Genomic DNA, 56,061 nt, shown 5'->3' with positions numbered 1-56,061 from the left:
CCCGAGCGCAGCAGGACGGCGTCGCCCTGACCGACATCGCACGCGAGCACCGACCAGTCGGCGGGCAGGGTCCAGCGACCCGCGATCGAGGTCAGAGCGGCCGCGCCGAGCCCGGCGCCGGCGAGGACGGCGACGACCGCGACGGAACCCCCGCGGACGATCCGGCGCGCCCGCTGGCCGCCACGATCGAGCGCGATGGCGAGGCCGACGGCGAGCCCCACGGCCGCGAGGGCGACGGCGCCCGGCCAGCCTTGGATCCACGGCAGCGCATCGGCCGGCAGTGCCGCGATGGTCGTGGCGGTCGCGGCGATCCACGATGCGGGCACCCAGGCGATGACTGCGAGCCCGGACTGCAGCCATGGAAGGGGTGCGCTCAGGCACGCGGCGAGTCCCAGCACCGTCGCGGCGGGCGCAGCGGGACCGGCGAGGAGGTTCGCCAGCACGCCGTAGACCGGAACCGTGGGCTCGATGAGGATGAGGAGGGGCCCGCACGCGAGCTGTGCGGCGAGCGGGACCGCGAGGGCGAGCGCCAGCGGGCGTGGGACGGCGCGAGCGAGCCCTGCGGCGAGCGGACGTGCCCAGAGCAGGAGGGAGCCCGTCGCGACGACCGACAGCGCGAAGCCCAGGGACGCCGCGAGCCAGGGATCGAGCACGAGGAGCAGTGCGACCGCGACCGACAGCACGGCCATGCCGGCACCGGCCCGGCCGAGCAGGACGGCGAGCATCGCGATGGCGGCCATGGCGGCGGCGCGCACGACGCTCGGCTCGGGCGTGACCAGCAGCACGAACCCGACGAGCGCGGTCAGCCCGCACGCGGCGCGGAGTCCGCGCGATGCGCCCGCGGCCGCGGCCAGTGCGAACGCGATGCCGACGACCAGTGCGCAGTTGGCGCCGGAGACCGCGGTGAGGTGCGAGAGCGACGCCGCCTTCATCGCCGCATCGAGTGTCGGCGACACGATCGAGGTGTCGCCGACAGCGAGCCCTGGCACGAGCCCCGCGCCCTCTCCCGCCAGGCCGTCCACGGCGTCGACGAGTCCGCGGCGCAGGCCGGCAGTGGCGGCTGCGGGGCCCTGCGGCGCTCGGAGCACCTCGACCCCGCGCGAGGCCCACACGACGAGGACCGCGCGCTGCCCCGGCCGGCCGGGCGTCGCGGTGCCCTGGGCGTCGACGATCGCGCCGACGTCGAGCCGCCGTGGGTGGCCGACGTCGGCGGGATCGACCCGCACCGTGATCTCGACGTCGGCCCCGCGGCTGTCGTCTCCGGTCGACACACGCGTGGCGCGCGCGTCGAACTCGAGCGAGCCGTCGCCGCGCCGCTCCACCTTGCCGACGACGTGGGCCCGGATGCCGACCGCGCGGCCGCCGTCCAGCGCGAGATCGGCGACCGCGGTGCGTGCCGGCTGCGCCATCGCGACATGGGATGCGGCGGCGGCCGAGGCGGCGCACGCGAGCCCGACGATCACGAGCGCGCGGCGCACGCAGTGCCGCGGCATCCGGAGTCTTCCGCGTGGTCGCGCCGTCGGAGAGGCGTCCCGGCGGAGCGCCAGGAGCAGGACGATCGCAGCGGGGACCATCACCCAGAGTGTGAGGGCGATCCACGGCGACGCCGAGGGAGCCAGGACGCATGCCGTCGCGACCGCCCAGCACGCGCCCGCGACCGGCACCAGCCGCAGCCCGAGCCGACGCCTCACCTCACACCGTCACGAGGTCGCGGAGTGACGCGAGCATCTTGTCGCCGATGCCGGGGACGGCGAGGAGGTCCTCGATGCTCGTGAACCCGCCGTTGTCGTCGCGCCAGGCGATGATGCGCTCGGCGAGGGCGGGGCCGATGCGCGGGAGCGTCTCGAGGAGCGTCGCGTCCGCCGTGTTGAGGTCGACGAGCCCGCTCGAGGTGCCCGCTGCCGCGGCGCCGGGATCAGCGGGAGGCGGTGCCTCCCCTTCGCGCGGGATCGGCAGCTGCTCGCCGTCGCCGAGGGTGCGTGCGAGGTTCACCGCATCGCGATCGGCGTCGTCGGCGAAGCCACCGGCTGCCGCGACCGCGTCCACGACGCGCGAGCCCGTGGGGAGCACGTAGAGGCCGGGGGTGCGTACGGCGCCCGACACGTGCACGTACAGCTCAGCGGCGTTCGTCGCCTCCGCGACGGGCGTCTCGTCGACGACGACATGCTCGACCGGCGCCGTCGCGCCGCGGACGATGCCGATGCCGACGGTGATCGCCAGTGCCGCGAGGACGAGGACCACGACGGCGCCGAGTCCGAGGCGACGGCGCGCGGAGGCGGCACCCGCCGACGCGCTCTCGGAGCTGTCGCCGGCTGTCACGGACTCACGCTAGGTCGCCCGCGACCGCGCGAGAGCAGCGGATCCCGGGGATGTGCAGACCCCGGGACCCGGCCTTCCTGGGGAGGAAGGTCAGTGCGTGCTGAAGCTCACGACCTTCGGCGGGCGGACGACGACGCGCGTGATCTCGCGTCCGGCGAGCGAGCGGACCACCTTCTCGTCCGCCCGGGCGAGGCGCTCGAGCTCGGCGGCGTCGATGCGCGCGGGCACCTGCAGGGTGCCGCGCACCTTGCCGTCGATCTGGACGACCGCGGTGACGCTCTCCTCGACGAGCAGGGTCGGGTCGGCGTTGCGCCAGGGCACCAGGCCGACGAACCCGTCGTACCCGAGGATCTCCCACATCTCCTCCGCCAGGTGCGGAGCGAACAGGTCGAGGATCATCGCGGTGGCCTCGGCGGCCTCGCGCACGGCGGGGTCGGCGGGGCCGGCGCCCGTGTCGATGACCTTGCGCGTCGCGTTGACCAGCTCCATGAGGCGGGCCACGACGACGTTGAACTTCGTCTGCTCGACCAGCCCCGGCGCGTCCGCGAGGAGGCGGTGGGTCACACGGCGCAGCGACGCGTCGCCCTCGGCCCACACCACGTCGGGGTCGCTCGTGACATCCGTCGCGACGCGCCAGGCGCGCGCGAGGAACTTCTGGGCGCCCGTGGTCGACACGTCCTCCCAGTTGATGTCGTCCTCGACCGGGCCGGCGAACGCGATCGCGGTGCGCACCGCGTCGGCTCCGGGATCGATCATGCTCGACGCGAATTCGACGAGGTTGCCCTTCGACTTCGACATCTTCGAGCCGTCCAGGAGCACCATGCCCTGGTTGATGAGGCTCGAGAACGGCTCGGTGAAGTCGATGAGCCCCATGTCGAAGAGGACCTTGGTGATGAAGCGCGCGTACAGCAGGTGCAGGATCGCGTGCTCGACGCCGCCGATGTAGGAGTCCACCGGAGCCCAGCGGTCGGCCTCACGGGACGGGAACGCCTCGTTCGGGTCGTTCGGCGCCAGGAACCGCAGGAAGTACCACGAGCTGTCGACGAACGTGTCCATCGTGTCGGGGTCGCGAAGCGCCGGCTCGCCCGTCTCGGGGTCGGTCGTCCGCATCCAGTCGGTCGCGCCGCCCAGCGGCGACGTGCCCTTGGGTGCGAGGTCCAGTCCGTGCGCGTCAGGGAGACGCAGCGGCAGCTGGTCCGCGGGAACCGGCACGATGCGCCCGTCTTCGGTGTGGATCATCGGGATCGGCGTGCCCCAGAACCGCTGACGCGAGATGAGCCAGTCGCGCAGGCGGTACGACTTCGCGGCGCGCCCGGTGCCGGCGGCCTCGAGCTGCTCGATGATGCGCGCGATGGCGTTGCGCTTGGACAGGCCGTCGAGCGCGCCCGAGTTGATCACCCGGCCGTCGCCGGTCAGCGCGACGCCGGTGGTCGCGGGGTCGAGGTCCGCCAGGGTCTCGAGCGGGCCCGGATCGATCGGCACGCCCTCCTCGTCGAGCTCGATGACGGGGATCGCCCCGGTGATCGGGGCCGTCGTGTCGACGACGACCTTGACCGGCAGATCGAACGCGCGCGCGAAGTCGAGGTCGCGCTGGTCGTGCGCGGGCACGGCCATGACCGCGCCGTGGCCGTAGTCGGCCAGCACGTAGTCGGCCGCCCAGACCGGCAGGCGGTCGCCGTTGACGGGGTTCACCGCGAAGCGGTCCAGGAACACGCCGGTCTTGGGGCGGTCGGTGCTCTGGCGCTCGATCTCGGTCTCGCGCTGCACGCTCTCGAGATAGTCCTGGAAGCGCATGCGCACCTCGGCCGACGACCCGGCGGCGAGCTCGGCGGCCAGGTCGCTGTCGGGTGCGACGACCATGAAGGTCGCGCCGTGCAGCGTGTCGGGGCGGGTCGAGAAGACGGTCACCTTGTCGGCGCGGCCCTCGATCTCGAAGTCGATGTCGGCGCCCACCGAGCGGCCGATCCAGTTCCGCTGCATGCGGATGACCTTCTGCGGCCAGAAGCCCTCGAGCTGGTTGAGGTCGTCGAGCAGACGGTCGGCGTAATCCGTGATCTTGAAGTACCACTGCGTGAGCTTCTTCTTGATCACCTCGGCGCCGCAGCGTTCGCAGTGCCCGTCCACGACCTGCTCGTTGGCGAGCACCGTCTGGTCGTTGGGGCACCAGTTGACCGGGCTCTCCTTGCGGTACGCCAGGTCGCGCTCGTAGAGGCGCTGGAACAGCCACTGGTTCCAGTGGTAGTACTCGGGGTCGCTCGTGTGGAGGATGCGGCTCCAGTCGTACGACGAGCCGTACTCGTGGAAGCTCTTCTTGTGCTGCTCGATGTTCGCGTAGGTCCACTCGCGCGGATCGGCACCGCGCTGGATCGCCGCGTTCTCAGCCGGAAGGCCGAACGAGTCCCATCCGATGGGGTTCAGCACGTTGTAGCCGCGGTGACGCCAGAATCGGGCGACGATGTCGACGTAGGCGTAGCTCTCGGCGTGGCCCATGTGGAGGTCGCCGGAGGGGTACGGGAACATGCCCAGCACGTACTTGCGCGGGCGCGTGTCGTCGGAGCCGCCGGCGCGGAAGGGATCGGCCTCGGCCCAGCGCGCCTGCCACTTCTGCTGGATCGAATACGCGTCGTAGCCCTCGGAGGGCGCAGAGATGTCGGGGGTTTCGGTCTGACTCACGTGGAAAGTGCCAATCATGGAAGCCGGAAAGCGCGCGCAGCGCGCGAAGCGCGCCTTCCAGGTTAGCGGAACGGCGCCTTCACCAGCCCGGCGGCAGTGCCGCCCCCAGCGCGGCGAGGGGCCCGCGGGCCTTGATACCTACCTCTGCGACCTCGGCGGCAGCATCCGATCGCCACGTGATTCCGCCGCCCGCGCCCACGTAGGCGCTGTCCCGCCGGACGACGATCGAGCGGATCACCATCGCGAGGTCGAGCGTGCCGTCGTCGCCGACCCAGCCGAAGCACCCTGAGAACACCCCGCGGGGCGCGGCCTCGAGCGTGTGCAGGATGGTCATCGCCGACAGCTTCGGCGCCCCTGTCATCGACCCCGCGGGAAACGTCGCGTCGACCAGTGCGCCGACCGTCGTCGCCGGCTCGAGCCGACCCGACACGGTGCTCACGAGCTGATGCACCGCGGGGTAGGACTCGACTTCGAGCAGTGCGTCGACCCCCACGGTGCCGGGCACGCACACCCGCGAGAGGTCGTTGCGCATGAGATCGACGATCATGACGTTCTCGGCGCGCTCCTTCTCGCTCGCCCGCAGCTCGTCGGCCAGCGCCGCATCGGCCACCGCGTCCGCGCCCCGGGGGCGGGTGCCCTTGATCGGCCGCGTGCGCACCGTCGCCGCACCATCGGCGGAGCGCTCGACGCGGAGGAACTGCTCCGGGCTCGCGCTCAGGAGCGCATGCTCGCCCGACCGCACGAATCCGCCGTGGTGCGCGGGCGTCGCCCGGCGCAGGCGCGCATAGACCTCGACAGGATCGACGGATGCCTCGACCTCGAAGCGCGTCGTGAGGCACAGCTGATACGCGTCGCCTTCCCGGATGGCGTCGCGGCAGCGTTCGATGAGCGCGGCGTACTCGTCGGGGGCGTGCCGCGCCCGCGCGGCGCCACGTGCGTCGACGGGCGCGCTCCTGACCGGCGAGGACGTCGCCGCGGCGGCCGCCGCGGCCAGCGCGGCGGCTGCCTCCGGTGTCGAGGCGTATGCGCGGACGCGCCGGCGCGCATGGTCGAAGGCGATCAGGCGGGCGACACGGAGCCACACTTCCGGCGGGACGCCGTCGTCGGCGTGCGACGCGGGGGCGCCGGCGCGCGCCGCTGCGTCGTCGTAGCCCGCCCAGCCGACCCAGCCGCCGCGGAACGGGCCGCCTTCCGAACCGGAGGCACCCGGCGCGCAGGCCGTCGCCCTCACCCTTGCGGCGTAGTCCGGTACCCCAACCCCCATCCAGCTCCAGCCGTCGCCCGCGTCGGGCCCGGCATCCAGCCAGAACACGTGGGGCTCGTCGGCGAAGAGCGCCGCGAAGACCGATGACGGGTCCACCCAGTGCGCGACAGCCGCGGCGGCGAGGGGCTCCGTCATGTTCCCAGGTTAGAGGGGCGCGGACCTCTAGGCTCGGGGCGTGAACGAGTTCCTGACGTGGCTGCTCGATGCCGTGCAGAGCGTCGACCCGATCGTCAGGACGCTTCTCGCCGGCTTCGCGATCATGCTCGAGACCAGCGTCCTGATCGGGCTCGTCGTTCCTGGCGACACAGTGGTGATCGTCGCCGGCACCGCGGTCTCGTCCGTCCTGGAGGGCGTGATCCTCGGAATCGCCGTGGTGATCGGCGCTCTCGTCGGCGAGAGCATCGGCTTCTGGCTCGGTCGATTCCTCGGCCCCCGCATCCAGCACTCGAAGCTCGGCCGGCGCATCGGCGAGGAGAACTGGGAGCGCTCGGAGCGGTATCTGCGGCGGCGCGGCGGACCCGCGATCTTCATCTCCCGGTTCCTGCCGGTGCTTCACTCGCTCGTGCCTCTCACGGTCGGGATGAGCGGCTACCCGTATCGCCGGTTCCTCGCGTGGACGATCCCGGCGTGCGTGATCTGGTCCACGCTCTACATCTCTGTCGCGGCCCTCGCGGCCGGCACGTACCGCGAGCTCGCGGACCAGCTGCACTACGCGGGCTACATCTTCGTAAGTGTCATCGTGCTGTTCCTGGTGCTCGTGTTCGTGAGCAAGAAGGTGATCGAGCGGGCCGAGCGGAAGCACCTCGAGCACGATGGCCCGGACGAGTCGCCCGTGGCGGACATGAAAGACTGAAGGGGTGCCCCACACCGATCCCCAGAACGTGCGCGCCAAAGTCCTGTGGCTCGCGCGCCTGGAGTACCGGTTCCACGCCTGGCGGGAACGGCGTGCCCGGCGCCGCGGCCAGACTCCCACGGTCACCCCTTTCCCGGGCTACGGCGGACCCGACTGGGTGCGTGTCCTCGGCCGCGTGATGATCGTTCCGCCGGTGAAGCCGACCACGTCCGGCGAGTACGCCGGGGTCCGTGGGTGGCGCAGCTTCGCGGCGGTCCCGATCGGGTACGCACAGGTCACCGTGACGATCGCCGGCGTCGACCACGAGGTCGTCGCCGACCGCGGCGGCGTGATCGACACCCGGCTCCCCGCGGACCTCGAGCCCGGCTGGCAGACCTTCACGATGTCGGTGGAGGGCGGCACGCCGGTCGAGACGCGAGCCTTCATCGTCGCCCCCGAGGTGGGCTTCGGCATCGTCTCTGACATCGACGACACGGTCATGGTGACGGCGATCCCCCGTCCGCTGCTCGCGGCGTGGAACTCGTTCGTGGTCAACGAGCACGCGCGTCAGCCCGTCCCGGGCATGGCGGTGCTCATGGAGCGCGTCGTGCGCGAGAACCCCGGCGCCCCGCTCATCTTCCTCTCGACCGGGGCGTGGAACATCGCGCCGACGCTGATCCGGTTCCTCAGCCGCCACGTGTTCCCTCCCGGAGCGCTGCTGCTCACCGACTGGGGCCCGACCCACGATCGGTGGTTCCGCAGCGGCAGGGCGCACAAGCTCTCCAACCTGCGGCGTCTCGCCGAGGAGTTCCCCCACGTGCGCTGGCTCCTGATCGGCGACGACGGCCAGCACGACGACGCGATCTACACGACCTTCACCGACGAGCACCCGTCGCAGGTGGTGGCGGTCGCCATCCGGCGCCTCTCCCCCGCCGAGGCGGTGCTCGCGGGTGGGCGCACCGCCGTGAACGACCATGCGGCGGCCGAGGTGCCGTGGGTGAGCGACAGCGACGGTGCGGGCCTGCTCGAGCGGCTCGAGGACGTCGGTGTGCTCGGGGCCGCCGGAGCACTCGAAGCCTGACCGATCCCAGGGCCACCGACGTCGGTGGCCGCGCGTAGGCTGGCGGCATGTGCGGACGCTTCGTGGTTGCCAGTGCCGGCTCCGACCTCGTCGGGGTGCTGCGTGTCGACGTCGAGGGCGACGATCTTCCCGAGCCGTCCTACAACGTCGCGCCCACCAGCAGCGCCGCGATCGTCCTCGATTCGGCCAAGACGGAGCCGCCCACGCGCCGACTCGAGGCGGCGCGGTGGGGCCTCATCCCGTCATGGGCCAAAGACACGAAGATCGGCGCCCGCGCGTTCAACGCCCGCGCCGAGGAGCTCGAAGACAAGCCGATGTTCCGCAGCGCGCTCGAGAAGCGTCGCGCCGTGGTGCCGGTCTCGGGCTACTACGAGTGGAAGAACGTCGACGGCGCCAAGATCCCGCACTACATCCACCCGGCCGACGGCGAGCCGCTGTTCCTCGCCGGGCTCTACGAGTGGTGGCGCGACAAGACCAAGGGCGACGACGACCCCGAACGCTGGCTGCTGAGCTTCACCATCCTCACGCGCGACTCGATCGGGCACCTCGGCTCGATCCACGACCGCATGCCGCTCTTCCTCGACCCCGACCACGCCGACGCCTGGCTCGATCCGACGACCGACAACGTGCGCGACGTGCTCGACGCCGCGATCGATGCGGCTCCGGCACTCGCCGACACTCTCGACGACCATGAGGTCTCCAAGGCAGTGGGCAACGTCCGCAACAACTCGCCCGAGCTCATCGAGCCCGTCGAGTCCTGATCCGCGCCCCGCGGGCGCGATCCCGGCCCCGCGTATCCTCGAACGGTGACCATCGCGCCCCCTGAATCCCCGGTGCTGCCCGCCGGCGTCTGGCGCGAGCGCGAGGCCGCGCACGAGGCGCGCGCCCGTGCCCTGACGGAGGCGCACCGTGACCGCGCCGCACGCCGGGAGACGCACCCGGTCGAGGATTTCCTCTTCACCTACTACTCGTACAAGCCGGCGGTGCTGCACCGATGGCATCCCGGCGAGGGTGTGGAACTGGCGGATGCTGCGGCCGACGCGCGCGCCGCATGGCGCTGGTACCGCACGGGCACGTCGCCACGGGCTCTCGCCGTCGACGGTGAGGGCTTCCGCGCCGACCGCGGCGCGCTGGTCGCGAACGTGGGGCGGATCCTCCGGGCGACCGCAGACCGCGCCCCCGGGTTCGGCTGCTTCGGTCTCCACGAGTGGGCGATGGTGTACCGGCAGCGCGAGCACCGGCATCCCGTCCCGCTGCGGCTGGGTCAGGAGGCGACGGATGCCGTGGTCGAGTCCCACGACCTTCGCTGCACGCACTTCGACGCGTTCCGCTTCTTCACTCCCGACGCCGTCCCGCGCAATCGGGTGATGCCCACGCGAGAGAGCCAGTCCGAGCTGGAGCAGGCCGGGTGCCTGCACGCCGGTATGGATCTCTACAAGTGGGCGGTCAAGCTCGGCCCGCTGGTGCCCGGCGAACTGATGCTCGACGCGTTCGAGCTTGCCCGCGACATCCGCGTGCTGGACATGCGCGCATCGCCGTACGACCTCGCGGACTGGGGATACGACGCCGTGCCGATCGAGACCGCGGAGGGCAAGGCGGAGTACGTCCGGTCGCAGCGCGGTTTCGCCGAACGCGGGCACGTCATCCGCGCCGCGCTCGTCGAGATCGCCGGCTGCTGACTCAGTCGGTCGCGCCGTCGCAGGTGGTGCAGGGCAGCTCCCCGTCGCCGGCCTCGGCGACGGCGAGCCGCAGCTCCATCACGCGTGCCGCCGCTTCGTCGAGGCGCTCGCCCGGCACCGCGCCCGACTCCACCGCAGCCACGATGCCGTCGACGATCTGCGTCGCGGTGTCGCCTGTCGAGAAGACGACCGTCAGCACCATGTCGTTTCCGGCAGCGAGGGCGTTCACGGCGTTGGCGACCGGGTCGGCGTATTCGGGCAGGCCTGAACCCTCGAGCATGCCCAGATCGTCGGTGATCGTCACACCGTCGAAGCCCAGGTCGTCCCGCGCGATGCGGTGCCACTCCGATGAGAGGCTCGCGGGCGCAGGGTCGACGGCGGTGTAGGCCAGGTGTCCGAACATGAGGAGCTCGGCGCCCGCGTCGACTCCCGCCTGGAACGGGAGGGCGTCGGTGGTGCGCCACTGATCGAGCGGCATCGGCGTCGACGGGATCGATGAATGGGAGTCCCCCGGCGCCGCACCGTGACCCGGGAAGTGCTTGAGCGTCGAGAAGACGCTCCCCTTCTCGCCGCCGACGGCCGCGGCCACGTGGGCCGCCGCCGTGTCGGGCGTCGTACCGAGGATCCGGCGATGGATGAAGGAGTCCGGGTCGGCGGTGACGTCCGCGACGATCCCGAAGTTCACGGGGATCCCGGCCTGTCGGACGAGGGCCGAGCGGCCTGCGAAGGCCGCCTCCACCGTGGCGGGATCGGCCTGCTGCAGCTCCAGGGGGGACGGCAGGTCGTCCCACGGCAGCCGCGACACATCTCCGCCCTCCTGATCGATGGCGATCAGAGGGGGGTGCGCGGGGTCTACCGTGAGTGCCGCGGTGAGCTCCTCGAGCGACGCCTGGTCGTCGGGGATGTTCGCGCCCATGAGGAGGAATCCCCCGGCATCGGTGGATTCCATGTACGAGCGCAGGGCCGCGGCATCCGTGGTCGGAATATGGCCCATCACGATGCTGGCCGCGCGCTCCCGCACCGACATCGCGGAGACGGCCTGCTCAGCCGGCGTGGCTGCGCCGGCGTCGGGTGTCGGGGTTACCGTCGCGGACCGCGACGGGGACGGGGTGGACGTTGGCGTCGCGGCGGGGCTCGCCGTGCACGACGTGCACACGATCACGGCTGCACCGACGATCGCTGCGAGCAGGGCGGGACGTCGTGCGGCAGTCACCACGACAGCCTAAGCTCGTCGGGCGGTTCAGTGGCGGGCGACGATGGCGGCGGCATCCGTTCCCGGCGACAGCACGCCGTACTGCGCGCCACGGTCCTCACCCAGTCGTGCGGCGATGAACGTGTCGGCGTCGAGGCCAGGTGCGTGGCGGAGCATCAGCGACGCCTGGAACGCGAGCGCGAGATCCTCGCTGAGCCGGCGGGCCTGCGACGGCGCGTCCTCCGGATCGGCCGTGAGGCGCTGCAGCAGGGCGAGTGTGCGCTCGACGTGCCGGTCGAGCACCGCGGAGGCTCCGGCGGTGCTCGCGAGCTCGTCCGCGAACGCCTCCCCCGACTCGCGGTCGCGGGTGAGCGCCCGGAGCACGTCGAGGGCGATGACATTGCCCGATCCCTCCCAGATGGCCATGACGGGCTGCTCCCGGTAGCGCTGCGCGAGCGGGAACGCTTCGGTGTACCCGTTGCCGCCCAGGCACTCGAGCGCTTCGTAGGCGTGGTGGGGTCCGCGTTTGCAGACCCAGTACTTCGACACCGGAGTCGCGAGGCGGCGCAGGGCGATGTCGCGATCGGATGCCTCGGCCTCGAAGAGCTGCGCCAGGCGAAGGCCCGTGAGCATCGCGGCCTCGTACTCGAGGGCCAGATCCGCGAGCACGCCGGTCATGGCGGGCTGGTCGACGAGGAGTGCGCCGAACGCCTCTCGCCCGCGCGCGTGCCAGACCGCCTCGGCGACCGCCTGGCGCATGCCCGCGGCCGTGCCGAGGACGCAGTCGAGCCGCGTGCGCTGCACCATCTCGATGATCGTCCGCACACCCCGGCCGGGCTCGCCGACGAGCAGTCCGATCGTGCCGTCGAACTCGACCTCCGCCGACGCGTTGGAGCGGTTGCCGAGCTTGTCTTTGAGTCGCTGGATGCGGAAGGCGTTGCGCATGCCGTGCGGCGAGAGGATGCGCGGCACGAACAGGCACGTGAGGCCCTCGTCGACGCCGCGGTTGCGGGTGCGGGCCAGGACGAGGAAGCCGTCCGACATGGGTGCCGAGCAGAACCATTTGTGACCGGTGAGCTGGTACGAGCGCCCGCCCATGGACTCGCCGACCGTGGTGCCGGCGCGCACATCGGACCCGCCCTGCTTCTCGGTCATCGCCATGCCGATGAGCGCGCTGCCCTTGCCGCCGTCCACGATGAGGTGCGGGTCGTAGTCGCGCGAGTACATGCGCGGGAGCCACTCGTCGGCGATCCACGGGGAGCCCTCCATCGAGGCGACCGCGGCGTGGGTCATCGACACCGGGCACGCGTGCCCGGGCTCCACCTGCGCGAACAGCATGAACATCGCCGCGCGCGCGACGTGGGCACCCGGCCGCGGGTCGGACCACGCCGAGGTGTGCGCACCGCGGGCGACGGCCTCGGCGATGACGCGGTGGTACGAAGGGTCGTACTCGACCTCGTCGAGCCGGTAGCCCCAGCGGTCATGGGGGTGGGCGACCGGGGTGTGGACGTTGGCGAGGTGCGCGTCCCGCTGGAACGAACCGGAGCCGACCAGCGCACCGGCCTCGCGGAGGCCGGCCTCCGCCCACCCCGCCCCGAACGCCTGCACGGCGGCGCCGAGCGGCGCGTTGAGGGCGTACTCGTCGATCTCGACGCGCCACGAGGGCTGGTTCTCGACGTAGTGCGTCGCCGCACCGATCACCCGCTGCCCGCGCGCGAACGAGGTCATGACGGCTCCGACTCCCCCGCCCCGGCCCCCGCCATGGCGAGCGTGTACTGCTCGCCCGGGCTGAGCGGCGCCCGCGTCACGATGTCGTGCACGAACGCGAGCTTGTGCCGCACGGGCGTCACGATCGTGAACGGGTACAGATCGCCGAAGCCCATAGAGCGGTTGATGCGGTTGAACGCCTGCGACAGCCACTCCCAGTCCGTGAGGAGACGCTGGATCGGCTCGTTCTCGTACGACTCGAGGGGCACGACATCCGTGTCGCGGAGATTCGTCACGGACGCGTCGAGATGGATGCCGATGACCGCGGCGGTCTGGAGGGTGCCGGTGATGTGGAGGTAGTGGGCGAACGTCTCGGCGAAGTCCTCCCACGGGTGCATCGTCGCGTACTCCGAGATGTACGCCACGTGCCAGTCGGACGGGGCGCCGAACGTGTAGTGGCGCTTCAGCGCGTCGCGATAGCTCGTCCGCTCGTCGCCGAAGAGCTCGCGGCACCGCGCCCAGAGCTCATCGTCGGTGAGCAGGACGTTCTGGTAGTAGTGGCCGACCTCGTGGCGCAGATGGCCGAGGATCGTGCGGTACGGCTCGCCGAGCCGCACGCGCAGCGCCTCCCGCCGGTCGTCGAGGCTCTCGGCGAGATCGATCGTGATGATGCCGTTCGCGTGGCCGATGGTGACCGGCTTGCCGTCCGAGAGGCTCGAGATCAAGTCGAATCCCAGGCCGCCCTTCTCGACGTCCCAGCCGACGATCGGCAGGCCGAGGTCGGCGAGCTGCAGGAGCAGCCGGCGCTTCGCCTCCTCCGTCTTCGCCAGCTTCTCGAGGGCGACGGTGTCGTTCGCCGCGGGCCGGCGGCGCGTGAGGCGGCACGAGAAGCAGCGGCCCGCCGGCGCGTTCTCCCACACCAGCCAGTTGCACGCCCACTCGCGGTTGGAGCACGTGTACCAGGTCTCGCCGTCGATGACCGCCTGTCCGTGACGGAGCCCGAAGAACTCCCGAGTGGGGATGTGGTATCCGATCTCGGCTTCGCAGTTCGGACACTGCAGGGTGTCCAGGTAGACGAAGTGGCGACAATGCGGACAGCGGGGCTGCGAGGTCACGGTCTCACCGTAGCGTGCCGCGACGCGCGCCCACGCACGTGTCACGGCTCCTCGACGAGCACAGCCCGCAGCAGCAGATCGTCACCCGGCCGAGGCGCACCCCGCCCGTCGGTGTTGCTGGTCAGCAGCCACAGTGAGCCGTCAGGCAGCGCGACGACGTCTCGCAGCCGCCCGTACTCTCCCGTGAAAGCGGCGACCGGTTCGCCGCGCACCTTGCCGTCGTCCGTGTCGATCTGCCAGAGCCGCTCACCGCGGAGCCCCGCCATGAACACCGTGCCGCCGTAGGCGGCGAGTCCGCTCGGGCTCGCGTCGCTCGTCGCCCACTGCGCCACGGGGTCTGTGAATTCGTCCCGCCCGGCGATCCCCTCGACGTCCGGCCAGCCGTAGTTCGCACCTGGCTCGATGCGATTGAGCTCGTCCCAGGTGTTCTGTCCGAACTCGCTCGCCCACATCGTGCCGTCCGTCGTCCATGCGATGCCCTGCACGTTCCGGTGCCCCATCGACCACACGGGCGTGTCCCACGGGTTGCCGGGCGCGGGGTCGCCGTCGGCGGTCACGCGAAGGATCTTGCCGCCGAGGTCGTCGCGGTCCTGCGCGGCGTCGCGCTGCTGCGCGTCCCCCGTCGTGACGTACAGGTAGCCGTCGGGCCCGAACGCGAGGCGCCCGCCGTCGTGGGTGCTGGCGCGCGCGATGCCGTCGAGGATCACCTCCGGCTCGCCGAGCGCGAAGGAGCCCGCTGCGCCGAGGAGCGGCATCCGTGCCACGCGGTTGTCGTCCGCCGCACCGAAGTACGCGTAGAGCATGGGGCCGTCCTCGACGTGGTGCAGGGCGAGGCCGTGGAGGCCCGACTCACCGCCCGACACCACGCCCGGGATCGTGCCGACGGTGCGGACGTCCCCCGCCGTGGTGAGCTCGAGCACGGTGCCGTCGCCGCGCTGGGAGATGAGGGCTCCCCCGCCGTCGAGCGGCACGACCGACCACGGTGCGACGAGCTCCGAGGCGAGCGTGCCGGTGACCGCGCCGGCTCGCCACCAGGTCTCGTCCGCCGCGGCGGCGCTCGCACCGACCGTGGGCGCCTGCACAGAGGGCACCGGCTGCGGCGCGGGGGCGCTGCACCCGGATGCTGCGGCCAGCACCAGCACGAGGCATCCGGCTGCCGCCCACCGGGCGTCGCGTCTCATCCGTCGGCCACGGCCGCCTCGAGGACCGCGAGGTCGATGCGCCGCATCCGGAGCATCGCCTGCACGGCGCGGTGTGCGACGTCGGGGTCGGGGTGCCGGATCAGCTCCACGAGCCGGTCCGGGATGATCTGCCACGACAGGCCCCAGCGATCCTTGAGCCAGCCGCAGGGCTGCGCTTGGCCGCCGTCCGCCGTCAGGGCGTCCCAGTAGCGATCGACCTCGGCCTGGTCGCGGCAGGCGACATACAGCGACACGGCCTCGGTGAAGGGGAACTGCGGGCCGGCGTCCATCCCGAAGTAGTCGCGGCCGCCGAGCCGGAAGTGCACGTGCATGACCTTCCCGCCCATGCCCGGCACCTCGTCGGGGTAGCGGTCGATCGCAACGACCTCGGAGTCTGGGATCAGCCCGGTGTAGAACGTGACGGCCTCCTCGGCGGCATCGTCGAACCAGAGGAACGGGGTCACTGCGCTCATGCGTTCCACCCTTGTCGACACGTCGCAGCCGCGCAATGGTCGGGATCACGGATGCTGCGCCACGAGCCGCACCGTGACCCGCAGGCCACCGTGCGGCTGGGCGACGAGGGCCAGCGTCCCGCCGTGAGCCTCCGTGATGCTCCGGACGATCGCGAGACCCAGCCCCACGCCGGCGTGGTCGCCGGTGCGGACACGCTCGCTGCCGCGCTGGAACGGCTCGGTCAACGTCGCCGCGCGCTCCGGGGTGAGCTGCACGCCGGTGTTCTCGACGACGAGCTCCACCGCGTCGCCGCCGGCGGACGTGGTCACGTCGACGGTGCCGTTCGCGGGGAGGTTGTGGACGACGGCGTTGTGCAGCAGGTTCGACACCAGCTGGAGCAGCAGCGCGTACGAGCCGGTGGTGCGAGCCACGACGCCGCTCGTGCGGACGGTCACGCCGCGAGCCTCGGCGAGAGGCAGCAGCGTCTCGGCTGCCTCTTCGGCGACGAGGGACAGGTCGACGGGTTCACGGACGAACGACCCCTGCTCCGCGCGGCTGAGCACCAGCAGCGCGTCGGTGAGCTCGATCGCGCGGGTGTTGACCGTACGGAGGCGCTCGATGAGCTCGTCGATGTCGCGGTCAGGGGTGTTGCGGGCGACGTCGAGCAGCGTCTGCGTGATCGCCAGCGGCGTCCGCAGCTCGTGCGAGGCGTTCGCGGCGAACCGCCGCTGCTCGGCGACGTGCGCCTCGAGGCGCGCGAGCATCGCGTCGAAGCTGTCGGCGAGCTCGCGGAACTCGTCCTGGCGGCCTGGAAGCGCGATCCGGTGCGACAGCGATCCGCTCGCGGCCAGGCGGGTGGCCTCCGTGATCCGTGCCAGGGGAGCCAGCATCCTCCCGGCGAGGATCCACCCGCCGAGCAGTCCGAACACGAAGAGGAAGAGCAGCGCCCAGGTCGCCGCGGGTGTGAACGCACGGACGAGGTCGCCACGGTTCGGGACGAAGGGTCCAGGCCCGGTCATCTGCCCGTCGGGCACGTACCGGAGGAGGAACAACCACACCACGGCCAGCAGAAGTGCGCCGGCCACCAGGAGGAACCCGGCGTAGCTGAGGGTGAGCTTGAGCCGGACGCTCATGCCAGGCGCCCTAGTCATGATCGAGCCTGTCGTCGGTGTCGATCCGGTAGCCGACGCCCGCGACGGTGGCGATCACCCACGGCTCGCCCAGCCGCTTTCGCAGCGCCGAGACCGTGATGCGCACCGCGTTGGTGAAGGGATCGGCGTTCTCGTCCCACGCCCGCTCCAGCAGCTCCTCCGCGCTCACGACCCCGCCCTCGGCGCCCATCAGCACCTCGAGGACGGCGAACTGCTTGCGCGTGAGCGCGACGTAGCGGTCGTCGCGGTACACCTCACGGCGGAAGGGATCGAGTCGCAGCCCCGCCAACTGCCGCACGGGCGGCCGGCTGTGGGCACGGCGACGATCCAGCGCCCGCAGCCGCAGCACGAGCTCCTGCAGATCGAACGGCTTCGTCAGGTAGTCGTCGGCGCCCAGCTCGAATCCGGTCGCCTTGTCGTCGATGCGGTCCGCCGCGGTCAGCATCAGGATCGGGATGCCGCTGCCCGAGCGCACGATATGCGCGGCGACCTCATCGCCTGAGGGCCCGGGGATGTCGCGATCCAGCACGGCGATGTCGTAGGCGTTGATGCCCAGCAGCTCCAGGGCGGCGTCGCCGTCGCCCGCGATGTCGGCGGCGATCGCCTCGAGTCGCAGTCCGTCACGGATCGCCTCCGCCATGAGGGGCTCGTCTTCGACCACCAGCACGCGCATGACCTCGATGCTACGAGCCGGCCCGTATCGTCCGCGTATCCGAAAGCCGATACGTCCTCGCAACACGCGCGCGCGTTGGCTGGGAGCATGATCCCCACAGCAACCACCGAGGTGACGAGAGCCCGGCGCGTGCTCCGTCACGCCCTCGTGACCCTGATCATCATCGGGCTCGCGACGGTCGGCGTCGCGGTATACCGATCGGCTTCCGCGACGACGCCGCTCACGGGCACGATCGGCGAGTCGCACGTCGATGCGCAGACTCCGCCCGACGGAGTCGTGACCGCGGAGGACGGGCTGCTTCCCGATGGCGCGACCCCGTTCGACGAGGGGTACGCCGGGGTGGCGCGCCTGTCCCCTGCGCTGCTCGACGCGTTGCAGCGGGCGGCGCACGACGCCGCGGCAGGCGACGTCGTGATCCGGGTGAACAGCGGCTGGCGCTCCACGGAGTATCAGGATCGCCTGCTCCAGGAGGCGGTCGAGCGATACGGTTCGGTGGAGGAGGCCGCGCGCTGGGTCGCCTCCTCCGCGACGTCGACGCACGTGGCCGGCGACGCGGTCGACGTCGGCTCCTACGACGCGGTCGATTGGCTGGCCGACCGTGGCGCCGCCTACGGGCTCTGCCAGACCTACGGGAACGAGTCCTGGCATTTCGAACTTCGCCCGGAAGCGATCGACGGAGGCTGCCCGCCCCCGTACGCCGATCCCACCCAGGACCCCCGTCTGCAGGGCTGACGGTGCGTGCGGCGACTCCGGCTGTTACTGCACGACGCTCGCCCGCGCGAGCCAGGTACTGTGACGGATGTGGTGCGCACCCTCACCGGCCGCGAGCCGGAGTCCATCGACGAAGCGATGACGGTCCCGCTCATGAGGACGGACTCGTGAGGTGATGGACGCCGGACTCGAGGCTGCGTTTTCCGCAGCTGTCCGCGGAGCCTCGGAGGGCGGCATCCCGATCGGCTCGGCGCTGGTCATCGACGGCAAGGTCGTCGCGACAGGCTACAACCGGCGCGTACAGCGCGGCAGCGTCGTTCTGCATGCCGAGATGGACTGTCTCGAGGCGGCCGGCCGCCTGCCCGCGTCGGAGTATGCGCGGGCCACGCTGTACACGACGCTGTCGCCCTGCGACATGTGCACCGGCGCGGTGCTGCTCTACGGCATCCCGCGCGTCGTCGTCGGTGAGGAACGCACCTTCGTCGGCGGCACGGCGCTGCTGCGCGATCGTGGCGTCCACGTCGAGGTGGTCGATGATCCCGCGTGCGAGCGGCTTCTCGCGGGATTCGTGCGAGCGCACCCGCAGCTCTGGAACGAGGACATCGGGGTGATCGACCCCGATGCGGGCGGGGGTGCGCTCTGAGGCCTGCCGTCGCCGCCTTTCGGCTTCCATCATCGCGTCCCGCACGACCGCTTCCGAGATCGGAAGTGAGGACATCTGGCTGTACCAGGAAATATGGTGGACCTGAGGGGACTCGAACCCCTGACCCCCTGCATGCCATGCAGGTGCGCTACCAGCTGCGCCACAGGCCCAGACGCTGTTCCCGCTCTCGCGGGGCAACTCGTCTAGCTTACAACACCACAGCGGGTGCTCCGTACCACCGTCACTCCTCCGCTGTCGCCCGGGCGGGAAGGCTGATCGGCACCACAGGGCAGTCCTTCCACAGACGCTCCAGTCCGTAGTACACGCGCTCCTGCTCGTGGAAGACGTGCACGACCAGGTCGCCGAAGTCGATCAGGATCCATCGCGACTCCTCGCGGCCCTCGCGACGCAGACGCTTGTGGCCCGCCTCGAGAAGCTTGTCCTCGATCTCGTCGGCGATCGCCGCGACGTTGCGCTCGCTGCGGCCCGTGACCAGCAGGAAGATGTCGACGAGCGGGAGCGGCTCCGACACGTCGAGGGCGACGAGATCCTCGCCGGCCTTGGAATCCGCCGCGGCCGCGGCGATCTGGAGCATGTCGTGCGACTGCGCACTCGCCACCATCAGAACACTCCCGTCACGAAGGCGAGGATCAGAACGCCGACGAGGGCCAGCGCCAGCACGCCCGCGGTGATCGCGAGCGACATCATGAGCTTGCCGCCCTTCTCGGGCACCGGCGGCTTGATCACGTCGCCAGGCGCCTTCGCGGTGCTCACGGCGGAGCTCGCGGCGATCGGCGTCGGCGACGAGTGCGACGGCAGCTCCCCGTCGACCAGCGTCGCGTCGATCTCCTTGCCGTCGGCGGTGCCCTTGGCGTGTCCTGTGGAGCCGAGCCCCTCAGGCAGGTTGAACGTTCCGGTGACGATGACCTCGCCGGTCGCCGTGACCGGCGCCACCAGGGGCGCGATCTCGGGAGCCTGCGAGACGATCAGTGCGTTCGGGATGGCGATGGCGCCGGTGGTGCGAGTGAGCAGCTGGTCGAACGAGGGCGGGAAGTCGACGGCTGCGGGCTGGCCGGCGGGCGGTGCCTCGTCGAGGAGGCTGGCCCCGAGCAGCGGGTTGACCGCCTTCGGCGCAGCGGCGGGCGCTTCGGGCCCGTCATCCGCGGCGGTGCCGAACATGCCGTCGATCGAGCGGTCGTCGACCTCGTGCGCCTGCGGCTCCGCCGTGAAGGCGGGGACCGAGATCGCAGCGGCCGGCGCGGCGTGCTGCCAGCTCGGCGTTGGGGCCGGCGCGGGGGCGGGCGTCTGCTCGGGCTCGCGCGGGATGCCGAAGAGCGCGTGCATGCCGCTGTCGGTCGACACCTGCGAGTCGTCCTGCGCGGGCGTGAACAGCGACGGCGCGGGCTCGTCGAAGGGTGCCACGGGCGGTGGCGCGGCCGGGAACGCGAACGTCGGGGCGTTGCCGCCGGTGGCCGCGGCGTGCGCCGCGACGACCTCGGGCGTGATGACGGGCACCGAGGCGGTGCGGATGCGCTCCTGCTGGCGCGCCTGGCGGCGCGTGAGCGGCGAGACGCCGAGATCGACGGCGGAGTCGGGAACGGGTGCCGGCGCGACGGCGGCGGGCTCCGCCGGCCGTGGGAACGGCGCGGGTGCGGGCTGCGCGGCAGCGACCGGCGCAGGCGGCGCGGGAGCGGCATCGACCGGGGAGGCCGCGACAGGGGCTGCGGGAGTCTCTGCGGCGTCGTGGGCCGCAGGGGTCTCGGTGATGACGGGGGTCGACCCCGTGTTCCGCAGCTCGCGGATCTGCTTACGTGTGAGGGCTGGCGTCGCCGGGTGCTCGGGTGTACTCATTCCTTGCTCCGGTAGAGATGGTGCTTCGCAATGTATTGGACGACCCCGTCGGGCACGAGGTACCACACGGGGTGTCCTCGCTGAACTCGGTCGCGGCAATCCGTCGATGAGATCGCGAGGGCGGGGATCTCGAGCTGACTGACGTCGTCGCTGGGCAGACCGTCCGTGTTCAGCACGTGACCCGGTCTGGATACCGCGACGAAGTGGGCGAGGTCCCACAACTCATCATGGTCCCTCCAACTGAGAATTTGCGCTATGGCGTCGGCACCGGTGATGAAGAACAGCTCCGCGTCCGGGCGCTGGGCCTTCAGATCGCGGAGCGTGTCGATGGTGTAGGTGGGGCCGTCGCGGTCGATGTCGACGCGGCTCACCGTGAATCGGGGATTGGATGCCGTGGCGATGACGGTCATCAGATAGCGGTGTTCGCTCGGCGACACGTCGGCCTTGTGCCATGGCTCTCCGGTCGGCACGAAGACGACCTCGTCGAGGTCGAACCACTGCGCCACCTCGCTGGCGGCGACCAGGTGCCCATGATGGACCGGATCGAACGTTCCGCCCATGACCCCGATCCTCGGGGCTGCCGCCAAGGACATGCAGCAGCCTTAGTGGCCGTGCCCCGCTCGCTGTACGTCGTTCGCGTGGGCCTTGGCGTAGGCCTCGGCCTTGTGTGCGTGGCGGTTGGCCACGTTGCGGTACGAGAGCGTCACGATCGCCAGCGCGGCGAAGACCACCATCGCGACGATGCCGTACCCGACGGTCTCGAGGGCGACGTTGCCGTGGTGCTCCGCCTCTTCGGCGGCGAGGGCGATGATCGTGGCGGTGGTCATTCGGGCTCCGTTCGGGTTCGCCTCTGGGGCGCAGGACTGGACAAGTCTATTCCGTTACGCGCGTACCTGCCCGGCACCCCGCGCGAGCCACTTCGAGCTGGTCAGCTCCGCGAGCCCCATCGGCCCTCGCGCGTGCAGCTTCTGCGTCGAGATGCCGACCTCGGCGCCGAAGCCGAACTCGCCGCCGTCGGTGAAACGGGTCGACGTGTTGGCCATCACCACGGCGGAGTCGACCTCGGCCAGGAAGCGGGCCTCGTTCGCGGCATCCTGCGTCACGATCGACTCGGTGTGGTGCGTCGAGTACCGGCGGATGTGCTCGAGCGCGTCGTCCAGGTCGTCGACGACGCGCATCGCGAGGTCGAGGCTGAGATACTCGGTGGCCCAGTCCTCGTCGGTCGCCGCGGTGACGCCCGGGGCCAGGCTCTCGACGGTCTCGTCGCCGTGGACCGTCACACCGTTCTGCTGGAGCGCTGCCACGACGGGTCCGACGAGGCGGTCGGCGGCGGCGCGGTGCACGAGCACCGTCTCGACGGCGTTGCAGACGCTGGGCCGCTGCGTCTTGGCGTTCACGACGATGTCGCGCGCCCAGTCGAGGGGCGCGGACTCGTCGAGGACGATGTGCACGACGCCCGCGCCGGTCTCGATGACGGGGACGGAGGACTCCGTCACGACCGTCTCGATGAGCTGGGCGCTGCCGCGGGGCACCAGCACGTCGACGATCCCCCGCGCGTGCATCAGTTCGCGGGCTCCCTCGCGGCCGAACTCGTCCACCGTCTGGATGGCCTCGGGGTCGATCCCCCGCTCGGCCAGCGCTCCGCGCATCGCACGCACGAGAGCCGCGTTGGTGTGCTCGGCGGCGGTGCCGCCTCGCAGCACGACCGCGTTGCCGGAGCGCAGGGCGAGGGCGGCGATGTCGACGGTGACATTGGGCCGGGCTTCGTAGATCGAGCCCACGACGCCGAACGGCACGGCGACCTTGGTGAGCGTCACGCCGTTCGACAGCGTCCGCTCATCGAGCACGCGGCCGACCGGATCGGGCAGCGCGGCGATCTCCCGCACAGCCGCAGCGAGCGACGCGACGCGGGGCTCGTCGAGGCGCAGACGGTCCTGCAGCGCCGTCGAAAGGCCGGTCTCGGTGCCTCGACGCAGGTCGTCGGCGTTCGCCGCCACGATCGCCGGCGCGGAGGCCTCGATCGCATCGGCGATCGCGAGGAGCGCGTCGCGCTTGACCTCGTCCCCGAGGAGGCCGATGCTGCGCGCCGCGTCCTTGGCGAGCAGCATCCGTTCACGTGCCGTCGTGGCGGTGGTGATCATCAGCCCAGTGTATCGACGGCCGTGCGCACGGGACCGGTCGCGGCGGGCGCCGCGGGCTCGGGGTTCGGCTGGAACCACGTGCCGATCTCGTCGCCCGAGAGCGCTTCGCCGACCAGGTCCGCGCTCGTGACGAGGACGCCGATCCCGGATGCTGCGGCCAGCCGTGCCGCGGACACCTTGGTGGCCGCTCCGCCGGTGCCGACGCTGTTGACGACGACCGAGCCGAACTCGAAGCCGTGCAGGTCGTCGCCGTACGCGACGTGCGGGATCGGCCGGGCACCGGGCTCGTCCGGCGGCCGCGTGTACAGGCACTCGATGTCGCTGAGGAGGACGAGGGCGTCCGCCCCGATCAGCTGGGCGACGAGAGCGGCGAGCCGGTCGTTGTCGCCGAAGCGGATCTCGTGGGTCGCGACGGTGTCGTTCTCGTTGACGATCGGGAGGATGCGCAGGCCCAGGAGCCGTTCCATGGCACGGCGGGCGTTGGAGCGGTGCGTCGCGTTCTCGAGGTCGCCCGCGGTCAGCAGCACCTGGCCGGCGACGATGCGGAACGGGCGCAGGGCCTCTTGGTAGCGGTAGATGAGCACGTTCTGGCCCACCGCGGCGGCGGCCTGCTGCGTCGCGAGGTCGCTCGGCCGCTCACCCAGCAGCAGATACGGCATCCCGGTCGCGATGGCGCCGGAGGAGACGAGCACGACCTCGGTGCCGCGCCCGTGAGCAGCGGCGAGCCCGTCGACGATCGGCTTGATCTTGTGGGCGTTGTCGCCGCTGATCGACGACGAGCCGACCTTGACGACGACGCGGCGCGCGGTCGGGAGGTCGCTGCGCTCCCGCGCGCTCACTCCTCGTCCTCCTGGTCGCGGTAGCGCTCGGCGATCCGCTCTGCCTCCAGCTCGGCGCGTGCCTCCGCCTTGGCGTCCATCATGTCGTGGTAGCGCTCGCGGCGCTCCGACGTGGTGCGCCGGTTGTCGCGCAGCAGGCGCGGGTCGGTGCCGCGCGGCGCCGTCATCAGCTCCGCGTTCGACGAGATCGAGGGCTCCCAGTCGAAGACGATGCCGTCCCCCTCGCCGATCACGACGGTGGCGCCGGGCGTGGCGCCCGCGCGGAACAGCTCGTCTTCGACGCCGAGCTTCTCGAGGCGGTCGCCGAGGTATCCGACGGCCTCCTCGTTCTGGAAGTCGGTCTGCTGCACCCACTTGAGCGGCTTGTCGCCGAGGATGCGGTAGATGTTGCCGTAGGTGCCGCCCTCGACGCGGACCGAGAATTCCTTCTCGGCGCCCTTCGGCCGGATGACGACACGCTCTGGGGCGGGCGCGGCGGCGAGTTCGGCACGGTGCTTCGCGACGATGTCGCCGAGCGCGAACGTGAGCTGGCGGAGCCCTTCGTGACTCACCGTCGAGATCTCGAACACGCGGAACCCGCGCGCCTCGAGATCGGGACGGACCAGGTCGGCGAGATCCTTCGCCTCCGGGACGTCGACCTTGTTGAGCGCCACGAGCTGGGGGCGCTCGAGCAGCGGGAGCTGCCCGTCGGGGACCGGGTAGGCCGCGAGTTCGTCGAGGATCACGTCGAGATCGGTGAGGGGGTCGCGGCCCGGCTCGAGCGTGGCGCAGTCCAGCACGTGGACGAGAGCGGTGCAGCGCTCCACGTGACGGAGGAACTCGAGGCCGAGGCCCTTGCCCTCGCTCGCGCCCTCGATCAGACCTGGCACGTCGGCGACGGTGAAGCGCTCCTCCCCCGCCTGCACGACGCCGAGGTTGGGATGCAGCGTGGTGAACGGATAGTCCGCGATCTTGGGTCGCGCCGCCGAGATGGCCGCGATGAGGCTTGACTTGCCCGCCGAGGGGAAGCCGACCAGCGCCACGTCGGCGACCGTCTTGAGCTCGAGGAGGACGTCGCCCTCCCAGCCGGGCGTGCCGAGCAGCGCGAAACCCGGCGCCTTGCGCTTCGGGTTGGCGAGGGCGGCGTTGCCGAGCCCGCCCAGACCGCCGGGGGCGGCCACGAAGCGCATGCCCGGCTCGATCATGTCGACGAGGGTCTCGCCCGAGACGTCCTTGACGACGGTGCCGACGGGCACGGGCAGCTCGAGCGACTCGCCTGCAGCGCCCGAGCGGTGGTCGCCCATGCCGAAGCCGCCGTTGCCGCTGGAGCGGTGCGGCGAGTGGTGGTAGGACAGCAGCGTCGTGACCTGCGGGTCGGCGACGAGCACGACGTCGCCGCCGTGACCGCCGTTGCCGCCGTCGGGCCCGGCGAGCGGCTTGAACTTCTCGCGCTTGACCGACACGCAGCCGTTGCCGCCCTTGCCGGCGCGCAGGTGAAGCGTCACCCGATCGACGAACGTGACCATGCGGTCCCCCTCAGGTGTTCATGCTTCCCGGCGTGCCGGGAAAGGGATAAAGGGAAAGGGCGAGCCGAAGCCCGCCCCTTCCGGAAAGTCTGTGAGACTCGCTGGATTACTCCGCGACCGCCACGACGTTGACGACCTTGCGGCCGCCCTTGTGACCGAACTCGACCGCGCCCGCGGCCAGCGCGAACAGCGTGTCATCGCCGCCGCGGCCGACGTTGGCGCCGGGGTGGAAGTGCGTGCCACGCTGGCGGACGAGGATCTCGCCGGCGTTGACGGCCTGGCCGCCGAAACGCTTCACGCCGAGGCGCTGAGCGTTGGAGTCACGACCGTTGCGGGTGGAGCTTGCGCCCTTTTTGTGTGCCATCTCTGCGTCTCCTGTGGCTTACTTGATGCCGGTGACCTTGACGCGCGTGAGGTCCTGACGGTGCCCCTGGCGCTTCTTGTAGCCGGTCTTGTTCTTGAACTTCTGGATCACGATCTTCGGGCCGCGCTCCTCGCCGAGCACCTCGGCGGTCACGGTGACCTTCGCGAGCTTGTCGGCGTCGGTCGTGACGGTGTCACCATCGACGAAGAGCACCGCGGGGAGCTCGATCTTGTCGCCGATCTTCGCGGCCTGACGGTCGAGAACGACGATCGTGCCGACCTCGACCTTCTCCTGCCGGCCGCCGGCGCGCACAACTGCGTAAACCACTTCACACCTGTTTCTTCTGGGAGCACGCGCACGCACTCGGGGACGTCAACGAAGACTTGGTGCGGATATCTCGACGCACCAAGGGTCTACTTTACCAGATGCCGGAACACTCCGCGAAAGCGGGCGGGACCGTGTCGCGGCATGCGGTGCGTAGGATCTGCACGTGGCGATCCTCATCGACGATCCTCTCTGGCCGGCTCACGGCCGTCTGTGGGCGCACCTGGTGACGGACACGGACCTCGCGGAGCTCCACGCGTTCGCCGCCGCGAACGGCATCCCGGCGCGCGGATTCGACCTCGACCACTACGACGTCCCGGAGGAGGCGCATGCGCGCCTGGTCGCCGCCGGCGCGCTCCATGTGAGCGGCCACGAGCTGGTGCGGCGCCTCATCGCCTCCGGACTGCGCGTGCGCGGTCGGGACCGCCACTGACTCACCGCCCCGCCGCGGCGGACAGTTCGAGCACGTCCGCCGCGCGGCCGGGTCCGTCGAACGCGCGGATGGCCTCGCCGAGGCGCTGCGCCCGGGCCAGGGTGGCGTCGTCGCCGAGCGTGCGCAGGATCGCCGCGCGGATCGTCGCGGCGTCCGTCCTGCGCGACATCGTGGCCCCCACTCCCGCTCGTGCGATCGCCCGCGCGATGCGCGGCTGGTCCGACGTCGGCTCGAGCGGGAGCGCGACCACGGGGACTCCGTGGGCGAGGGCCGTGAGCGTCGTGCCGTGTCCGCCGTGGCCCACGACCACGGTGGCGTGCGGGAACAGCTCCTCGTGCGGCATCCACTCGTGAACCTCGATGCCGGCGGGCAGCCGCACTTCCCCGGCCGCCAGAGCCGGACCGAGTGTGGCGACCACCCGTACGTCGAGGCCTTCGACGGCGTCGAGCACGCGTTGCCAGGTCGTGACGAGATCCGCGAACCGGTAGGTGCTGAGGCTCACGACGACGGTCGGCGTGAGCGGCTTCGCTGCGACGGCCCTGGTCATCGCGCCCGCGTACACGACCGCTCCCGGCGCGGCCGACAGCGCGCGCTGCGACGGGAACGGCACGTCGAAGCCCGGTACGGATGCCACCAGGATCGGCGCGGCATGCCGGCGGGGCGTGCGCACCCGCATCCCTCGCGGCCAGACCAGGGCGCCCAGCACGCGGGATCCCGAGGCGATGAAGTCGTGCATGGTGTGCTCGAGCACGGCGAAGCGCTGGTCCATCCGGTCGAGGACGTCGAGGACGGCGATCAGCATGCAGTCCACCACGACGACGTCGGCCGGAAAGGCGGCGAGCTGAGCCACGGTGTCGTCGGCGAGGCCGTGGTCGGTCACCAGCCGCATCAGGCCGGCGGGCCGAGGATCGAGCACGAATCCGGGTGCGCTCGCGAACGCCGTGAACGGCAGGCCCGCGCCGCGGTACGCGGTCGCCTGGGAATCGTGCCCGAGGACGCGCACATCGTGTCCGCGGTCGCGCAGCACGCGCGCGATCACGATCGTGGGCATGCGGTTGCCGCCGCCATCCCACGTCACGAACACGTAGCGCGCCATGGCGCCCCCGTTTCCCCAGCTCCCGGGGTCACCCTAGCGAGCGCGCGGTCGCGCCGACAGAGGGGCGCGCGCCCACCCCGGCGGCAGCCGGGACGGGCGCGCGTGATTCTCAGTCCTCCGAGGGCGTGTGCGGCACGGGCGTCCCCGTGAGCGCCGCGGTCGTCACACGACGACGGGAGCGACCCTGACCAGGGGCCTTCGGCTCCGGGAGGGCGTTCAGCACGGAGTCCAGGAGGAGGTCCTTCTCCGTGCGGTTCTCCTTCTTCGCGCCGGATTCCGAACGCTTCTTGCGCGGCTTCTTCGGGCGCTCGACCGGAGCCGGCTCGACCGCGGGCTCCGCCTCGGCGGGTGCGACCTCGTCGTTGTGGTGGATCGTGGAAGCGGCGATCTGCGCGAGGGCCGACTTCACTCCTTCGGTGATGACGTGCGTGCCGTTCGAGGCGCCGCCGGACGTCGCCGGTGCCCCGCCGCGCGGCCGGCGGCCGGACGAGGGCGCGCCGCTCGCGGCCGGGGCGCGGTGCTTGACGACGGGGTCGTGGTGCACGATCAGGCCGCGCCCGGCGCAGACCTCGCACGCCTCGCTGAAGGTCTCGAGGAGGCCCAGCCCGAGCTTCTTGCGCGTCATCTGGACGAGGCCGAGCGAGGTGACCTCGGCGACCTGGTGCTTCGTCCGGTCGCGGCTCAGGCACTCGACGAGGCGGCGCAGGACGAGGTCGCGGTTCGACTCGAGCACCATGTCGATGAAGTCGACGACGATGATGCCGCCGATGTCGCGCAGGCGCAGCTGGCGGACGATCTCCTCCGCGGCCTCGAGGTTGTTCTTCGTGACCGTCTCTTCGAGGTTGCCGCCGGAGCCGACGAACTTGCCCGTGTTGACGTCGACGACCGTCATCGCCTCCGTGCGGTCGATGACCAGCGAGCCTCCGGAGGGCAGCCACACCTTGCGGTCGAGGGCCTTCTCGATCTGCTCCGTCACCCGGAACACGTCGAACGGGTCGTGCTCGCCCTCGTAGCGCTCGACGCGCTCGAGGAGGTCGGGCGCGACGGACTCGAGGTACTTCGAGATCGTGTGATGCGCGTCGTCGCCCTGGATGAGCATCTTCGAGAAGTCCTCGTTGAAGACGTCGCGGACGATCTTGACGAGGAGGTCCGGCTCGGAGTGCAGGAGCGCCGGCGCCTGGATCGTCTCGATCTGCTTCGAGATGTGCTCCCACTGGTTCGTGAGACGCTGCACATCGCGCGTCAGCTGGTCCTCGGTGGCGCCTTCGGCGGCGGTGCGGACGATGACGCCCGAGGACTCGGGCAGCACCTCCTTGAGGATCTTCTTGAGGCGGGCGCGCTCGGTGTCGGGAAGCTTGCGCGAGATGCCGTTCATGTTGCCGCCCGGAACGTACACGAGGTACCGACCGGGGAGCGAGATCTGGCTCGTGAGCCGGGCACCCTTGTGTCCGACCGGATCCTTCGTGACCTGAACGAGGACGCGGTCACCGGTCTTGAGCGCGAGCTCGATCCGGCGCGGCTGGTTGCCGGTCTCGACGGCGTCCCAGTCGACCTCGCCCGAGTACAGCACGGCGTTGCGGCCCCGGCCGATGTCGACGAAGGCGGCCTCCATGCTCGGCAGGACGTTCTGGACGCGGCCGAGGTAGACGTTGCCGATGAGGGACGCGTCCTGGTTGCGGGCGACGTAGTGCTCGACGAGCACGTTGTCCTCGAGCACGGCGATCTGGATGCGGCCGTTGCGCGAGCGCACGATCATGTCGCGGTCGACGGCCTCACGACGCGCGAGGAACTCCGCCTCGGTCACCACCGCACGGCGGCGGCCGGCCTCGCGGCCGTCGCGGCGGCGCTGCTTCTTCGCCTCCAGACGCGTCGAGCCCTTGATGCGCTGGGGCTCCGTGATGAGCTCGACGGCACGCTGACGGGGCTGCGACGGCTCGGATGTAGCGGATGCCTCGTCCTTGCCCTCGCCGCGGCGACGGCTGCGGCGGCGCGAGGTGCTGGACGATGCCGCCGCGTCGGGCTCGGCTTCGGGCTGCGCGCGGCCCGGCCGCGCAGGAAGCGGCGTGATCTCGGGCGCGTAGAACATGAGCTGCGTCGACACCGCCGACACGAAGACCTCGGGAAGGAGCCCGAGGGTCACGGCGGTCACCGCCTCGGGCTCGGCGGGGACCTCGGGCTCGGCGGGGACCTCGGGCTCGGCGGGGACCTCAGGCTCGGCGGGGACCTCGGGCTCGGTGGGTGCTTCGTCCTCGGACGGTGCCTGGGCCTCGGGCTCGGATGCCGCATCCGCGGCGTCGGTCTCGGGCTCGGGCTCAGCCGCGACCACGGGCTCCTCCCCCGCGAAGGTTTCCGCCTCGGCAGCGGGCTCGGGCGTCACGGCGTCGGAAGCCTCGGCCTGCGCCAGGCTCTCCTCGGTCGGCGCGGAGACCTCCACGGTCTCCTGCGTCTCCTCGGCCGGCGATTCCGCTTCGGCAGCGGACGCCGCCTCGTCGCCCGCTGTCAGCGGTGCGTCGGGTTCTGCCTGAGGGGTGAATTCTGCATCGGTTCCATCAGCCATCACTGGCGTACTCCTAGCGGGGCGACACCGCGCGTCGCCCGGCGAAATCTCGTGCAGCGCCGCCCATGCCCCTCTGGACGGGGCGGTGCCGCGAACTCACTCGGTCTGCAGCGGTCGTCCGGCGCTAGGCGGATGCTCGCGCTGCCAAGGGCACTCGTCGCCCTGAAGTCTTCTGGTGATGATCGTCACGGCGCGGCCGTGAGTCATCGCCCCCCATTATCGCACTTCCCCCGCCAGAATGCCCATTCGCGCCGAGACCACGCCTCCCCCACGCCGCGGATCGGCGATTTGCCACGGCGCCGGGGTGCGGCATCCGTGCAGATCTCGATGTCATAATCCGAGGCATGCCCGCGCAGCAGACCCGCACCCGCCCGACCGGACTCGCCGTATGGCTCGTGATCGCGGGCGTCATCGGGTGGTGGGCGGCCTTCTCGCTCACGATCGAGAAGTTCGAGAAGCTCGCGGACCCCGACGCGATCGCATCGTGCGACTTCAGCGTGCTGGTGCAGTGCACGGCGAACCTCGACTCGTGGCAGGGCAGCGCATTCGGCTTCCCCAACCCGATCCTCGGACTCACCGGATGGGTCGCCCCGATCGTGGTCGGCATGGCCATCCTCGCGCGCGCCCGGTTCGCACGCTGGTTCTGGTGGTGCTTCTGGGCCGGCATCGCCTTCGCGTTCGGCTTCGTGATCTGGCTCATCAGCCAGAGCATCTACGCGCCCAACCTGCACACGCTCTGCCCGTGGTGCATGGTGACGTGGGCGGTCACCATCCCGACCTTCTACGCCGTCACCCTGCACATGCTGCGCGCCGGCCTGGTCCCGGCCTCCGAGCGGGCCCGCGACATCTCCGACCGCCTCATGGTGTGGGTGCCACTGGCTGCGATCGTGAGCTACGCGATCATCCTGCTGCTGGCGCAGCTCGAGATGAACGCCGTCGTCAACATCTGGCAGACGCTGTTCGGCTGACCTCCGCGGCCTCGGAAGGCCTCCGGAGGTCAGCCGCAGGACGGATCAGGCGAACCAGATCTCGAGCTCGCGGGCGGCGGACTCGGGGCTGTCGGATCCGTGGACGAGGTTCTGCTGCACCTTCAGTCCCCAGTCGCGGCCGTAGTCGCCGCGGATCGTGCCCGGAGCCGCCGTCGTGGGGTCGGTGGTCCCCGCGAGCGAGCGGAAGCCCTCGATCACGCGGTTGCCCGCCAGGCGGATCGCGACCGACGGCCCCGACATCATGAACTCGAGCAGGGGCTCGTAGAACGGCTTGCCCTCGTGCTCGGCGTAGTGGCGTTCGAGGGTCTCACGGTCGGGCTCGACGAGGCGGATGTCGACGAGGGCGTACCCCTTCGCCTCGATGCGAGCGAGGATCGCGCCGGTGAGGCCGCGCGCGACTCCGTCGGGCTTGACGAGGACGAGGGTCTCTTCGATGGGCATGCGGGGCCTTTCGTTGCAGATCAGGCGTGGGGAGGGGGATCCGCTGCGAGGCGCGCGTTGCGCCGGTCCAGAGCGGCCCCCTTGATCGTCGCATACCCGTACATGCCGCCGAAAATGACCGCGACGACGGCCAGCGCGGGCACGAGGAACGCGCCGAGCAGGACGATCGCCTGCAGCACCCAGCCGAGCACGATCCCCCAGCGGTACCGCACGAGGCGCGTCGTCACGATCATCAGCGCCGCGACAGCGGCGCCGGCCACGATGCCCCACCACGGCTCGATCGAGGCGGGCAGCGCCTTGAGGCCGTAGACGACGAGGCCGCCGAGGAAGACGACGATCGATTCGAAGCCGAGCACGATGGTGGCCAGCGACTCCGCCGCCCCGCGCGGGCGACGGGGCTTCGGCTGCTTCGCGTCGGTCACTCGTTCCACCCGGCCTTCCAGTCCTCGTCCGCCGCGAGCGCGAGGGCCTCGCCCGCGAGCACGACCGATCCCGCGATCACGACCGCGCGCCGATCGGATGCTGCGGCCCACGCGCGGGCCGCCTCCGCGGCGTCGGCGAGGTCGCGGTGCACGGAGACCCGCAGATCGTGCGCCTCCGCGAGATCGGCGATGGCGTCCGCGTCCTCCGCGCGCTCGGAGTCGGGAGCGGTCGCGAACACGTGCGCGGCGACGGGTGCGAGCTCGGAGACGATGCCGGCGGCATCCTTGTCGGAGAGCACGCCGAGCACGACGCCCCACTCGTCGAAGTCGAACGACTCGCGCAGCGCGGTCACCAGCGCGCGGGCGCCGTGCGGATTGTGGGCCGCGTCGACGAGCACGGTCGGGGCGGCGCCGACGAGCTGGAGGCGTCCGGGCGAGGTGACTCCTCCGAGGCCCTCCGCGAGCACGTCTCCGGCGATCGGCTGCGACGCGCCGCCGACGAGCGACTCGACCGCCGCGATCGCGAGCGCGGCGTTGAAGCCCTGGTGCGCGCCGTACAGCGGCAAGTACTCGTCCTCGTAGGTGCCGGCGAGGCCGCGCACGCTGATCTGCTGTCCGCCGACGGCGAGTCGCTGCTGCGCAAGCGCGAACTCGGCGCCCTCGAAGGCGATCGAGGCGCCGTGCGCGGTGGCGGCTTCGCGGAGCACCGCCTCGGCGGCGGCATCCTGTCGAGCCGACACGACCGCCGCGCCGTCCTTGATGATGCCCGCCTTCACACTCGCGATCTCGGCGATCGTGTCGCCGAGACGATCCGCGTGGTCGAGGTCGATGGGCGCGAACACCGCCACGTCGCCGTCGGCGGTGTTCGTGGAGTCCCACGAACCGCCCATCCCGACCTCCAGCACCAGCACATCGATCGGCGCGTCCGCGAAGGCGACGAACGCCAGCACCGTCAGCAGTTCGAAGAACGTGAGCGGCGCATCGCCGTTCGCGGCGAGCTCCGCGTCGACGAGGTCGACGAACGGTGCGATCTCATCCCACGCGTCCGCGACCGCGGCATCGTCGATCGGCTCGCCGTCGACCATGATGCGCTCGGTGAACCGCTCGAGATGGGGGCTGGTGAACAGACCGGTGCGCAGGCCGTGCGCCCGCACCAGGCTCTCGATCATGCGGCTGGTCGACGTCTTGCCGTTCGTGCCGGTGACATGCACGACGCGGTAGGTCTTCTGCGGGTCGTCGAGCAGTTCGAGCACGCGACGGGTGCGCTCGACCCGCGGCTGCACCCACCGCTCCCCCTGGCGCTGCAGGAGGGCCTCGTAGACGGCGTCTGCGCGCCGTCGGTCGCGATCGCTCATGCCGCAGCCTCCGTCCGGCCCACCGAGACCGTGAAGGCGCCGCGGTTGGCATAGGTCCCCGCGTCGACGACAGCCTCGTACTCGACTTCCGTCGCGGAATCACCGGATGCTGCGAGCTCGGCCGTGCGCGTGCGCACCGTGTGCGCGAGGGCGAGCGTCTCACCCGCCACGTCGGCGACGTCGAAGGCGGCCGCGACGGCCTCGCCGTCGGCCTCGTCGTCGAACACGAGGCCGAGCCGGATGCGGTCGCTGACGTCGAAGCCGGCGGCCTTGCGGGTGTCCTGGACGGCGCGGATGACGTCGCGGGCCAATCCCTCGGCCTCGAGCTCGGGCGTGGTCGTGGTGTCGAGCAGCACGAAGCCGTCGCCGGCGAGCAGCGCGATCGCCGTGCCGTCGGCGACCCCGCCGGCCTCGAGCGTGAGGTCGTACTCCCCGGGCTCCAGGGCGATGCCGTCGACGACCACGACGCCGTCGCGCTCCTCCCACACGCCGGCCTTCGCTCCCGAGATGACGTGCTGCACCTGCTTGCCCAGTCGCGGACCAGCGGCTCGCGCGTTCACCGTGAGCCGCTTGCTGATGCCGTAGCGCTCCGACACGTCGTCGCCCAGCTCGATGAGCTCGACCGACTTCACGTTGAGCTCATCGCGCAGGATGCCGTCGAACTGCGCGAGGGACGCAGCATCCGGGACCGCCACCGTGAGGGTGGGGAGCGGAAGCCGCACGCGACGGCCCTCCTTCTTGCGCAGTGCGTTGGCGACGCTGGATGTCTCCCGGACCGCGTCCATCGCGGCGCGGATGTCGTCGGCGGCGGGGAACGCGTCGGCGTCGGGCCAATCCTGCAGGTGCACGCTGCGCCCTCCGGTCAGGCCCTGCCAGATCTTCTCCGAGACCAGGGGAATGAGCGGCGCGGCGACGCGCGTGAGAGTCTCGAGCACCGTGTACAGCGTGTCGAACGCTTCGCGGCTCTTCGGATCGTCGGAGACGCCCACCCAGAACCGGTCGCGCGAGCGGCGGATGTACCAGTTGGTGAGCGCCTCGGCGAAGTCGCGGAGCTTCGCTGCGGCGAGCGTCGAGTCGAGCACCTCGAGATCGTCGGCCACGTCGCGCACCAGGTCGCCGGTGAGCGCCAGGATGTAACGGTCCAGCACGTCCGTCGAGTCGGTGCGCCACGACGCCTGGTAGCCCTCGCCGCCGGCGCCGCCTGCGGCGTTGGCGTACGTCGCGAAGAAGTACCACGCGTTCCACAGGGGCAGCAGGAACTCGCGGACGCCCGCGCGGATGCCCTCCTCGGTGACGATGAGGTTGCCGCCGCGCAGCACGGAGCTCGACATGAGGAACCAGCGCATCGCGTCGGAGCCGTCGCGGTCGAACACCTCGCTGACGTCGGGGTAGTTGCGCAGCGACTTCGACATCTTGAGCCCGTCGCTGCCGAGCACGATGCCGTGGCACGACACGCCGGTGAAGGCGGGCCGGTCGAACAGCGCCGTCGAGAGCACGTGCATGACGTAGAACCAGCCGCGCGTCTGGCCGATGTATTCCACGATGAAGTCCGCGGGCGAGTGCTCGTCGAACCACTGCTGGTTCTCGAACGGATAGTGGACCTGCGCGTACGGCATCGAGCCCGAGTCGAACCACACGTCGAAGACGTCCTCGATCCGGCGCATGGTGCTCCTGCCGGTCGGGTCGTCCGGGTTCGGGCGCGTCAGGTCGTCGATGTACGGGCGGTGCAGGTCGACGTCGCCATCGGCGTTGCGGGGCAGGCGTCCGAAATCGCGCTCGAGCTCTTCGAGCGAGCCGTAGACGTCGACGCGCGGGTGCTCCGGGTCGTCGCTCTTCCACACCGGGATCGGCGAGCCCCAGTAGCGGTTGCGGCTGATCGACCAGTCGCGCGCCCCCTCGAGCCACTTGCCGAACTGGCCGTGCTTGACGTTCTCGGGCACCCACGTGATCTGCTCGTTGCCCGCGAGCATGCGGTCCTTGATGTCGGTGACGCGCACGAACCAGCTCGACACCGCGCGGTAGATGAGGGGGTTGCGGCAGCGCCAGCAGTGCGGGTACGAGTGCTCGTAGCTCGCCTCGCGCAGGAGGCGTCCCTCCTGGCGCAGCAGGCGGATGAGGGGACGATTGGCGTCCATCCACAGCTCGCCCGCGACGTCCGTCACCTGCGGGAGGAAGCGTCCGCCGTCGTCGAGGCTCATGATGAGCGGGATGCCGGCGGCCTCCGTCACGCGCTGGTCGTCCTCACCGAACGCCGGGGCCTGGTGGACGATGCCGGTGCCGTCGCCCGTGGTGACGTAGTCGTCCACGAGGATCCGCCAGGCGCCCTGCGTGCCCCAGATCGCCGCATCCGCGTAGTAGTCGAAGAGGCGATCGTAGGTGACGTTCTCGAGATCGGCGCCGAGCACGGACTGCTCGACGGCCTCGCGCGCGGCGTCGGCGGAGTCGTAGCCGAGGTCCTTCGCGTAGCCGGAGAGCAGCTCCTCGGCGAGGAGGTAGCGGTGCGCCGTGGCGCCCTCGGGATCATCGCCGGCCGGGACGTCGGCCGCACCGTTCGGGCCACCGGGCACGACGACGTAGCGGATGCCCGGGCCCACCGCCAGGGCGAAGTTCGTGGGCAGCGTCCACGGGGTCGTCGTCCATGCGAGCGCGCGCACGCCGGTGAGCCCGAGCGCCTCGGCCTTCACGCCCGTGAGTGGGAAGGTGATCGTGACCGAGGGGTCCTGACGCATCTTGTAGACGTCGTCGTCCATGCGCAGCTCGTGCGCCGACAGCGGCGTCTCGTCGCGCCAGCAGTACGGCAGCACGCGATGGCCCTCGTACGCGAGACCCTTGTCGTAGATCGTCTTGAACGCCCACAGCACGGACTCCATGTAGGTGAGGTCCAGCGTCTTGTAGCCGCGCTCGAAGTCGACCCAGCGCGCCTGCCGGGTGACGTAGTCCTCCCACTCGCGGGTGTACGCCAGCACCGAATCGCGGGACTTCGCGTTGAACGTCGCGATGCCCATCGCCTCGATCTCGCTCTTCTCGGTGATCCCGAGCTGCTTCATCGCCTCGAGCTCGGCAGGAAGGCCGTGCGTGTCCCAGCCGAAGACGCGGTCGACCTTCTTGCCGCGCATCGTCTGGAAGCGCGGGAAGACGTCCTTCGCGTAGCCCGTGAGGAGGTGGCCGTAGTGGGGAAGGCCGTTGGCGAACGGCGGGCCGTCGTAGAAGACCCACTCCTCCGCACCGTCGCGCTGGTCGATCGACGCGCGGAACGTGCGGTCGGCCCCCCAGAACGCGAGCGTCTGCTGCTCGATCTCGGGGAAGCGCGGGCTCGGAACGACGGGGGCCGGCGCGGTGTCGGCCGCGGGCCCGAAGGCGGAGGGGCGGGGGTAGGTCATCTTCTCTCGCAGGTGCTCGTTCGTGTGCTTCCTGCGGGGACGACACTGCCGGGCTCCCTGACCTGGCGTACCGCGGTACCACCCTGCATTGACGCTCGGGCCCTTCGACAGGCTCAGGGACCGAGGCGCCCTCTCTCACTGCGGCTGTGACGGGCCTGACCCGCTCGGTTCTAATGGGGAGGCCGCGTGCGTGGCTTCCTGTTCTTCCGAGAGCTCCCCGGTGATGGCCGGATCCGCGCTGGTCCGACGATTCTACCGTGGCTGTGCAAGAGGGAATGCGACGGGCGTCCCAGGGGTTTCTGGACTCGTGCCAAGATCAACTCCCGTGACCGCAGCAGCACCCCGTCCCGCTCTCGCCCGCCAGACCGCCCCGACCCGTCGCGTCGCGTGGGCGTCGATGGTGGGCACCTCGCTCGAGTCCTTCGACTTCTACCTCTTCGCGTACTTCTCGGCGTTCTTCGTCGGCCCGCTGTTCTTCGATCCCCTGGGGCAGTTCGGCGCGACCAGCGCCGCGTTCCTCACGATCGCGCTCGCCTTCGTCGTCCGCCCGATCGGTGCCGTGATCTTCGGCTACATGGGCGACCGGCTCGGCCGCCGGGCGACCCTGCTGTGGACGGTGGCACTCATGGGCGTCGCGACCGGGCTCATCGGCCTGCTGCCGACCTATGCGCAGGCGGGGTGGCTCGGCGCGGTCCTGCTGATCGTGCTCCGCATCGTCCAGGGCCTGTCGCTCGGCGGCGAGTGGGGCGGCTCGATCCTCATCGCGACCGAGAACTCCGGCCCCGCCAAGCGCGCGTTCTACGCCGCAGTCCCCCAGCTCGGCTCCCCGGTCGGCTCGATCCTCTCCGCGACCGTGTTCATCGTGCTGACCGCGGTACTGCCTGCCGAGCAGATCGCCGCGTGGGGGTGGCGCATCCCGTTCCTCCTCGCGATCCCGCTCCTGCTCGTCTCGCTGTATCTGCGGTGGTCCATCACCGAGACGCCGGTGTTCGAGAGCGTCGTCGCCGAGGGGCGTCGCGACCGGGTGCCGTTCCTCACGATGTTCGCGAAGCGCCCGGGCGCGATGGCGATCGCGATCGGAGCCGCCCTCCTGGGCATCGGGTCGTACTCGCTCATGAACACCTACACCGTCAACTACGGCGTCGAGCAGCTCGGGTTCAGCGTCCAGGATCTCCTCGTCGCGACGACCGTCGGCGGGCTCCTGCAGCTCGTCACCATCCCGCTGTTCGGTGCGTGGGCGAGCCGGGTCGGCTCCGCGAACGTCGTCGTGTGGGGAGCGCTCGGCACCCTCCTCATCACGTTCCCGATGTACTTCCTGCTCCAGTTCGCGACCTTCCCGATCCTCGTCGCGACGATGCTCGTCGGCGGAATACTTCCGACGATGGCGTGGGCGGCGCTGGGCGGTCTCATGAATGACCTCTTCCCCGACGCCTTCCGGTATTCGGCCCTGTCCTTCGCCTACGCACTCGCTGCGACCATCAGCGGCTTCGTGCCGTACCTCACCCTCACGCTCGGCGAGGCGACCGGCTACGCCTGGTGGCACCCCGGCGTGATCCTGGCGCTCATGTCCGTCATCACGCTGTTCTCGGCGTGGGTCGCGTCACGGCGGCATGCGGAGCCGGAGCTGGCCACCGACCCGGGGGCCGGCGCCGAGCCCGAGTTCGCCATCCAGTCCGCGAACGTCTGAGTCCACAGAGAGTGCAGAGCGAGCGGATGCCGGGGGCCCCGGCATCCGCTCGCTTTCCGAGGTGCGTGCGCACCCGGGTAGAATCGAGCGACATCCCACACTCAGGCACGCTCACACAGTGCCGCACATATCGCTCGAGGAGACGCCATGACCGACGCCCGCCCCGCAGAGGGTCAGATTCCGGACAAGCCCGCGCTGGAGGGCCTCGAGGAGAAGTGGGATGCGGCGTGGTCCGGGCAGGGAACGTACCTGTTCGACCGCGCCCGTGCCGTCGAGGTCGGCCGCGAGGGCGTCTACTCGGTGGACACTCCCCCGCCGACCGCCTCCGGGAGTCTGCACATCGGGCACGTCTTCTCGTTCACGCACACCGACCTCAAGGTGCGCTACGAGCGCATGCGCGGCAAGACGGTGTTCTACCCCATGGGCTGGGACGACAACGGCCTTCCGACCGAGCGCCGCGTGCAGAACTACTACGGCGTGCGCTGCGACCCGTCGCTGCCGTACGACGCCGACTTCACGCCGCCGTTCGAGGGCGGCGACAACAAGTCGAGCCGTGCCGCCGACCAGGTGCCCGTCAGCCGCCGCAACTTCATCGAGCTGTGCGAGAAGCTCACGGTCGAGGATGAGAAGCACTTCGAGTCCCTCTTCCGCCAGCTGGGTCTGAGCGTCGACTGGACGCAGACCTACCGCACCATCTCGGACGACACGATCCGCACCAGTCAGCGCGCCTTCCTGCGGAACCTGGAGCGCGGCGAGGCGTACCAGGACCTCGCCCCCACCATGTGGGACATCGACTTCCGCACCGCGATCGCGCAGGCTGAGCTCGAGGAGCGCGACCAGCCCGCGGCGTACCATCGCGTGGCGTTCCACCGCACCGACGGCGCCGGCGACGTCCACATCGAGACGACGCGCCCCGAGCTGCTGCCGGCCTGCGTCGCCCTCGTGGCGCACCCCGACGACGATCGCTACCAGCCGCTCTTCGGCACCACGGTGCGCACGCCCCTGTTCGAGGTCGAGGTCCCGATCCTCGCGCATCCCCTCGCGCAGCCCGACAAGGGCTCGGGCATCGCGATGATCTGCACCTTCGGCGACGTCACCGACATCATCTGGTGGCGCGAGCTCGACCTCCCCAACCGCACCGTCCTGGGCCTCGACGGACGCGTCATCCCCGAGGCGCCCGAGGCGATCGCGAGCGATGCCGGCAAGGCGGCCTACGCCGAGCTGGCGGGCAAGACGGTGTTCAGCGCCAAGAAGCGCGTCGTCGAGCTGCTGCAGGACTCCGGCGAGCTGATCGGCGACCCGAAGCCGTTCACGCACGTCGTGAAGTTCTACGAGAAGGGCGATCGCCCGATGGAGATCGTCTCGACGCGCCAGTGGTACATCCGCAACGGCGCCCGCGACGAGGCGCTCCGCGACAAGCTCATCTCGCTCGGCAAGGAGATGTCGTGGCACCCCGATTTCATGCGCGTGCGGTTCGAGAACTGGACCAACGGCCTGACCGGTGACTGGCTGATCTCGCGCCAGCGCTTCTTCGGCGTGCCCATCCCGGTCTGGTACGCGCTCGACGAGAACGGCGAGCGGGATTACGACCGCGTGCTCACGCCCGACCACGCCTCGCTGCCGATCGACCCGTCGACCGACGTGCCGCCCGGCTACACCGCCGACCAGCGCGGCGTGCCCGGCGGATTCGACGGTGAGAACGACATCTTCGACACGTGGGCGACCTCGTCTCTCACGCCGCAGCTGGCCGGCGGGTGGGAGCGCGACCCGGAGCTGTGGAGCCTCGTCGCTCCGTTCGATCTCCGCCCGCAGGGTCAGGACATCATCCGCACGTGGCTCTTCTCGACGCTGCTGCGCAGCGCCCTCGAGGACGACCGCGCACCGTGGACGGATGCTGCGATCTCGGGCTTCATCGTCGACCCCGACCGCAAGAAGATGTCGAAGTCGAAGGGCAACGTCGTCACGCCCGCCGACATCCTCTCGCAGCACGGCTCCGACGCGGTGCGGTACTGGGCGGCGTCGAGCCGCCTCGGCACCGACGCCGCGTTCGACCCGCAGAATCCGACGCAGGTGAAGATCGGCCGCCGCCTCGCCATCAAGGTGCTCAACGCGGCGAAGTTCGTGCTGTCGTTCCCCGTGCCCGAGGGCGCCGAGGTGACCCACGCGCTCGACGCGTCGATGCTCGCCACCCTCCACGGCGTGGTGCGCGACGCCACGAAGGCCCTCGACAACTATGACCACGCCCGGGCGCTGGAGGTCACGGAGTCGTTCTTCTGGACGTTCTGCGACGACTACCTCGAGCTCGTCAAGGAGCGCGCCTACAACCAGACCGACGCGGGTCAGGCCTCCGCCGCACTCGCGCTGCGCCTGGCGATGTCGGCGCTGCTGCGGCTTCTGGCTCCCGTGCTCGCGTTCGCGACCGAGGAGGCGTGGTCGTGGTTCAACGACGGCTCGGTGCACACGGCCGGCTGGCCGGTGGCGCCCGACGAGGAGTGGGGCGACCCCGCCGTGCTCGTCGCCGTGAGTGAGGCGCTGATCGGCATCCGCCGTGCCAAGACCGAGGCCAAGGCCTCCCAGAAGACGCCGGTCGCCTCGCTCACCGTCCGCGCCGACGACCGCACGATCGCCAACCTGCGGCTCGCGGAGGGCGACCTTCGCGCCGTCGGCCGGATCGAGAAGCTCGAGCTGCTCGACGGGTCGAACGAGCTCGTCATCGACAGCGTCGAACTCGCTCCCCAGGAGGCGTGACATGCAACTCGGAACCCGCTGGACCTCGGGCGACGTACCGCCGAAGGCCGTGCCGGAGGCGCTGGTACGCGGCATCCGCTCCGTCGACGACACCATTCCCGGCGACCAGCTCGGTCAGCCTCGTCCGCGGTGGACTCTCACCTGGCTCGAGGGCAAGCCGATCGCCGAGCTCGACACCGGGGTCATCGTGTCGCTGGATGCCGAGGGCGAACCCGTCGTCCGGCATGACCCGGACGACGGGTTCGCGTAAGCCTCGGACGCTCACTCCTCCGGCGCGTCGTGCGTGGACGCCGAGAGGAGCAGTCGCACGGCGAACAGGGTCGCGACAAGCGTCACGCCTGCGGCGATGAGGAACGGCAGCCGCAGGTCGACGCGGGCGACCCAGCCGCCGAGGAGCGTCGCGAACGGGAAGATGCCCCACGTGAAGGTGCGGCTGATGCCGAGCACTCGGCCGAAGATGTGCCCCGGCACGATCAGCTGCCGCAGCGCGCCCCACGGCACGTTCCAGACCGAGACCGCTGCGGCCATCAAGCCGTACGCGATCGTGCCGGTGATGGCCTCGGGCGCCGCCCAGACGGCGGCGAGGCTGACCGCGGCGACGACGTTGGCACCGAGCATGACCGCGCCCCGGCCGAACCTCGCGACGAGCGGCGACGCGACGAGCGAGCCGGCGAGCCCGCCGAGCCCGATCCCGGCGGTGACCACGCCGATCGCGGCGGCCGGGACATGCTGGACGTCGAGGAAGTACAGGTAGACGGGCGCCTGAGCGAACGCGAAGGCGGAGCCGACGATCGAGGTGAAGATCACCATCGAGCGCAGGAACCGGTGGTTCCAGAGGTACACGAAGGCGTCGCGGGCCGAGACGTTCGGACGGACAGGGGCCGCAGCATCCGCCTGCGCCGCCTCCTCGGCGGCTGCCAGCGGATCGCCGGCGGCGACCGCGGCTTCCGCGCGTACGGCCGCCACCGGAGCATCGTGCAACGGGCGCGCTGCCGACAGCGGAAGCATCACCGCCAGCACGATGGGGATCAGGTAGCCCGCGGCACCCACCCAGAGCGGCAGTGCGAGCGAGATCGCGAACAGCACGCCGCCGATCGGCGACGAGATGAAGCTGTCGATGGTGATCTGCGCGGCCTGCAGCCAGCCGTTCGCGCGGTCGAGCGCAGGGCGCTTCACGATGCTCGGCACGATCGCGTTCGTCGCGTTGTCGAAGAGCGTCTCGCCGAGCCCGAACACCAGAACGCCGGCGAACAGCCACCAGATGTCGAGCGCCCCGGTGACGGTGAGCACGGCGAGCCCGACGGCGGCGAGTCCGCGGATGCCGTTCGCGACCGCCATGATCCACCGGCGGTCGAACCTGTCGACGATCATGCCCGCCGGCAGCCCGAAGACGAGCCACGGCAGGAACGCCAGTGCCCCGATCGCCGCGATCGCGAGCGGATCGCGGGTGAGTGTGGTGGCGATGAGCGGCACCGCCACCCTCCCCAGGCCGTCGGCGAGGTTGCTGAAGGCGGCCGCGGTCCACAGTTTGCCGAAATCGCGGCCGAGCGGGACCCTGCGTGCCCGCTCGGCCGGCGATCCGGTCCGCTCAGCCGTGTCGACGCTCTCGCTCATCGCGGGAGCATTCCCATCGCGGCGCGCGCCTCGGCTTCGCGCCGGGCACCGCTCGCGGCGGCCTGTGCGGCCAGTGCGCGACGCTCCCGAGCGTCGTCACGCTTCTCGACGCGTGCGACCACGTACGCGTCGAGAGCGGATGCCGCGCGCAGCAGCGCGCGGTCGAATCGGGTGGCGGATGCCCGGAACCCACGTGCTGCGAGTTCGTCTGCCGTGATGGCGGTCATGACTGTCCTCCTAGTTGCGGGAGCGGGAACAGGTCGGCCCGGATGGTGACGGGCCGGACGTTCTCGCCGGTCTGATTGCGGTAGTTGTCGACGGTCTCGTCGATGAGCGCCATGATCTTCAGCGCCAGATCCTTGCTCTGCTCCGGCGTGAGGCGCGCGGTGGCGGTCGAGATGAGCGTCCCCTCCTGCCACTTCTCGTCCTCGCCGCCGATCCCCCGGTTGAGGAAGTCGAGCAGCTGGTCGTTGCGGTTGCGCAGGAACTCGTTCATGACCACCTGTGTGGCCGCGCGGCCAGCCGGCGTCGTCATGGCGTCGGGGTTGGCGAACGAGACGCCGCCGACCGGACGCTCCCACCACCGCTCGCGGCCTGTGCCGCGGTCGGTGGCCTCACGGATCAGGTCGTGCTTGGCGAGCGCCCGGAGGTGATAGCTGGTCGACCCGCTCGACTCCCCCAGCCGCTCGGCGAGCGAGCTCGCCGTCTGCGGACCGTACTGGCTGAGGATGTCGTAGATCTTCACGCGCAGCGGGTGTGCGAGGGCCCGGAGTGCGCCCGAATCGAGGACGCGATCCTCGTTGTGGCGCTGCTCCGTGCGGGCGGCGGCATCGGCCTGCTCGTTCGCCTCGTTCTCTGACATGTCCCCAGAGTAGCGATGCAAACACTTCTTTGCAAGTATTTCTTTGCAATGTCTTGTTTGCAAACAGATCTCGGCATGGCGCGATCCCGTGACTAGGCTGGACGCCATGTCGAACGACAACCCGCTCCTGTCCCCCAGCACGCTGCCGTACGGGCTTCCCGACTATGCCGCGATCCGCCCCGAGCACTACCTGCCGGCGTTCGAGCAGGCCTTCGCCGCCCACACCGCCGAGGTGTCGGCGATCACGCGGGTCCGGTCGATGCCCACCTTCGAGAACACCCTGGTGCCGCTGGAGGAGAGCGGACGACTCCTGGGCGACGTGGCCCGCACGTTCTACACGGTGTCTTCCGCCGACGCGACGCCCGAGATCCAGGCGATCGAGGAGGAGCTCGCCCCCCTCATGTCGGCGCACCAGGACTCGATCCAGCTGGACTCCGCGCTGTTCTGGCGCATCAAGACGATCCACGACCAGCTGGACGAGCTCGATGTGACGCCCGAGCAGCGCTACCTCGTGGAGCGACACCACACCGAGATGGCCCACGCGGGCGCGGGACTCGACGACGAGGCGAAGAAGCGGCTCACCGAGCTCAATCAACGGCTGTCGACCCTCACGACACAGTTCGAGAAGAGCCTCCTCGCCGACACCAACGATCTGGCGATCGTCTTCGATGACGCGTCCGAGCTCGACGGGCTGTCCGAGGGCGAGCTCTCCGCGGCGGCGCAGGCCGCCGCGGATCGCGGGCTCGACGGCAAGTGGGTGGTCACGCTGACCCTCTTCACCGGCCACCCCTACCTCTCGAGTCTCACCGACCGGGATTCCCGCGCGCGCCTGCTCGCAGCATCCCGTTCCCGCGGCGCGCGGGGCAACGACAACGACAATCGCGCCACGCTGATCGAGATCGTGCGACTGCGCGCCGAACGAGCCGCTCTGCTCGGCTACGACTCGCACGCGGCATACATCACGTCGGACCAGACCGCCGGCTCGCCTGCGGCCGTCCACGACCTGCTGCGCCGGCTCGCCGCGCCGGCAGCGCGCAACGCGCGCCGGGAACAGGAGAAGCTGCAGGCGATCATCGACGCCGCCCCCGGTCCGTTCGCGCTCGAGGCGCACGACTGGGCCTTCTACACGGAGAGGGTGCGCGCCGCCGAGTACGACCTCGACCGCGCCGCGCTGCGGCCCTGGTTCGAGGCGGAGCGCGTGCTCCAGGACGGCGTGTTCCGGGCGGCGACCGACCTCTACGGCATCACGTTCGCCGAGCGCTCCGACCTCGGCGGCTACCACCCCGACACGCGCGTCTTCGAGATCCACAACGCCGACGGCTCGACGCTCGGGCTGTACATCCTCGATCTCTACACGCGCGACACGAAGCGCGGCGGGGCCTGGATGAACTCGATCGTGCTGCAGTCGCGCCTGCGCGGCACGCAGCCCATCGTGGTCAACAACCTCAACGTGCCGAAGCCGGCCGAGGGGCGACCGACGCTGCTCAGCCTCGACGAGGTGACCACGCTGTTCCACGAGTTCGGCCACGCGCTGCACGGCCTGTTCGCGACCGTCACCTACCCGCACTTCGCCGGGACCAACGTCTACCGCGACTTCGTCGAGTTCCCGAGCCAGGTCAACGAGATGTGGATCTACTGGCCCGAGATCCTGGCCTCGTACGCCCGCCACATCGACACCGATGAGCCGCTGCCCGCCGAGATCGTGGAGAAGCTGCACGCGTCCGAGGCGTTCAACCAGGGCTTCGCGACCAGCGAGTACCTCGCCGCCGCCTGGCTCGACCAGGCGTGGCACTCCCTGTCGGTCGAGGAGGCCGCGGCCGAGATCGATGTCGCGGATTTCGAGGCGGCCGCCCTCGCCGACATCGGCCTCGACAACCCCGTCGTGCCGACGCGCTACTCGTCGACGTACTTCGCCCACGTGTTCTCGGGCGGGTACAGCGCGGGCTACTACTCGTACATCTGGAGCGAGGTGCTCGACGCCGACACCGTGGAGTGGTTCCGCGAGAACGGCGGACTGCGGCGCGAGAACGGCGACCGCTTCCGCGGGCGCCTCCTGGGCGTCGGGGGCTCGAAGGACCCGCTCGAGGCCTACCGCGATTTCCGCGGGCGGGATGCCGAGATCCAGCCGCTCCTCGAGCGGCGCGGTCTCGCCGGATAGGCGCTAGGCGCCGGCGGCGTGGGCGACCGCCCATGCCGCCGCAGCCGCGCGCGTCGGCACTCCGAGCTTCGTCCGGGCGTTGGCGACGTGCCGATGCACGGTGTGGACGCTCAGGAAGAGTTCCGCCGCGATCTGCGCATCCGTCTTGCCCTGGGCGATGAGCACGAGCACCTCTCGCTCCCTGGCCGAGATCGGCGACGCCGCGCGGTCCGGCCCCGTCTCCGGCTCTCGCGCGTCGGGCGCGAGTCCAACGGGGAGCGGGTCGATGACGCCGTCGAACGCGAGCGCCCGGCGCAGGAAGCCGGCGGCGTCGCCGTGCCACGGGTGATGAGCGGAGCCGTCGAGCACTTCCAGCCGCGCACCGGGGATCGCGGCCGCGGCGGCGGCACCGAGCGCCAGAGGTACGGCCCGATCTCCCCTCCGGTGCAGCACGAGGGTGGGCGCGCGCACGCGGGAGGCTGCCGCGCGAGCATCGAAGGAGTACACCGCGCGAAGCCCCGCAGCCGCGGCGTCAGCCGTGGCCGTCGAACGCTGGTGGCGGGCGTACGCGCGCCGCTGCTCGGCCGTGGCGTCGGGGTAGAAGATGTCGGCCATCACTCGGTAGCCGACTCCCCAGCTGCGGCGTACCAGCTCGACCAGGGTCGCACGGTCGGCAGGCGAGGCGATCGAGGAGCCGTCGAGGTACGCGCCGGACAGGACGAGACGCCGCACGCGATCCGGATGCCGCGCCGCGAACTCGACCGCGACCGCGCACCCGGACGAGCCTGCGAACAGCGTCGCGTCCGGTGCGTCGGCCGCGTCGAGCACAGCCTTGATCGCCGCGACGTGGGGCTCGAGGCTCTCGGGAGTCTCGGGGCGGGACCGTGAGAGCCCGCTTCCGGGCGGGTCCGTCCGGATGACGCGACGATGACGCGCCATCTCCTCCACGAACGCGCGGACGGGCGCGTACTCCCAGTCGCGCTCGAGATGGCTCATCCACCATCCCGCGATGAGCAGCGGCGCGCCGGAGCCGATCTCCGACCACGCGACGTCGTCGGAGCCCGACCAGACGTAACGGACGGTGGGCACGACATCAGTATGGGCCAGGGTCCCGCCCGGCAGGGGCGGGCCGTGGCCGATACCGATGTGCGGCGCTGCGGACTCGCCCACCGTGGAGCGCTATCCCAGCCGGGCGATCAGGGCAGTCGCCCGTGGATGCCTCAGGGCGATCCAGGTCGCATCCGCGCGCGCGACCACACCACCGCGCTCGTCGACCATCGCGACGGACGTCTCGTAGCGCCGACCGTGCTGCGCGCGGGTCCAGCTGTGGATCACGAGATGCTCGCCGACCCGCGGACGGCGTTCCACGCGGCCCGTGATGGTCCCCAGCAGGCACAGGATGCGCAGATCCAGCGCGTGCGCGGGGTAGCTCGGGCAGTCGAGCGCACCCCACACCGCGGGATAGTCGGCGACTCCCGCATGCGCGACGCGCGTGTCGACGCTCCAGGGCGCGGCGAGACGCGTGCCACCGGCCAGCGGTCCCGGCGTGACGTGCATGCCGTCCACCCGCTGCGTTCCGCACACGACGCAATCGGCCAGAGCGTGTCGCACGCCGGCGAGCGGGTAGCGGGATCTCGCCGCGAGTGCTTCGTCATAGGTCGGCGCCGCAGGCACGGCCGCGTCCACGAGGCGACCCGGGCGCGCCCGTGCGAGAAGTCGTCGCCGGTCGAAGACCAGTCCGCCACCGGTCCCGTCTGCGACGACCGGCAGCTCACGGCCGAGGGGAATCGGTCGGTGCAGGACCACGGTGGTCGTCTCCGCGTCGATGTGCGGGGCGATGGAGCCGGCGGCGAAGCCGCCGTTGGCGGAGCGGCGTGGACCGTTCAGCCGACGATCGATGGCGACGGTGCCGATCCGTTCGCCCGAGGTGGGGACGCTCGGCGCTGAGCGAGTGGGCGCCGAGGTGGGTTCGAGGTCGAGGGTGGAAGGGGCGAGTGCTGACATGCTCCGAGTAAAGGCGCAGCGGCACGGACCGCGCGTCGCCCGATCAGGCTATTCGTGCATGGCCCGAAAGGGCCACTCCGAGCGGGTCCGGTGTGTGGTCGGAGACCGTCAGATCAGCTGGAGCTCCTGCGCGAACGCGCGCACCCGCTCGGCCATCGCGGCGGGCACCTCGGCGATCGCGAAGTGCCCGCCCGCGTCGAGCCTCTCGAACGTGCGCAGGTCGCGGTAGAAGCCGCGGGCGAGTGTTTCCGGGTAATCGCCTTCATGCCTCTGGATGTGGACGGATGCCGGGACCACGACGGGAGGCATCGCGTCGGGCTGGTCCGCGCCTTCGTAGTACGGACGGAACGAGGTGCCGATCGACTGGGTGGTCCAGTAGATCATCGCCTCGGTGAGGATGCGCTCGCGCGAGATCCGGCCTTCGACAGCACGCGGGTCACCCTGCGGCGTGTCACTCCACTCGACGAGCTTCTCGGCCAGCCAGGCGAGCACTCCCGCCGGCGAGTCGTTGAGCGCGACGGCGAGCGTGTCGGGCCGCGTCGCCTGTATGTGCCCGTAGGCGCCGTTCGCACCGCCCCACCGCTCGAGACGGGCGAAGAAGGCGACCTCGTCCGGCGCGGTCAGCGTCGCGCGCTCGGGCATCGAGGGGAAGTGCGAATGGGTGACCAGCACGCCGGTGACCGCACCAGGGTATTTTCCGGCGATCAGGTCGTTGACGTTCGCGGAGACATCTTCGCCGTACGTCAGGTAGGTGTCGTACCCCAGCACTTCGGTCATGAGGGCGTGCATCGTCGCGGCCAGCCGCGTCTCCGTCATGGGCCCGTCGGCGTAGACCGGCGAGTACGCGAAGCCGGGGAAGCTCGGCACCACCACATGGAAGTCGGGAAGCAGATCGGCGAAGTCGAGCTGCAGGGCGAAGGTGTGCGGCCAGCCGTGCATCACGAGAAGCGCCGGTGCGTCGGCGCGCGCCGAGCGAAGATGCGCGAAATGGATCGTGGCGTCGCCGATGTCGGCGAGGAACTGTGGATGGGCGTTGAGCCATTCCTCCCGCCCACGCCAGTCCCATGCCCGCCACGACTCGACGAGTTCGGCGAGATACTCCGCGCTCATGCCCGACGTCGGTCGTCGCGGTGAGTCCGGGAGAGGTCGGAACCGATCGAGGCGCTCCCGCAGATCGGCGAGGTCGGCCTCGGACACGTGGATCGAGAAGGGACGGACAGGAGGCATGGGGCTGAAGCTACTCGGCCCCTCCGACACCGCCGCCCTTGATGGCGTGCATCAGCTCGCGGACGCGTGCGAACGTCGGCACCTCGATGTTCGCGAGCCCCGTGACGGTGGTCGAGCTCGAGGGGTGATGCCGGCTCGCCGCGACCACGCCGTGGTCGCCGCCCGCGATGATGAGGTCGTCGTCATCGAGCCAGACCCCTCGGCCGTAGCCGAGCCCGTCGCCGGCGTCGGCGGTGACCCGCTCGGTGAGGAGCGCGACGAGCGAGGGATCGACGATGCGCCCGGTCAGGAGTGCGAGCCAGAAACGGTGGAGATCGCCGGCCGTGGAGTGCGCTCCCCCGTCCCCCGACCCGATGACCGGCAGTTCGAACACGTTGGTGCGACCGTCGTCCTTGTAGCCGGTCGCCGTGCCGGGCGGGAGCAGATCGGATCGCGGGAAGCCCGACGCCGCCATTCCGGCCGGCGCGAACACGCGCTCGCGCACGAGATCCGCGAACGGTGTGCCCGACACGCGCTCTGCGATGATCGCGAGCACCACGTAGCCGCCGTTGCAGTAGGAGAAGCGTTGTCCTGCGGGGAACTTCGTCGGGTATCCGTCGAGCATCGGCAGGTACGCGGACGTCGAGTCGAGCTGCTGCACGGGCACGCTCAGGGGCGCCAGCGCGTCGACTTCTTCGTCGAGATAGTCGCCGATGCCCGATGTGTGGGTCAGCAGGTGATCGATGGTGACGTCGTCGGCGATGAGCGGCAGATCCTCCCCGAGGACCTCGCGCGCGCGGGTCCCCCGCTGGAGCAGGCCGTCGCCGACGAGGGACAGCGTGGTGAGGGCCGTGAAGGTCTTCGTACCGCTGGCCAACCCGAAGCGCGTCTCCGGCGTGTTCGATGCGCCTGCGGTGCGGTCGGCGAGTCCCACGGCCCACTCGCCGAGCACCGCATCACCGCGGCGCACGCTGATGACGCCGCAGAAGCCATCGAGGTCCGGAGCGACGTCGCCCATGCCCTGCCCCTTCCGCGGCGGTGGAGACCGGCTCAGGCGCTCTTGCGCTTCTCCCGCAGCACCAGCGTCGGGGGCGCACCCTCGTCGACGGCCGCACGGGTCACGATGACCTTGTCGACGTCGTCCGTCGAGGGGATCTCGAACATGATGGGACCGAGCACGTCCTCGAGGATCGCGCGGAGTCCTCGTGCCCCGGTCTTACGTGCCACGGCCAGGTCGGCGATCGCCTCGAGCGCCTCGCGGTCGAACTCGAGGGCGACGCCGTCGAGCTCGAACATGCGGTGATACTGCTTCACGAGCGCGTTCTTCGGCTCGGTGAGGATCTCCATGAGGGCCTCGCGGTCCAGCGGCGACACCGAGGCGACGACCGGCAGGCGACCGATGAACTCGGGGATCAGACCGAACTTGTGGAGGTCCTCCGGCTGCACGTCGCCGAACAGGTTGAGATCCTCGTCCTTGCGGTGAAGCGAGGCGCCGAAGCCGACGCCGTGCTTGCCGACGCGCGAGGAGATGATGTCTTCCAGCCCGGCGAAGGCGCCGGCCACGATGAACAGGACGTTCGTCGTGTCGATCTGGATGAACTCCTGGTGCGGATGCTTGCGACCGCCCTGCGGCGGCACCGACGCGACCGTGCCCTCGAGGATCTTCAGCAGCGCCTGCTGGACGCCCTCCCCCGAGACGTCGCGGGTGATCGACGGGTTCTCCGCCTTGCGCGCGATCTTGTCGACCTCGTCGATGTAGATGATGCCGGTCTCTGCGCGCTTCGTGTCGAAGTCGGCGGCCTGCAGCAGCTTGAGGAGGATGTTCTCGACGTCTTCGCCGACGTAGCCGGCCTCGGTGAGGGCGGTGGCGTCGGCGACGGCGAACGGCACGTTGAGGCGCTTCGCGAGAGTCTGCGCGAGGTAGGTCTTGCCGCAGCCCGTCGGGCCGAGGAGCAGGATGTTGCTCTTGGCGATCTCGATCTCGTCGGCGCGCTGTTCGGCCGACTGGATCGTGCCGTGGGCGCGCACGCGCTTGTAATGGTTGTAGACGGCGACCGAGAGGGCGCGCTTGGCGTCGGTCTGTCCGACGACGTACTCCTCGAGGAACGCGAAGATCTCGCGGGGCTTCGGAAGATCGAAGTCCGCGACGACGCCGGACGACGACTCGGCCATGCGCTCTTCGATGATCTCGTTGCACAGCTCGACGCACTCGTCGCAGATGTAGACGCCCGGTCCGGCGATCAGCTGCTGGACCTGCTTCTGGCTCTTGCCGCAGAAGGAGCACTTGAACAAGTCGGCGCTCTCACCGATGCGTGCCATGCCGCTCCTCCTCGTGTGTCGGGGCGGAAGCCCCCCAGCTGTTCTCCGAGCCTAATAGCTGAGGCCGACATGCGGCGGCATTGCGACGCACGTTGTGGATGACCCGAGGTTCGCGGACAGAGAACCGGCGCCGGACGCGGAAGCGCCCCGCCGCCCGGAAAACGGGTGGCGGGGCGCCGGTCTTTCCGCGGTGCGTCCGCGGATCGACTACTTCGTCAGGGCCTGCTGGCCGCGCTTGCGCGTGGTGAGCACCTGGTCGACGAGGCCGTACGCGACCCCCTCCTCCGCAGAGAGGATCTTGTCACGGTCGATGTCCTTGTTGACCTCGTCCTGCGTCTTGTTCGAGTGCTTCGCGAGCGTCTCCTCGAGCCAGGTGCGCATGCGGAGGATCTCCTGCGCCTGGATCTCGATGTCGGACGCCTGACCGTGACCGGCCTCACCCATCGCAGGCTGGTGGATCAGGATGCGCGCGTTCGGCAGCGCCAGGCGCTTGCCGGGCGCGCCGGCCGCCAGAAGCACCGCCGCGGCCGAAGCCGCCTGCCCGAGGACGACCGTCTGGATCTGCGGCGACACGTACTGCATGGTGTCGTAGATCGCCGTCATCGCGGTGAACGAGCCGCCGGGCGAGTTGATGTACATGATGATGTCGCGGTCGGGGTCCTGCGACTCGAGCACCAGCAGCTGGGCCATGACGTCGTCGGCCGACGCGTCGTCGACCTGGACGCCCAGGAAGATGACGCGGTCCTCGAACAGCTTGTTGTAGGGGTCCTGGCGCTTGTAGCCGTAGGCGGTGCGCTCCTCGAACTGCGGCAGGATGTAGCGGCTGCCGGGCATCTGGAGGCCCTGGGGCGCCAGCGCGGCGCCGCCGAAGGTGGGGGTCTGCATTCCGGGTTCTCTCTCTTTCGCCTTCGGGCTCAGCTGTCGGTGGCGGTGCCGCCGCCGCCGATGACGTCGGTCGCGGATTCGCGGATGTGGTCGACGAAGCCGTACTCCAGTGCTTCCTCGGCGCCGAACCAGCGATCGCGGTCACCGTCGGCGTTGATCTGCTCGACCGACTTGCCCGTCTGCTTGGCCGTGATCTCGGCGAGGCGCTTCTTCATGTCGAGGATCAGCTGCGCCTGCGTCTGGATGTCGCTGGCGGTGCCGCCGAAGCCACCGTGCGGCTGGTGCAGGAGCACGCGGGCGTTGGGCGTGATGTAGCGCTTGCCCTTGGTGCCCGCGGTCAGCAGGAGCTGGCCCATCGAGGCGGCCATGCCGATGCCCACGGTCACGATGTCGTTGGGCACGAACTGCATGGTGTCGTAGATCGCCATGCCCGCGGTGATCGACCCGCCGGGCGAGTTGATGTAGAGGTAGATGTCCTTCTCGGAGTCCTCGGCGGCGAGAAGCAGGATCTTCGCGCAGATCTCGTTGGCGTTGTCGTCACGCACCTCCGACCCCAGCCAGATGATGCGGTCCTTCAGCAGCCGGTCGAAGACGCTGGTCGCGACAAGTGGTTCGGCCATGTGTACTCCTGTTTCCTTGGGTCGCCATCGAATCTACCGGCGCCCCGCGAACGACCCGCCCGTGTTCGCCCTGGGCAGAGCGACACATGCCAGAAGAGGACGGATGCTGCAGCATCCGTCCTCTTCCGTCAATCGGTCACCGCGCGGGTGCCGGCCGAAACGAGTGTCACTCGGCGTCGGCGGCCTTCTTGGCGGGCGCCTTCTTCGCGGCCGGCTTCTTGGCCGGAGCCTTCTCGGCGGCGGCCTCGTCCTCGGTGGCGGCCTTCTTCGCGGCGGGCTTGCGGGCGGGAGCCTTCTTGGCGGGCTTCTCAGCCGCCGCGGCCTCCTCGGCCTCGATCACGGCGTCGGCGTCGGCCGCGGCATCCGCGATCTCCTCCGCCTCCTCGACGACCTCTTCCTCGTCCTCGGTGGCGACGAAGCCGCTGAGGTCGACGGGCTTGCCGTTCGTGTCGACCACGTTGACCTTGCCGAGCGCGACGGCCAGGGCCTTGTTGCGGGCGACCTCGCCGATGATCGCGGGGAGCTGGTTGCCCTCCTGCAGCGCGTTGACGAAGTCCTGCGGAGCCATGCCGTACTGGGCGGCCGACTGCACGAGGTACTGCGTGAGCTCGTCCTGCGAGACCTGCACGTTGACGGTCTCGGCGATCTTGTCGAGCAGCATCTGCGTCTTGAACTGCTTCTCGCTGGCCTCGGCGACCTCGGCGCGGTGGACGTCGTCCTCGAGGCGGCCCTCGCCCTCGAGGTGGTTGTGAACCTCGTCCTCGATGAGCTGCGGCGGCACCGGGATCTCGACCTGCTCGAGCAGCGTCTCGATCAGCTTGTCGCGCGCAGCCGAGCCCTGCGTGAAGGCGCCCTGCTGGCCGACGCGCTCCTTGAGGCTGTCGCGCAGCTCGGCGATGGTGTCGAACTCGCTGGCGATCTGCGCGAAGTCGTCGTCGGCCTCGGGAAGCTCGCGCTCCTTGACGGCCTTGACGGTCACCGACACCTCGGCCTCTTCGCCGGCGTGGTCGCCGCCGACGAGCTTCGAGCGGAAGGTGGTGTCCTCACCGGCGGTGAGCGAGTCGATGGCCTCGTCGATGCCCTCGAGGAGCTCGCCCGAGCCCACCTCGTACGAGACGCCCTCGGCGCGGTCGATCTCGGCGCTGTCGATGGTGGCGACGAGGTCCAGCTCGACGAAGTCGCCGGTCGCGGCCGGACGGTCGACGGTCACGAGGGTGCCGAAGCGGCTGCGGAGGCGGTCGAGCTCCTCGTCGATCGCGGCCTCGTCGACCTCGACGGCGTCGACCTCGACAGTGGTGCCCTCGAACGACGGCAGGTCGAAGTCGGGACGCACGTCGACCTCGACGGTGACCTCGAGGTCGCCCGAGAAGTCCTTCTCGTTCGGCCACTCGGTGACCTCGGCCGAGGGACGGCCCAGCACGCGCAGCTCGTGGGCGGCGGCGGCCTCGCGGTAGAAGGTGTCGAGACCTTCGCTGACGGCGTGCTCCAGCACGGCGACGCGGCCGATGCGCTGGTCGATGATCGGCGCGGGCACCTTGCCCTTGCGGAAGCCGGGGATCTGCACGTCCTGCGCGATGTGCTCGTACGCGTGCTTGATCGACGGCTTGAGCTCGTCGGGGCTGACCGTGATGTGCAGCTTCACCCGGGTCGGGCTGAGCTTCTCGACGGTGCTGTTCACCATGCCTGTACTTCTCCTCTATCGGACCGCGCGAGGACGCGGCGGTTGAAGGTCTGGGTTCGGAATTCCGTGGGCCGTGATGTCGGGGCGACAGGATTTGAACCTGCGGCCTCCCGCTCCCAAAGCGGGCGCTCTACCAAGCTGAGCTACGCCCCGGGCGGGTTCGCACGCGTGCGTGCGCCTTTCGGCCCCGAGAAGTCTAGCCGACGCGCCCGGGACGTTCCTGCGCCGCCCTACATCCGCTCCACCCAGGCGGCGCGCCACTCGGGCGCAGGGAACGGCTTGGTCCAGTAGGCGGTCTCCTTGGCGATGAGTCCGTCTCGCAGCTCGAAGACGAACACCGTCTGGTACGGATCGCCGTCGCCGTAGTCGAGGTCCGCCTCGAGCACCCACAGATCCTGCGCACCTGTGAAGCGACGCGGCCTGATGGCCGGGAGCTGCGGAAACGCGCTGTAGATCGCACGCCGGTTGTCTGCGCCCACGATGCGCTCCCCCGACTGCGGCCATTCGATGACGGCGTCGTCGCGGAAGACGTCGTCCATGCCGGCGACGTCGCCCGCGTTGAGCGTGGCGACGAGCGCCTCCACGACCTGCCTGCCCGTGCGTTCCATCACCGGCTCCTTCGCTCGGCCGCGCACCGGAACCGCGGGTCGGAACGGGATGGCCCTCGCGATGTAATACGATTGGTCGGTGCCCGTCAGCGGGCGCGCGGGGATGTAGCTCAATGGTAGAGCCTCAGTCTTCCAAACTGATGGTGCGGGTTCGATTCCCGTCATCCCCTCCAACCGTCTAGGCCCGGAATCTCAAGGGAATCCGGCCCACCCGGGCGGCGAGGCTGAGAGCGAGTTAAGCCCCTCTCGTGGACTCACGTGGACTCACGTGACGATTCGAGGGGTCACGATGACTCAGAAGACTCGCCGAGCACCCGGCGCATGGGGCACCGCCGAGCAGCTTCCCAGCGGCCGATGGCGTGCGTTCTACCGCAGGGACGGCGCCAAGTTCGGCGCTCCGCACACCTTCGCAACCAAGGCCGACGCGCAAGCGTGGCTGGCCGGCGAGCATTCCGACCGCAGCCGCGGCACCTGGCACGATCCGCGCTCGGGCCGGGTCACCGTCGCCGACTACTCCGCCACCTGGTTGGACTCCCGCCCCGACCTGTCGCCGCGGACCGCGAACAACTACCGCGAGCTGTTGCGCCGATGGATCCTCCCCCGCGTGGGCGGGGCCCGCGGCGTCGAGCTCGGCGCGTTCGCGCTCGGCGACCTGAGCCCCGCTGTGATCCGCACCTGGTACGCGAGCCTCTTCGCCGCGACCCGTGAGAACGCCGAGCGGGTGCGGGCGCGCGAGCACGAACGCAGCGCGCACCCGGCGCGGCTCTGGGCGAAGGCGCGCGGGCTTGCCGTGGCCGACAGCGGACGAATGTCGCCGGCCGTGCTCGAGCAATGGCGCCGCGCGGGCTCACCGCTGCCGGCGCCCACGCGAGGAGGGGCCGCCACGGAGATACCGCAGGCGGCGGGACGCTCCACCGCGGCGCACGCCTACAGCGTGCTGCGCACCATGCTGAACACCGCCGTGCAGGACGGCCTCATCGCGACCAGCCCGTGCCAGCTCGCCGGCGCCGGAACGCAGCGGCCGCGGGAACGCCGACCCGCCAGCCCCGAGGAAGTCGCGCAGCTCGCCGCCGTCATGCCGGCGGAGTTCGCCGCAGCGGTCACCCTGGCGGCATGGTCATCGCTGCGCCACGGCGAGCTGTTCGCCCTCGCGCGCCGCCACGTCGACCTCGAGGCGCGCACTGTGCGCGTCGAGCGCGCCCTGCTAGCGCTGCCCGGCCATCCTGTCGAGTTCGCCCCGCCCAAGACCGCGAAGAGTCGGCGCACGGTTCACCTCCCCGCCTTCGTCGTCGACACCCTGCGCGCACACATCGACGCGC

51 protein-coding genes and 3 tRNA genes (2 of these 54 cut by a window edge) are annotated in these 56,061 nt (G+C 70.7%); 14 read left to right on the top strand and 40 right to left on the bottom strand.

Annotated features, from left to right (window positions below; genetic code table 11):
* The 4 genes from ACFQ7C_RS08205 to pabB all read right to left on the bottom strand — a co-directional run.
* Nucleotides 1-1,493, bottom strand: partial view of a ComEC/Rec2 family competence protein gene (locus ACFQ7C_RS08205; RefSeq protein ID WP_378899010.1) — the 5' portion only. It extends 691 nt beyond the left edge of the window; 1,493 of the gene's 2,184 nt are visible here — the first part of the coding sequence; the start codon lies at nt 1,491-1,493; its stop codon lies off the left edge, out of view.
* 199 nt (nt 1,494-1,692) lie between these two features.
* On the bottom strand, nt 1,693-2,319 hold the full coding sequence (locus tag ACFQ7C_RS08200; RefSeq protein WP_378899009.1) for a helix-hairpin-helix domain-containing protein: 627 nt from the start codon (nt 2,317-2,319) through the stop codon (nt 1,693-1,695).
* A 90-nt stretch (nt 2,320-2,409) separates the two neighbouring features.
* Nucleotides 2,410-5,010: a leucine--tRNA ligase gene (leuS, locus tag ACFQ7C_RS08195; protein WP_378899008.1), complete on the bottom strand. Its 2,601-nt coding sequence runs from the start codon at nt 5,008-5,010 to the stop codon at nt 2,410-2,412.
* A 61-nt stretch (nt 5,011-5,071) separates the two neighbouring features.
* Nucleotides 5,072-6,391: an aminodeoxychorismate synthase component I gene (gene pabB, locus ACFQ7C_RS08190; RefSeq protein WP_378899007.1), complete on the bottom strand. Its 1,320-nt coding sequence runs from the start codon at nt 6,389-6,391 to the stop codon at nt 5,072-5,074.
* 40 nt (nt 6,392-6,431) lie between these two features.
* On the opposite strand from pabB, the gene ACFQ7C_RS08185 reads away from it, so the two are divergent.
* The 4 genes from ACFQ7C_RS08185 to ACFQ7C_RS08170 are packed head-to-tail and all read left to right on the top strand — an operon-like array spanning nt 6,432 to nt 9,848.
* Complete coding sequence (locus ACFQ7C_RS08185) at nt 6,432-7,109, top strand: DedA family protein (RefSeq protein WP_378899006.1); 678 nt, start codon at nt 6,432-6,434, stop codon at nt 7,107-7,109.
* 4 nt (nt 7,110-7,113) lie between these two features.
* Nucleotides 7,114-8,169 carry an App1 family protein gene (locus tag ACFQ7C_RS08180; RefSeq protein WP_378899005.1) on the top strand — a complete coding sequence of 352 codons (1,056 nt, stop codon included), beginning with the start codon at nt 7,114-7,116 and terminating at the stop codon, nt 8,167-8,169.
* Between the two features lie 47 nt (nt 8,170-8,216).
* Nucleotides 8,217-8,930 (top strand): SOS response-associated peptidase, encoded by a 714-nt coding sequence (locus ACFQ7C_RS08175; protein WP_378899004.1) that lies wholly within the window; start codon nt 8,217-8,219, stop codon nt 8,928-8,930.
* A gap of 45 nt (nt 8,931-8,975) precedes the next feature.
* The gene (locus ACFQ7C_RS08170; RefSeq protein ID WP_378899003.1) at nt 8,976-9,848 is read left to right on the top strand and encodes a 3-methyladenine DNA glycosylase; all 873 of its coding nucleotides are present in this window, start codon (nt 8,976-8,978) and stop codon (nt 9,846-9,848) included.
* A gap of 1 nt (nt 9,849) precedes the next feature.
* Here the strand turns inward: ACFQ7C_RS08170 and ACFQ7C_RS08165 are convergent, their stop codons facing one another.
* The 7 genes from ACFQ7C_RS08165 to ACFQ7C_RS08135 are packed head-to-tail and all read right to left on the bottom strand — an operon-like array spanning nt 9,850 to nt 17,320.
* A complete protein-coding gene (locus ACFQ7C_RS08165) occupies nt 9,850-11,061 on the bottom strand; it encodes a glycoside hydrolase family 3 N-terminal domain-containing protein (RefSeq protein ID WP_378899002.1) in 1,212 nt (403 codons plus the stop codon).
* Nucleotides 11,062-11,088: 27 nt separating this feature from the next.
* Nucleotides 11,089-12,768 (bottom strand): acyl-CoA dehydrogenase family protein, encoded by a 1,680-nt coding sequence (locus tag ACFQ7C_RS08160; RefSeq protein ID WP_378899001.1) that lies wholly within the window; start codon nt 12,766-12,768, stop codon nt 11,089-11,091.
* Nucleotides 12,765-13,862: a putative zinc-binding metallopeptidase gene (locus ACFQ7C_RS08155; RefSeq protein WP_378899000.1), complete on the bottom strand. Its 1,098-nt coding sequence runs from the start codon at nt 13,860-13,862 to the stop codon at nt 12,765-12,767. The genes ACFQ7C_RS08160 and ACFQ7C_RS08155 overlap by 4 nt, the downstream gene beginning before the upstream one ends.
* A gap of 41 nt (nt 13,863-13,903) precedes the next feature.
* A complete protein-coding gene (locus ACFQ7C_RS08150; protein WP_378898999.1) occupies nt 13,904-15,043 on the bottom strand; it encodes a PQQ-dependent sugar dehydrogenase in 1,140 nt (379 codons plus the stop codon).
* Entirely contained in the window at nt 15,040-15,516 is a 477-nt protein-coding gene (locus ACFQ7C_RS08145) for a VOC family protein (RefSeq protein WP_378898998.1), read from the bottom strand. Before ACFQ7C_RS08145 ends, ACFQ7C_RS08150 begins: the two co-directional genes overlap by 4 nt.
* A 45-nt stretch (nt 15,517-15,561) precedes the next feature.
* Complete coding sequence (locus ACFQ7C_RS08140; RefSeq protein ID WP_378898997.1) at nt 15,562-16,629, bottom strand: sensor histidine kinase; 1,068 nt, start codon at nt 16,627-16,629, stop codon at nt 15,562-15,564.
* Nucleotides 16,630-16,639: 10 nt separating this feature from the next.
* Nucleotides 16,640-17,320, bottom strand: a complete 681-nt coding sequence (locus tag ACFQ7C_RS08135) for a response regulator transcription factor (protein ID WP_378898996.1) — start codon at nt 17,318-17,320, stop codon at nt 16,640-16,642.
* A gap of 87 nt (nt 17,321-17,407) precedes the next feature.
* On the opposite strand from ACFQ7C_RS08135, the gene ACFQ7C_RS08130 reads away from it, so the two are divergent.
* Together ACFQ7C_RS08130 and ACFQ7C_RS08125 are read left to right on the top strand one after the other, a co-directional pair.
* The gene (locus ACFQ7C_RS08130) at nt 17,408-18,052 is read left to right on the top strand and encodes a M15 family metallopeptidase (protein WP_378898995.1); all 645 of its coding nucleotides are present in this window, start codon (nt 17,408-17,410) and stop codon (nt 18,050-18,052) included.
* Between the two features lie 154 nt (nt 18,053-18,206).
* Nucleotides 18,207-18,674: a nucleoside deaminase gene (locus ACFQ7C_RS08125; protein WP_378899131.1), complete on the top strand. Its 468-nt coding sequence runs from the start codon at nt 18,207-18,209 to the stop codon at nt 18,672-18,674.
* A gap of 94 nt (nt 18,675-18,768) precedes the next feature.
* On the opposite strand, the gene ACFQ7C_RS08120 is transcribed toward ACFQ7C_RS08125, so the two are convergent.
* The 10 genes from ACFQ7C_RS08120 to rplU form a co-directional block, all read right to left on the bottom strand.
* Nucleotides 18,769-18,844, bottom strand: a tRNA-Ala gene (locus ACFQ7C_RS08120).
* A gap of 71 nt (nt 18,845-18,915) precedes the next feature.
* Complete coding sequence (rsfS, locus tag ACFQ7C_RS08115) at nt 18,916-19,296, bottom strand: ribosome silencing factor (protein WP_378898994.1); 381 nt, start codon at nt 19,294-19,296, stop codon at nt 18,916-18,918.
* Nucleotides 19,296-20,525 carry a hypothetical protein gene (locus ACFQ7C_RS08110; protein ID WP_378898993.1) on the bottom strand — a complete coding sequence of 410 codons (1,230 nt, stop codon included), beginning with the start codon at nt 20,523-20,525 and terminating at the stop codon, nt 19,296-19,298. Before ACFQ7C_RS08110 ends, rsfS begins: the two co-directional genes overlap by 1 nt.
* Nucleotides 20,522-21,118, bottom strand: a complete 597-nt coding sequence (nadD, locus tag ACFQ7C_RS08105) for a nicotinate-nucleotide adenylyltransferase (RefSeq protein WP_378898992.1) — start codon at nt 21,116-21,118, stop codon at nt 20,522-20,524. The genes ACFQ7C_RS08110 and nadD overlap by 4 nt, the downstream gene beginning before the upstream one ends.
* Before the next feature lie 9 nt (nt 21,119-21,127).
* Nucleotides 21,128-21,352 carry a hypothetical protein gene (locus tag ACFQ7C_RS08100; RefSeq protein ID WP_378898991.1) on the bottom strand — a complete coding sequence of 75 codons (225 nt, stop codon included), beginning with the start codon at nt 21,350-21,352 and terminating at the stop codon, nt 21,128-21,130.
* Nucleotides 21,353-21,406: 54 nt separating this feature from the next.
* Nucleotides 21,407-22,666, bottom strand: a complete 1,260-nt coding sequence (locus ACFQ7C_RS08095) for a glutamate-5-semialdehyde dehydrogenase (RefSeq protein ID WP_378898990.1) — start codon at nt 22,664-22,666, stop codon at nt 21,407-21,409.
* Entirely contained in the window at nt 22,666-23,505 is an 840-nt protein-coding gene (gene proB / locus ACFQ7C_RS08090) for a glutamate 5-kinase (protein WP_378898989.1), read from the bottom strand. Before proB ends, ACFQ7C_RS08095 begins: the two co-directional genes overlap by 1 nt.
* Nucleotides 23,502-25,010: a GTPase ObgE gene (gene obgE / locus ACFQ7C_RS08085; RefSeq protein ID WP_378898988.1), complete on the bottom strand. Its 1,509-nt coding sequence runs from the start codon at nt 25,008-25,010 to the stop codon at nt 23,502-23,504. Before obgE ends, proB begins: the two co-directional genes overlap by 4 nt.
* A 106-nt stretch (nt 25,011-25,116) precedes the next feature.
* Complete coding sequence (gene rpmA, locus ACFQ7C_RS08080; RefSeq protein WP_109211194.1) at nt 25,117-25,374, bottom strand: 50S ribosomal protein L27; 258 nt, start codon at nt 25,372-25,374, stop codon at nt 25,117-25,119.
* A gap of 18 nt (nt 25,375-25,392) precedes the next feature.
* Nucleotides 25,393-25,701 (bottom strand): 50S ribosomal protein L21, encoded by a 309-nt coding sequence (gene rplU / locus ACFQ7C_RS08075; RefSeq protein WP_026059456.1) that lies wholly within the window; start codon nt 25,699-25,701, stop codon nt 25,393-25,395.
* A 163-nt stretch (nt 25,702-25,864) separates the two neighbouring features.
* Here rplU and ACFQ7C_RS08070 point away from each other — a divergent pair, with 163 nt between their 5' ends.
* Nucleotides 25,865-26,131 carry a DUF4031 domain-containing protein gene (locus ACFQ7C_RS08070; protein WP_376006467.1) on the top strand — a complete coding sequence of 89 codons (267 nt, stop codon included), beginning with the start codon at nt 25,865-25,867 and terminating at the stop codon, nt 26,129-26,131.
* A 1-nt stretch (nt 26,132) separates the two neighbouring features.
* On the opposite strand, the gene ACFQ7C_RS08065 is transcribed toward ACFQ7C_RS08070, so the two are convergent.
* On the bottom strand, nt 26,133-27,227 hold the full coding sequence (locus tag ACFQ7C_RS08065) for a glycosyltransferase (RefSeq protein WP_378898987.1): 1,095 nt from the start codon (nt 27,225-27,227) through the stop codon (nt 26,133-26,135).
* A gap of 109 nt (nt 27,228-27,336) precedes the next feature.
* Nucleotides 27,337-29,784 (bottom strand): Rne/Rng family ribonuclease, encoded by a 2,448-nt coding sequence (locus ACFQ7C_RS08060; RefSeq protein WP_378898986.1) that lies wholly within the window; start codon nt 29,782-29,784, stop codon nt 27,337-27,339.
* A 344-nt stretch (nt 29,785-30,128) separates the two neighbouring features.
* On the opposite strand from ACFQ7C_RS08060, the gene ACFQ7C_RS08055 reads away from it, so the two are divergent.
* On the top strand, nt 30,129-30,752 hold the full coding sequence (locus tag ACFQ7C_RS08055) for a vitamin K epoxide reductase family protein (RefSeq protein ID WP_378898985.1): 624 nt from the start codon (nt 30,129-30,131) through the stop codon (nt 30,750-30,752).
* A 45-nt stretch (nt 30,753-30,797) separates the two neighbouring features.
* Here the strand turns inward: ACFQ7C_RS08055 and ndk are convergent, their stop codons facing one another.
* From ndk to ileS, 4 genes are read right to left on the bottom strand one after another with little or no spacing between them, the layout of a single operon-like run.
* Entirely contained in the window at nt 30,798-31,214 is a 417-nt protein-coding gene (ndk, locus tag ACFQ7C_RS08050; protein WP_378898984.1) for a nucleoside-diphosphate kinase, read from the bottom strand.
* Nucleotides 31,215-31,234: 20 nt separating this feature from the next.
* Nucleotides 31,235-31,645 (bottom strand): DUF4233 domain-containing protein, encoded by a 411-nt coding sequence (locus ACFQ7C_RS08045; protein WP_378898983.1) that lies wholly within the window; start codon nt 31,643-31,645, stop codon nt 31,235-31,237.
* Complete coding sequence (locus ACFQ7C_RS08040; protein ID WP_378898982.1) at nt 31,633-32,991, bottom strand: bifunctional folylpolyglutamate synthase/dihydrofolate synthase; 1,359 nt, start codon at nt 32,989-32,991, stop codon at nt 31,633-31,635. Before ACFQ7C_RS08040 ends, ACFQ7C_RS08045 begins: the two co-directional genes overlap by 13 nt.
* Nucleotides 32,988-36,371, bottom strand: coding sequence for an isoleucine--tRNA ligase (ileS, locus tag ACFQ7C_RS08035; RefSeq protein WP_378898981.1), 3,384 nt, complete (start codon nt 36,369-36,371; stop codon nt 32,988-32,990). Before ileS ends, ACFQ7C_RS08040 begins: the two co-directional genes overlap by 4 nt.
* A gap of 325 nt (nt 36,372-36,696) precedes the next feature.
* On the opposite strand from ileS, the gene ACFQ7C_RS08030 reads away from it, so the two are divergent.
* The 3 genes from ACFQ7C_RS08030 (at nt 36,697) to ACFQ7C_RS08020 (ending at nt 41,056) form a co-directional block, all read left to right on the top strand.
* On the top strand, nt 36,697-38,058 hold the full coding sequence (locus tag ACFQ7C_RS08030; RefSeq protein WP_378898980.1) for an MFS transporter: 1,362 nt from the start codon (nt 36,697-36,699) through the stop codon (nt 38,056-38,058).
* Between the two features lie 147 nt (nt 38,059-38,205).
* Complete coding sequence (valS, locus tag ACFQ7C_RS08025) at nt 38,206-40,806, top strand: valine--tRNA ligase (RefSeq protein WP_378898979.1); 2,601 nt, start codon at nt 38,206-38,208, stop codon at nt 40,804-40,806.
* 1 nt (nt 40,807) lies between these two features.
* A complete protein-coding gene (locus tag ACFQ7C_RS08020) occupies nt 40,808-41,056 on the top strand; it encodes a hypothetical protein (RefSeq protein WP_378898978.1) in 249 nt (82 codons plus the stop codon).
* Nucleotides 41,057-41,067: 11 nt separating this feature from the next.
* Here the strand turns inward: ACFQ7C_RS08020 and ACFQ7C_RS08015 are convergent, their stop codons facing one another.
* From ACFQ7C_RS08015 to ACFQ7C_RS08005, 3 genes are read right to left on the bottom strand one after another with little or no spacing between them, the layout of a single operon-like run.
* On the bottom strand, nt 41,068-42,420 hold the full coding sequence (locus tag ACFQ7C_RS08015; RefSeq protein WP_378898977.1) for an MFS transporter: 1,353 nt from the start codon (nt 42,418-42,420) through the stop codon (nt 41,068-41,070).
* Nucleotides 42,417-42,647 carry a hypothetical protein gene (locus ACFQ7C_RS08010; protein ID WP_378898976.1) on the bottom strand — a complete coding sequence of 77 codons (231 nt, stop codon included), beginning with the start codon at nt 42,645-42,647 and terminating at the stop codon, nt 42,417-42,419. Before ACFQ7C_RS08010 ends, ACFQ7C_RS08015 begins: the two co-directional genes overlap by 4 nt.
* On the bottom strand, nt 42,644-43,282 hold the full coding sequence (locus ACFQ7C_RS08005) for an ArsR/SmtB family transcription factor (protein ID WP_378898975.1): 639 nt from the start codon (nt 43,280-43,282) through the stop codon (nt 42,644-42,646). Before ACFQ7C_RS08005 ends, ACFQ7C_RS08010 begins: the two co-directional genes overlap by 4 nt.
* A gap of 106 nt (nt 43,283-43,388) precedes the next feature.
* Between ACFQ7C_RS08005 and ACFQ7C_RS08000 the strand changes: the two genes are divergently transcribed.
* Entirely contained in the window at nt 43,389-45,440 is a 2,052-nt protein-coding gene (locus tag ACFQ7C_RS08000; RefSeq protein ID WP_378898974.1) for a M3 family metallopeptidase, read from the top strand.
* A 3-nt stretch (nt 45,441-45,443) separates the two neighbouring features.
* Here the strand turns inward: ACFQ7C_RS08000 and ACFQ7C_RS07995 are convergent, their stop codons facing one another.
* The 10 genes from ACFQ7C_RS07995 to ACFQ7C_RS07950 form a co-directional block, all read right to left on the bottom strand.
* Entirely contained in the window at nt 45,444-46,508 is a 1,065-nt protein-coding gene (locus ACFQ7C_RS07995) for an alpha/beta fold hydrolase (RefSeq protein WP_378898973.1), read from the bottom strand.
* Nucleotides 46,509-46,598: 90 nt separating this feature from the next.
* On the bottom strand, nt 46,599-47,423 hold the full coding sequence (locus ACFQ7C_RS07990) for a hypothetical protein (protein WP_378898972.1): 825 nt from the start codon (nt 47,421-47,423) through the stop codon (nt 46,599-46,601).
* A gap of 108 nt (nt 47,424-47,531) precedes the next feature.
* Entirely contained in the window at nt 47,532-48,650 is a 1,119-nt protein-coding gene (locus ACFQ7C_RS07985; protein WP_378898971.1) for an epoxide hydrolase family protein, read from the bottom strand.
* Nucleotides 48,651-48,660: 10 nt separating this feature from the next.
* Nucleotides 48,661-49,647, bottom strand: coding sequence for a serine hydrolase domain-containing protein (locus ACFQ7C_RS07980; RefSeq protein ID WP_378898970.1), 987 nt, complete (start codon nt 49,645-49,647; stop codon nt 48,661-48,663).
* A gap of 32 nt (nt 49,648-49,679) precedes the next feature.
* Nucleotides 49,680-50,948, bottom strand: a complete 1,269-nt coding sequence (clpX, locus tag ACFQ7C_RS07975) for an ATP-dependent Clp protease ATP-binding subunit ClpX (RefSeq protein WP_374974493.1) — start codon at nt 50,946-50,948, stop codon at nt 49,680-49,682.
* 207 nt (nt 50,949-51,155) lie between these two features.
* Nucleotides 51,156-51,833 carry an ATP-dependent Clp protease proteolytic subunit gene (locus tag ACFQ7C_RS07970; protein ID WP_378898969.1) on the bottom strand — a complete coding sequence of 226 codons (678 nt, stop codon included), beginning with the start codon at nt 51,831-51,833 and terminating at the stop codon, nt 51,156-51,158.
* Nucleotides 51,834-51,862: 29 nt separating this feature from the next.
* Nucleotides 51,863-52,453 carry an ATP-dependent Clp protease proteolytic subunit gene (locus tag ACFQ7C_RS07965; protein WP_376006484.1) on the bottom strand — a complete coding sequence of 197 codons (591 nt, stop codon included), beginning with the start codon at nt 52,451-52,453 and terminating at the stop codon, nt 51,863-51,865.
* 166 nt (nt 52,454-52,619) lie between these two features.
* Nucleotides 52,620-54,134 carry a trigger factor gene (tig, locus tag ACFQ7C_RS07960; RefSeq protein WP_378898968.1) on the bottom strand — a complete coding sequence of 505 codons (1,515 nt, stop codon included), beginning with the start codon at nt 54,132-54,134 and terminating at the stop codon, nt 52,620-52,622.
* Between the two features lie 79 nt (nt 54,135-54,213).
* Nucleotides 54,214-54,287: transfer RNA gene (locus ACFQ7C_RS07955), tRNA-Pro, on the bottom strand.
* A gap of 77 nt (nt 54,288-54,364) precedes the next feature.
* A complete protein-coding gene (locus ACFQ7C_RS07950; protein ID WP_378898967.1) occupies nt 54,365-54,742 on the bottom strand; it encodes a nuclear transport factor 2 family protein in 378 nt (125 codons plus the stop codon).
* Nucleotides 54,743-54,841: 99 nt separating this feature from the next.
* On the opposite strand from ACFQ7C_RS07950, the gene ACFQ7C_RS07945 reads away from it, so the two are divergent.
* A tRNA-Gly gene (locus ACFQ7C_RS07945) sits at nt 54,842-54,915 on the top strand.
* Nucleotides 54,916-55,031: 116 nt separating this feature from the next.
* On the top strand, nt 55,032-56,061 hold the 5' portion of the coding sequence (locus ACFQ7C_RS07940) for a tyrosine-type recombinase/integrase (protein ID WP_378898966.1). Its footprint extends 335 nt past the window's final position; only the first 1,030 of its 1,365 coding nucleotides appear in the window; its start codon is at nt 55,032-55,034; its stop codon lies off the right edge, out of view.

The organism is Microbacterium sp. NPDC056569 (genome assembly GCF_042793475.1).
Taxonomy (GTDB): domain Bacteria; phylum Actinomycetota; class Actinomycetes; order Actinomycetales; family Microbacteriaceae; genus Microbacterium.
The sequence above is the reverse complement of the archived record's forward strand: the minus strand, read 5'-3'. Positions and strand labels throughout refer to the sequence as shown.

What these genes read in the sequence shown, in the direction of transcription:
- leuS (WP_378899008.1), bottom strand. Translation starts at nt 5,010, where the DNA reads ATGATTGGCACTTTCCACGTGAGTCAGACCGAAACCCCCGACATCTCT.
- pabB (WP_378899007.1), bottom strand. Translation starts at nt 6,391, where the DNA reads ATGACGGAGCCCCTCGCCGCCGCGGCTGTCGCGCACTGGGTGGACCCG.
- ACFQ7C_RS08175 (WP_378899004.1), top strand. Translation starts at nt 8,217, where the DNA reads ATGTGCGGACGCTTCGTGGTTGCCAGTGCCGGCTCCGACCTCGTCGGG.
- ACFQ7C_RS08160 (WP_378899001.1), bottom strand. Translation starts at nt 12,768, where the DNA reads ATGACCTCGTTCGCGCGCGGGCAGCGGGTGATCGGTGCGGCGACGCAC.
- ACFQ7C_RS08150 (WP_378898999.1), bottom strand. Translation starts at nt 15,043, where the DNA reads ATGAGACGCGACGCCCGGTGGGCGGCAGCCGGATGCCTCGTGCTGGTG.
- ACFQ7C_RS08145 (WP_378898998.1), bottom strand. Translation starts at nt 15,516, where the DNA reads ATGAGCGCAGTGACCCCGTTCCTCTGGTTCGACGATGCCGCCGAGGAG.
- ACFQ7C_RS08140 (WP_378898997.1), bottom strand. Translation starts at nt 16,629, where the DNA reads ATGAGCGTCCGGCTCAAGCTCACCCTCAGCTACGCCGGGTTCCTCCTG.
- ACFQ7C_RS08135 (WP_378898996.1), bottom strand. Translation starts at nt 17,320, where the DNA reads ATGCGCGTGCTGGTGGTCGAAGACGAGCCCCTCATGGCGGAGGCGATC.
- ACFQ7C_RS08130 (WP_378898995.1), top strand. Translation starts at nt 17,408, where the DNA reads ATGATCCCCACAGCAACCACCGAGGTGACGAGAGCCCGGCGCGTGCTC.
- ACFQ7C_RS08125 (WP_378899131.1), top strand. Translation starts at nt 18,207, where the DNA reads ATGGACGCCGGACTCGAGGCTGCGTTTTCCGCAGCTGTCCGCGGAGCC.
- rsfS (WP_378898994.1), bottom strand. Translation starts at nt 19,296, where the DNA reads ATGGTGGCGAGTGCGCAGTCGCACGACATGCTCCAGATCGCCGCGGCC.
- ACFQ7C_RS08110 (WP_378898993.1), bottom strand. Translation starts at nt 20,525, where the DNA reads ATGAGTACACCCGAGCACCCGGCGACGCCAGCCCTCACACGTAAGCAG.
- nadD (WP_378898992.1), bottom strand. Translation starts at nt 21,118, where the DNA reads ATGTCCTTGGCGGCAGCCCCGAGGATCGGGGTCATGGGCGGAACGTTC.
- ACFQ7C_RS08100 (WP_378898991.1), bottom strand. Translation starts at nt 21,352, where the DNA reads ATGACCACCGCCACGATCATCGCCCTCGCCGCCGAAGAGGCGGAGCAC.
- ACFQ7C_RS08095 (WP_378898990.1), bottom strand. Translation starts at nt 22,666, where the DNA reads ATGATCACCACCGCCACGACGGCACGTGAACGGATGCTGCTCGCCAAG.
- obgE (WP_378898988.1), bottom strand. Translation starts at nt 25,010, where the DNA reads ATGGTCACGTTCGTCGATCGGGTGACGCTTCACCTGCGCGCCGGCAAG.
- rpmA (WP_109211194.1), bottom strand. Translation starts at nt 25,374, where the DNA reads ATGGCACACAAAAAGGGCGCAAGCTCCACCCGCAACGGTCGTGACTCC.
- ACFQ7C_RS08065 (WP_378898987.1), bottom strand. Translation starts at nt 27,227, where the DNA reads ATGGCGCGCTACGTGTTCGTGACGTGGGATGGCGGCGGCAACCGCATG.
- ACFQ7C_RS08060 (WP_378898986.1), bottom strand. Translation starts at nt 29,784, where the DNA reads ATGGCTGATGGAACCGATGCAGAATTCACCCCTCAGGCAGAACCCGAC.
- ACFQ7C_RS08055 (WP_378898985.1), top strand. Translation starts at nt 30,129, where the DNA reads ATGCCCGCGCAGCAGACCCGCACCCGCCCGACCGGACTCGCCGTATGG.
- ndk (WP_378898984.1), bottom strand. Translation starts at nt 31,214, where the DNA reads ATGCCCATCGAAGAGACCCTCGTCCTCGTCAAGCCCGACGGAGTCGCG.
- ACFQ7C_RS08040 (WP_378898982.1), bottom strand. Translation starts at nt 32,991, where the DNA reads ATGAGCGATCGCGACCGACGGCGCGCAGACGCCGTCTACGAGGCCCTC.
- ileS (WP_378898981.1), bottom strand. Translation starts at nt 36,371, where the DNA reads ATGACCTACCCCCGCCCCTCCGCCTTCGGGCCCGCGGCCGACACCGCG.
- valS (WP_378898979.1), top strand. Translation starts at nt 38,206, where the DNA reads ATGACCGACGCCCGCCCCGCAGAGGGTCAGATTCCGGACAAGCCCGCG.
- ACFQ7C_RS08020 (WP_378898978.1), top strand. Translation starts at nt 40,808, where the DNA reads ATGCAACTCGGAACCCGCTGGACCTCGGGCGACGTACCGCCGAAGGCC.
- ACFQ7C_RS08015 (WP_378898977.1), bottom strand. Translation starts at nt 42,420, where the DNA reads ATGAGCGAGAGCGTCGACACGGCTGAGCGGACCGGATCGCCGGCCGAG.
- ACFQ7C_RS08010 (WP_378898976.1), bottom strand. Translation starts at nt 42,647, where the DNA reads ATGACCGCCATCACGGCAGACGAACTCGCAGCACGTGGGTTCCGGGCA.
- ACFQ7C_RS08005 (WP_378898975.1), bottom strand. Translation starts at nt 43,282, where the DNA reads ATGTCAGAGAACGAGGCGAACGAGCAGGCCGATGCCGCCGCCCGCACG.
- ACFQ7C_RS08000 (WP_378898974.1), top strand. Translation starts at nt 43,389, where the DNA reads ATGTCGAACGACAACCCGCTCCTGTCCCCCAGCACGCTGCCGTACGGG.
- ACFQ7C_RS07990 (WP_378898972.1), bottom strand. Translation starts at nt 47,423, where the DNA reads ATGTCAGCACTCGCCCCTTCCACCCTCGACCTCGAACCCACCTCGGCG.
- ACFQ7C_RS07985 (WP_378898971.1), bottom strand. Translation starts at nt 48,650, where the DNA reads ATGCCTCCTGTCCGTCCCTTCTCGATCCACGTGTCCGAGGCCGACCTC.
- ACFQ7C_RS07980 (WP_378898970.1), bottom strand. Translation starts at nt 49,647, where the DNA reads ATGGGCGACGTCGCTCCGGACCTCGATGGCTTCTGCGGCGTCATCAGC.
- clpX (WP_374974493.1), bottom strand. Translation starts at nt 50,948, where the DNA reads ATGGCACGCATCGGTGAGAGCGCCGACTTGTTCAAGTGCTCCTTCTGC.
- ACFQ7C_RS07970 (WP_378898969.1), bottom strand. Translation starts at nt 51,833, where the DNA reads ATGCAGACCCCCACCTTCGGCGGCGCCGCGCTGGCGCCCCAGGGCCTC.
- ACFQ7C_RS07965 (WP_376006484.1), bottom strand. Translation starts at nt 52,453, where the DNA reads ATGGCCGAACCACTTGTCGCGACCAGCGTCTTCGACCGGCTGCTGAAG.
- tig (WP_378898968.1), bottom strand. Translation starts at nt 54,134, where the DNA reads ATGGTGAACAGCACCGTCGAGAAGCTCAGCCCGACCCGGGTGAAGCTG.
- ACFQ7C_RS07950 (WP_378898967.1), bottom strand. Translation starts at nt 54,742, where the DNA reads ATGGAACGCACGGGCAGGCAGGTCGTGGAGGCGCTCGTCGCCACGCTC.